This is a genomic window from Methylobacterium sp. UNCCL125, assembly GCF_900116795.1.
GTDB classification, from domain to species: Bacteria; Pseudomonadota; Alphaproteobacteria; order Rhizobiales; family Beijerinckiaceae; genus Methylobacterium; species Methylobacterium fujisawaense.
Map to the genome: position 1 here is coordinate 114464 of NZ_FPBW01000012.1, position 56572 is coordinate 171035.

50 protein-coding genes (2 of these 50 cut by a window edge) are annotated in these 56572 nt (G+C 69.4%); 27 read left to right on the top strand and 23 right to left on the bottom strand.

Annotation, left to right across the window (positions count from 1 at the left end; translation table 11 throughout):
* From BM396_RS14080 to BM396_RS14095, 4 genes are all read right to left on the bottom strand, one after another.
* A protein-coding gene (locus BM396_RS14080) for a hypothetical protein (RefSeq protein ID WP_043381729.1) crosses the window boundary here: on the bottom strand, window positions 1-242 show its 5' portion. It extends 19 nt beyond the left edge of the window; the window shows 242 of its 261 coding nt (coding positions 1-242); the start codon lies at window positions 240-242; its stop codon lies off the left edge, out of view.
* A gap of 150 nt (window positions 243-392) precedes the next feature.
* A complete protein-coding gene (locus tag BM396_RS14085; RefSeq protein WP_043381732.1) occupies window positions 393-1988 on the bottom strand; it encodes a flagellin in 1596 nt (531 codons plus the stop codon).
* A gap of 2 nt (window positions 1989-1990) precedes the next feature.
* The gene (flgK, locus tag BM396_RS14090) at window positions 1991-3847 is read right to left on the bottom strand and encodes a flagellar hook-associated protein FlgK (RefSeq protein WP_043381736.1); all 1857 of its coding nucleotides are present in this window, start codon (window positions 3845-3847) and stop codon (window positions 1991-1993) included.
* 34 nt (window positions 3848-3881) lie between these two features.
* The gene (locus BM396_RS14095) at window positions 3882-5144 is read right to left on the bottom strand and encodes a flagellar hook protein FlgE (protein WP_043352240.1); all 1263 of its coding nucleotides are present in this window, start codon (window positions 5142-5144) and stop codon (window positions 3882-3884) included.
* Window positions 5145-5442: 298 nt separating this feature from the next.
* On the opposite strand from BM396_RS14095, the gene BM396_RS14100 reads away from it, so the two are divergent.
* Both BM396_RS14100 and BM396_RS14105 read left to right on the top strand, forming a co-directional pair.
* Entirely contained in the window at window positions 5443-5910 is a 468-nt protein-coding gene (locus BM396_RS14100) for a BLUF domain-containing protein (RefSeq protein ID WP_043352241.1), read from the top strand.
* 9 nt (window positions 5911-5919) lie between these two features.
* On the top strand, window positions 5920-6378 hold the full coding sequence (locus BM396_RS14105) for a response regulator (RefSeq protein WP_043352244.1): 459 nt from the start codon (window positions 5920-5922) through the stop codon (window positions 6376-6378).
* A gap of 132 nt (window positions 6379-6510) precedes the next feature.
* On the opposite strand, the gene BM396_RS14110 is transcribed toward BM396_RS14105, so the two are convergent.
* Window positions 6511-8124, bottom strand: a complete 1614-nt coding sequence (locus BM396_RS14110) for a peptide chain release factor 3 (protein ID WP_043381739.1) — start codon at window positions 8122-8124, stop codon at window positions 6511-6513.
* A 185-nt stretch (window positions 8125-8309) separates the two neighbouring features.
* On the opposite strand from BM396_RS14110, the gene BM396_RS14115 reads away from it, so the two are divergent.
* A complete protein-coding gene (locus BM396_RS14115; RefSeq protein WP_043381742.1) occupies window positions 8310-9839 on the top strand; it encodes a DUF1800 domain-containing protein in 1530 nt (509 codons plus the stop codon).
* A complete protein-coding gene (locus BM396_RS14120; protein WP_043381744.1) occupies window positions 9836-11023 on the top strand; it encodes a DUF1501 domain-containing protein in 1188 nt (395 codons plus the stop codon). Before BM396_RS14115 ends, BM396_RS14120 begins: the two co-directional genes overlap by 4 nt.
* 259 nt (window positions 11024-11282) lie before the next feature.
* Here the strand turns inward: BM396_RS14120 and BM396_RS14125 are convergent, their stop codons facing one another.
* Window positions 11283-12329 (bottom strand): threonine aldolase family protein, encoded by a 1047-nt coding sequence (locus BM396_RS14125; RefSeq protein ID WP_043347325.1) that lies wholly within the window; start codon window positions 12327-12329, stop codon window positions 11283-11285.
* Between the two features lie 222 nt (window positions 12330-12551).
* Here BM396_RS14125 and rpsU point away from each other — a divergent pair, with 222 nt between their 5' ends.
* The gene (gene rpsU, locus BM396_RS14130; protein ID WP_043381746.1) at window positions 12552-12887 is read left to right on the top strand and encodes a 30S ribosomal protein S21; all 336 of its coding nucleotides are present in this window, start codon (window positions 12552-12554) and stop codon (window positions 12885-12887) included.
* A gap of 245 nt (window positions 12888-13132) precedes the next feature.
* Here rpsU and BM396_RS14135 read toward each other — a convergent pair whose 3' ends face one another.
* Entirely contained in the window at window positions 13133-13525 is a 393-nt protein-coding gene (locus BM396_RS14135) for a response regulator (protein ID WP_043381749.1), read from the bottom strand.
* Window positions 13526-13846: 321 nt separating this feature from the next.
* On the opposite strand from BM396_RS14135, the gene BM396_RS14140 reads away from it, so the two are divergent.
* Both BM396_RS14140 and BM396_RS14145 read left to right on the top strand, forming a co-directional pair.
* The gene (locus BM396_RS14140) at window positions 13847-14632 is read left to right on the top strand and encodes a class II glutamine amidotransferase (protein ID WP_043353480.1); all 786 of its coding nucleotides are present in this window, start codon (window positions 13847-13849) and stop codon (window positions 14630-14632) included.
* Between the two features lie 101 nt (window positions 14633-14733).
* The gene (locus BM396_RS14145) at window positions 14734-16167 is read left to right on the top strand and encodes an NAD-dependent succinate-semialdehyde dehydrogenase (protein ID WP_043381751.1); all 1434 of its coding nucleotides are present in this window, start codon (window positions 14734-14736) and stop codon (window positions 16165-16167) included.
* A gap of 44 nt (window positions 16168-16211) precedes the next feature.
* On the opposite strand, the gene BM396_RS14150 is transcribed toward BM396_RS14145, so the two are convergent.
* Entirely contained in the window at window positions 16212-16418 is a 207-nt protein-coding gene (locus tag BM396_RS14150; protein WP_043353476.1) for a SlyX family protein, read from the bottom strand.
* A 380-nt stretch (window positions 16419-16798) separates the two neighbouring features.
* Here BM396_RS14150 and BM396_RS14155 point away from each other — a divergent pair, with 380 nt between their 5' ends.
* Window positions 16799-18274 (top strand): methyl-accepting chemotaxis protein, encoded by a 1476-nt coding sequence (locus tag BM396_RS14155; RefSeq protein WP_043381754.1) that lies wholly within the window; start codon window positions 16799-16801, stop codon window positions 18272-18274.
* A 16-nt stretch (window positions 18275-18290) separates the two neighbouring features.
* Here the strand turns inward: BM396_RS14155 and BM396_RS14160 are convergent, their stop codons facing one another.
* The 3 genes from BM396_RS14160 to BM396_RS14170 form a co-directional block, all read right to left on the bottom strand.
* Complete coding sequence (locus tag BM396_RS14160; protein WP_043381756.1) at window positions 18291-19445, bottom strand: GGDEF domain-containing protein; 1155 nt, start codon at window positions 19443-19445, stop codon at window positions 18291-18293.
* A gap of 184 nt (window positions 19446-19629) precedes the next feature.
* Entirely contained in the window at window positions 19630-23697 is a 4068-nt protein-coding gene (locus BM396_RS14165) for a Pls/PosA family non-ribosomal peptide synthetase (protein WP_091994833.1), read from the bottom strand.
* A 111-nt stretch (window positions 23698-23808) separates the two neighbouring features.
* On the bottom strand, window positions 23809-24396 hold the full coding sequence (locus BM396_RS14170) for a histidine phosphatase family protein (RefSeq protein ID WP_043353469.1): 588 nt from the start codon (window positions 24394-24396) through the stop codon (window positions 23809-23811).
* Window positions 24397-24492: 96 nt separating this feature from the next.
* Between BM396_RS14170 and BM396_RS14175 the strand changes: the two genes are divergently transcribed.
* Window positions 24493-25485 (top strand): polyphosphate kinase 2 family protein, encoded by a 993-nt coding sequence (locus tag BM396_RS14175; RefSeq protein ID WP_043381761.1) that lies wholly within the window; start codon window positions 24493-24495, stop codon window positions 25483-25485.
* A 16-nt stretch (window positions 25486-25501) separates the two neighbouring features.
* Window positions 25502-26656, top strand: coding sequence for an AAA family ATPase (locus tag BM396_RS14180; protein ID WP_043381764.1), 1155 nt, complete (start codon window positions 25502-25504; stop codon window positions 26654-26656).
* Between the two features lie 69 nt (window positions 26657-26725).
* On the opposite strand, the gene fabI is transcribed toward BM396_RS14180, so the two are convergent.
* Together fabI and BM396_RS14190 are read right to left on the bottom strand one after the other, a co-directional pair.
* Window positions 26726-27550: an enoyl-ACP reductase FabI gene (gene fabI / locus BM396_RS14185; protein ID WP_043381765.1), complete on the bottom strand. Its 825-nt coding sequence runs from the start codon at window positions 27548-27550 to the stop codon at window positions 26726-26728.
* A gap of 130 nt (window positions 27551-27680) precedes the next feature.
* A complete protein-coding gene (locus tag BM396_RS14190; protein ID WP_043381768.1) occupies window positions 27681-28610 on the bottom strand; it encodes a DnaJ C-terminal domain-containing protein in 930 nt (309 codons plus the stop codon).
* A 238-nt stretch (window positions 28611-28848) separates the two neighbouring features.
* On the opposite strand from BM396_RS14190, the gene BM396_RS14195 reads away from it, so the two are divergent.
* From BM396_RS14195 to BM396_RS14210, 4 genes are read left to right on the top strand one after another with little or no spacing between them, the layout of a single operon-like run.
* Window positions 28849-29232 (top strand): VOC family protein, encoded by a 384-nt coding sequence (locus BM396_RS14195; protein ID WP_043354164.1) that lies wholly within the window; start codon window positions 28849-28851, stop codon window positions 29230-29232.
* Window positions 29232-30296: an iron ABC transporter substrate-binding protein gene (locus BM396_RS14200; protein WP_043381771.1), complete on the top strand. Its 1065-nt coding sequence runs from the start codon at window positions 29232-29234 to the stop codon at window positions 30294-30296. Before BM396_RS14195 ends, BM396_RS14200 begins: the two co-directional genes overlap by 1 nt.
* Complete coding sequence (locus BM396_RS14205) at window positions 30293-31351, top strand: FecCD family ABC transporter permease (protein WP_043381773.1); 1059 nt, start codon at window positions 30293-30295, stop codon at window positions 31349-31351. The genes BM396_RS14200 and BM396_RS14205 overlap by 4 nt, the downstream gene beginning before the upstream one ends.
* On the top strand, window positions 31351-32124 hold the full coding sequence (locus BM396_RS14210; RefSeq protein ID WP_043381775.1) for an ABC transporter ATP-binding protein: 774 nt from the start codon (window positions 31351-31353) through the stop codon (window positions 32122-32124). Before BM396_RS14205 ends, BM396_RS14210 begins: the two co-directional genes overlap by 1 nt.
* A gap of 15 nt (window positions 32125-32139) precedes the next feature.
* Here BM396_RS14210 and BM396_RS14215 read toward each other — a convergent pair whose 3' ends face one another.
* Window positions 32140-32922, bottom strand: a complete 783-nt coding sequence (locus BM396_RS14215; protein ID WP_043354158.1) for a Crp/Fnr family transcriptional regulator — start codon at window positions 32920-32922, stop codon at window positions 32140-32142.
* 133 nt (window positions 32923-33055) lie between these two features.
* Complete coding sequence (locus BM396_RS14220; RefSeq protein WP_051044925.1) at window positions 33056-33940, bottom strand: glycoside hydrolase family 25 protein; 885 nt, start codon at window positions 33938-33940, stop codon at window positions 33056-33058.
* A gap of 202 nt (window positions 33941-34142) precedes the next feature.
* On the opposite strand from BM396_RS14220, the gene BM396_RS14225 reads away from it, so the two are divergent.
* Entirely contained in the window at window positions 34143-34586 is a 444-nt protein-coding gene (locus tag BM396_RS14225) for a DUF488 domain-containing protein (protein ID WP_043354156.1), read from the top strand.
* A gap of 7 nt (window positions 34587-34593) precedes the next feature.
* Here the strand turns inward: BM396_RS14225 and BM396_RS14230 are convergent, their stop codons facing one another.
* The 4 genes from BM396_RS14230 to BM396_RS14245 all read right to left on the bottom strand — a co-directional run bounded on the left by BM396_RS14230 (window position 34594) and on the right by BM396_RS14245 (window position 39639).
* Window positions 34594-34968, bottom strand: coding sequence for a DUF6894 family protein (locus tag BM396_RS14230; protein WP_043381776.1), 375 nt, complete (start codon window positions 34966-34968; stop codon window positions 34594-34596).
* Between the two features lie 48 nt (window positions 34969-35016).
* Window positions 35017-35241: a hypothetical protein gene (locus BM396_RS14235; protein ID WP_075381396.1), complete on the bottom strand. Its 225-nt coding sequence runs from the start codon at window positions 35239-35241 to the stop codon at window positions 35017-35019.
* A gap of 113 nt (window positions 35242-35354) precedes the next feature.
* Entirely contained in the window at window positions 35355-36272 is a 918-nt protein-coding gene (locus BM396_RS14240) for a response regulator transcription factor (protein ID WP_043381778.1), read from the bottom strand.
* Window positions 36265-39639, bottom strand: coding sequence for a hybrid sensor histidine kinase/response regulator (locus tag BM396_RS14245; RefSeq protein ID WP_043381821.1), 3375 nt, complete (start codon window positions 39637-39639; stop codon window positions 36265-36267). Before BM396_RS14245 ends, BM396_RS14240 begins: the two co-directional genes overlap by 8 nt.
* Before the next feature lie 285 nt (window positions 39640-39924).
* Here BM396_RS14245 and urtA point away from each other — a divergent pair, with 285 nt between their 5' ends.
* From urtA to BM396_RS14300, 10 genes are all read left to right on the top strand, one after another.
* On the top strand, window positions 39925-41193 hold the full coding sequence (gene urtA / locus BM396_RS14250; RefSeq protein WP_043381780.1) for an urea ABC transporter substrate-binding protein: 1269 nt from the start codon (window positions 39925-39927) through the stop codon (window positions 41191-41193).
* A gap of 234 nt (window positions 41194-41427) precedes the next feature.
* The gene (gene urtB / locus BM396_RS14255; RefSeq protein ID WP_043381783.1) at window positions 41428-42354 is read left to right on the top strand and encodes an urea ABC transporter permease subunit UrtB; all 927 of its coding nucleotides are present in this window, start codon (window positions 41428-41430) and stop codon (window positions 42352-42354) included.
* 13 nt (window positions 42355-42367) lie between these two features.
* Window positions 42368-43540 (top strand): urea ABC transporter permease subunit UrtC, encoded by a 1173-nt coding sequence (urtC, locus tag BM396_RS14260; RefSeq protein WP_043353440.1) that lies wholly within the window; start codon window positions 42368-42370, stop codon window positions 43538-43540.
* Window positions 43541-43547: 7 nt separating this feature from the next.
* Complete coding sequence (gene urtD / locus BM396_RS14265) at window positions 43548-44333, top strand: urea ABC transporter ATP-binding protein UrtD (RefSeq protein ID WP_043353438.1); 786 nt, start codon at window positions 43548-43550, stop codon at window positions 44331-44333.
* Between the two features lie 2 nt (window positions 44334-44335).
* Window positions 44336-45100, top strand: coding sequence for an urea ABC transporter ATP-binding subunit UrtE (gene urtE, locus BM396_RS14270; protein ID WP_043381786.1), 765 nt, complete (start codon window positions 44336-44338; stop codon window positions 45098-45100).
* A gap of 10 nt (window positions 45101-45110) precedes the next feature.
* Window positions 45111-46130, top strand: a complete 1020-nt coding sequence (locus BM396_RS14275; protein WP_043381787.1) for an alpha/beta fold hydrolase — start codon at window positions 45111-45113, stop codon at window positions 46128-46130.
* A 62-nt stretch (window positions 46131-46192) separates the two neighbouring features.
* On the top strand, window positions 46193-47422 hold the full coding sequence (gene fmdA / locus BM396_RS14280) for a formamidase (protein ID WP_043353434.1): 1230 nt from the start codon (window positions 46193-46195) through the stop codon (window positions 47420-47422).
* A gap of 200 nt (window positions 47423-47622) precedes the next feature.
* On the top strand, window positions 47623-47940 hold the full coding sequence (locus BM396_RS14285; protein ID WP_043381790.1) for an FmdB family zinc ribbon protein: 318 nt from the start codon (window positions 47623-47625) through the stop codon (window positions 47938-47940).
* A 228-nt stretch (window positions 47941-48168) separates the two neighbouring features.
* Window positions 48169-49224 carry an aliphatic amidase gene (locus BM396_RS14295; RefSeq protein ID WP_043387004.1) on the top strand — a complete coding sequence of 352 codons (1056 nt, stop codon included), beginning with the start codon at window positions 48169-48171 and terminating at the stop codon, window positions 49222-49224.
* A 26-nt stretch (window positions 49225-49250) separates the two neighbouring features.
* Window positions 49251-49820, top strand: coding sequence for a ClpP family protease (locus tag BM396_RS14300; RefSeq protein ID WP_043349319.1), 570 nt, complete (start codon window positions 49251-49253; stop codon window positions 49818-49820).
* Window positions 49821-49910: 90 nt separating this feature from the next.
* Here BM396_RS14300 and BM396_RS14305 read toward each other — a convergent pair whose 3' ends face one another.
* Window positions 49911-51872: a hypothetical protein gene (locus BM396_RS14305; protein WP_043387003.1), complete on the bottom strand. Its 1962-nt coding sequence runs from the start codon at window positions 51870-51872 to the stop codon at window positions 49911-49913.
* A 135-nt stretch (window positions 51873-52007) separates the two neighbouring features.
* On the bottom strand, window positions 52008-52760 hold the full coding sequence (locus BM396_RS14310) for an SDR family NAD(P)-dependent oxidoreductase (RefSeq protein ID WP_043387002.1): 753 nt from the start codon (window positions 52758-52760) through the stop codon (window positions 52008-52010).
* Between the two features lie 111 nt (window positions 52761-52871).
* Here BM396_RS14310 and BM396_RS14315 point away from each other — a divergent pair, with 111 nt between their 5' ends.
* Window positions 52872-53765 (top strand): LysR substrate-binding domain-containing protein, encoded by an 894-nt coding sequence (locus tag BM396_RS14315; protein ID WP_043387001.1) that lies wholly within the window; start codon window positions 52872-52874, stop codon window positions 53763-53765.
* 230 nt (window positions 53766-53995) lie between these two features.
* On the opposite strand, the gene BM396_RS14320 is transcribed toward BM396_RS14315, so the two are convergent.
* Window positions 53996-54937 carry a 2-hydroxyacid dehydrogenase gene (locus BM396_RS14320; RefSeq protein WP_043387000.1) on the bottom strand — a complete coding sequence of 314 codons (942 nt, stop codon included), beginning with the start codon at window positions 54935-54937 and terminating at the stop codon, window positions 53996-53998.
* 115 nt (window positions 54938-55052) lie between these two features.
* Window positions 55053-55337: a hypothetical protein gene (locus tag BM396_RS14325; RefSeq protein ID WP_244538874.1), complete on the bottom strand. Its 285-nt coding sequence runs from the start codon at window positions 55335-55337 to the stop codon at window positions 55053-55055.
* Between the two features lie 159 nt (window positions 55338-55496).
* Between BM396_RS14325 and BM396_RS14330 the strand changes: the two genes are divergently transcribed.
* A protein-coding gene (locus tag BM396_RS14330) for an MFS transporter (protein ID WP_043349334.1) crosses the window boundary here: on the top strand, window positions 55497-56572 show its 5' portion. 397 nt of this gene lie beyond the right edge of the window; only the first 1076 of its 1473 coding nucleotides appear in the window; it begins with the start codon at window positions 55497-55499; its stop codon lies beyond the right edge, outside the window.

The window sequence follows — 56572 nt, forward strand, 5'->3', positions numbered from 1 at the left end:
AGATTCCGGTGAAGCTGGTCGATGTACTGCTCGACCTCGCCGATGAACGGATCGAGATCCGGCTCGTGGATGCGCAGACGGGCGAGGTCGCGCAACAGGATGTCGAGGGCGATGGCGCGCTCGCCGGGATGGGCATAGCCCGCAAGATACGCCTCGACGGCCTGTTCCACCATCCCGATCGCGCCGATCCGCGGCGCGATCCCGAGGCGAAGGACGAGTTCGATGGGTCCGGGCAGCGACATGCCGACCTCTCCTCGATCGAATCACGGCGCGTGGGCGCGTCCGCACGCCGCGGTTCAATCCCGGAAAACGGCAGGACTATGGTCGCTCGGGCCGAGACGGATCTTTCGGATACCGGCCGCGCTCGGTCGGGGACCAATCTCCGTGAACGATCAGCTGATGTAGTTCACCAGTGACAGCTTGGAGAGCGTCGAGGTGACCTGATAGCTGGCCTGGAGCCGGTTCTGCACGTCGAGCAGCTTGGTGATCACCTCCTCGGGGGAGGCCTGCTCGATTCCGTCCAGGGTGTTCTGGACGGTGTTCTGGGTGGCCTTGTTGGTCGTACTGGCGTTCGAGAGGCGCGCCGACGCGATGGTCAGTTGCGTGACCGTGTCCTGGACGCTGGGGGTCTGGCTGGCGGAAGCCAGCAGCCCGCCGGCCTTGGTCGCGACGGCCTGATAGGTGTTGTAGGTGCTGGCATCGTTCGTGGTCGGCAGGGCGTAGGCCATGGTCGCCAAGCCCGCCAGCACGTTCTGGATCTCGGCCGTGTTGGCCCGCGCTCCCGTGCCGACGGTGCCGGTCGCGCTGACCTGGACCGACTGGGTGTCGATCGCAGAGGTCGGCTCCGGCGGCGTCTTGGACGTGTCGTAGGTGTTCTCGCCCTGGTACCAGAGCACCGTCGTGTTCGGGTCGGGGCTTGCATATCCGACCGGGTTGGTTCCGGAATAGACGACCCGCTGGGGGATCACGCCGTTTCCGCCCGGCCCCCCGTTCACGGACCCGCTGAAGAACTGCGTCGCCGCGTCGGCGGTGGCCTTCACCGCGAGCGTGCTGCTCGCCGCGCCCGTCAGCGCCTTCGTGAGGGTATCGGAGAGGTTCTTCATCGTTTCGGCGGAGTTGGCGCCGATCGCGAAGGTGGAGTTCGAGCCCGCAACCACGCTGGTCGCTGCGGTCAGCGTGATGGTCGTGGACGTCCCCTCGGGTGTCACCAGCGAGAAGCTGATGCTGTCGCCGGGGGCCGGCTGAGCGCTCGCGCTCGTCAGATTGACGGTCAGGGTCGCCGGGACCGTGCTCGAGACGGAGGCGGTCAGAGCCCCCGTGGCCGTCGCGGTGCTGCCGAGGGTGAAGCCGAAATTGCCGCGCGTCCCGGGGTTCGATTCCTCCGTGACCTGGATCGGGATCGCCGTCGACGCGCTCTGCGTCAGCCGGCCGTTCCCCTGGGTGCCCAGCTGTGCGCTGACCCGCTCGTTGATGACATCCGTGAGGCCGTCGAGCGTTTGGCCGGTCGAGTCGGTCGATCCGTTGAGGATCGTGTTCGCATCGAGCACCGGCTGGGTCTCGGTGTTGGTCCCGCCGAACAGGTAATTGCCCGCCGCCGACTGATTGAGCGTGTCGAGCACCGTCTGGAGGTTGGCCAGCGCCGTCGCGCGGCCGGACACGGAGTTCGCCGCCACGCTCTGCAGGCCGTTCTGCAAGGTCGACGCGGTGCTCGTCCCGATACTCGCCACCTGTGTCAGGCTCGTCACCGCCAAGTTGGTGCGGGTCTGGGCCGCGGTGATGCCGCTGGCATAGCCGTTGAGGGCGCTCAAAGTGGCCTGAGCCGCCAGCGCTGTGGAGCGACCGGAGCCGAGCCCGCCATAGGTCTGCGAGACCTGACCGCTGGAGAGCTGGTTCGACAGGTCGTTGAGCTGGTTCTTCAGCGTCAGGAGCTGCGAGGCGTTGCGATTCGTGATGTACGAGCCGGCCGCGAAGGGGGTGATCGTCGTCATGATCAGATCTGCAGCAGCTGGTTGAGCATGTCGCGGGCCGCCGTCAGCACCCGGGCGTTGGCGCCGTAGGCGGTCTGCAAAGCGATCAGATTCGACATCTCCTGGTCGATATTGACGCCCGCCCCGGCGGAGAACCGGCTTTGGGCGGTGGAGAGCGCCGTCTGCTGGGTGTCGTCGATCGCCGAGGCGTTCGCGGAGGCCGCCCCCTGGGTCGAGACGATGTCCTGCGCGAAGCCGATCACGGTGGCATTGTAGGGCGCCGAGACACCGCCGATGCCACTGGACGACGAGAAGGTCTGCTGGGTGGAGGTCAGCGCCGCGAACAGCTTCTGGGCGCGTGACCCGGAGGCGCTGGGATCGGTGGCGCTCGTCTGGGTGAGCGCCGCCGTGTTTCCGGACAGGGCGGCATTGACCGTGATGCGCTGGGCGAATCCGGTGAGCTGCGAGCCATTGTCGAGCGAGCCGGTGTAGAGCTTGTTGGGCGTACCGTCGACGAACAGGGCGAGCGACGGGTTGCCCGAGGTCAGGTCACTGACCGACGACATCGGGGTGATGTTGGCCGTCGCCGACGTCACCGTGTCGGAACTCCCGGCCGCCGGCCCGATCACCAGCGCGGCGCCGGTGCCCGAAGCCGCAACTTTGGCGGAGAGACCGAGATTCCCGAGGGCCGTGTTGATCGCGCCGGCGTAGTCCGATCCGCTGCTCGGAATCTTGAACGTCTGGACGAGGGCCGTGGAATCCTTGGTCTGGCTCGCGGGGACTGACGTGGCGTCATCGTTGGACGCGACCAGGATGACGTTGCGCACCGTGCCGTTCACCGTCACCGGGAAGGTCAGGGTGTTGCCCGGCTGGATGCCGGTCAGGTCGATGGACGTCTGCGTGCCGTTGGACGTGCCGGTGACGGTCTTGTCGCTGAGCGCGCTGGCCAGGCCAGCCGCGAGGTCGTCCAGCTGACGTTGCGCCTGCGGCAGGGTCTGGTCGCGCAGTTCGATCCCGGCGGCCAAGCTCCCGGAGCGCAGCACGCCGGGGGCGCCGAGATCGATCTTGCCGCCGCCCGGCAGCGTGGCCGTGATGGTGCCGACCGTGCGCTGCGTCGGATCGGTGGAATAGGCGGAATTGGCGTCGAGGATCCCGCGTCCGTCGAAGCTGAGCGTCGCCGCGTTTCCGTGATCCACCAGTGTGACCCCCGACCGAGTCATCACCGAGACCGTTCCGTCCCTCTGATCGGACGTCTGGACATCCATGTAACTGGACAGGCTGTTGATCGCCTGGTCGCGCTGGTCCTGAAGGGCGGTCAGCGTGGTGCTGTCGGTGTTGTTCTGGATCTTGCCGTTCAGGGTCGCGATGTTGGCGAGCAGCGTGCTGGCGGCGCTCGTATCGCTGCCCAGTTGCGATTCGATGCCGGTACGCAGGTTCTGAACCGTGCCGGCGGAACTGTTGATCAGGCTCGCGAGCGCGGAGGCGTTGCCCAGCACCGTCGTGCGGGCGGCCGCCGAGGTCGGATTCGCCGCGAGTTCCTGAAGCGACTGCGTGAAGGTGTTCAGCGTGCCGTCGAGGGAGGTCGAACTGCCCGGCGTCCCGTAGAGGGCATCGAGCTGGGTGGCGATGCCGGCCTTGGTGCTGGTGTAGGCAGCCCCCGATGTCTCCAGCCGCAGCTGGTTCAGGGCCGCAGCGTCGAAGCTGCGGGTGATCGTCCCGACGGCGACACCCGAATTGTTGGTGCCGGTGGCGACCGTCGAGACCGTCCGCTTGACGTAGCCCGCAGTCCCCGCATTGGCGACGTTCTGCGAGACGATGTTGATGGCCGCCTGCGTGGCGGCCAAACCCGCGGTCGCGGTCGAAATCGCGTTCAGCGACATATCACGGCCTCCGCGTCGCGAGCCCCGGCCTCAATCAGCGAATCACGTTCAGCAGGTCAGACATCATCGTCTGCGCCGTCGACATGACCCGCGTGTTCGCAGAGTACGCCTGCTGGGTTACGATCATCTTAGAAAATTCGCTGGCAATGTCGGTATTGGATTGCTCGATGCTGGCACCATTGATCGTGCTGCCGTTGAGACCGGTGAGCGGCGGCCCGGAATCGGCCGTCTGCAGATAATTCCCCTTCCCGTCGGCCTTCAGCCCGTCGGGATCGGCGAATTGCGAGATGCCCACGGTCGCGACGGGAATCACCGAACCGTTCGAGAATGTGCCGTTGATCTTGCCGTCCTCACCCACGGCGACGCTCATCAGGGTGCCGGCACTGTTGCCGCTCTGGCTTAGCGCCTTGGTGGTCACGGCACCGCTGGCATCCGCGTATTGGGTCAGGCCGCCGCTGATATCCAGGCTGAGCGACGAGAAGGTATAGTCGCCGATCTGCACGCCGGTCAGCGGTACCGGCGTGGTGGAGGCCGGGCTCGTGAGCTTACCGGTTGAGTCGAACGTGAAGGCCGGCCCGGTCTGCGTCCAAGACGGCGTGTCGGTGGTGCTGCTGTTGTAGTACAAGTCCCACGACGAGGGCGAGGTGCCGGCCGTCGTCGTCTGAACCCAGCGCATGCTGATCGTCACCGGTGCCCCGGTCGTGGTGTAGCCCGTGATCGAGGGACCGGCGATGCTGTTGGGTGGCTGAGCCGAGGCGCTCACCGTGGGCGTGGCCGGCAGGTTGGCCGAATACGTGATCGTCTTCGTCTCTTGCGCCGGAAGAGTCAGGTTGCCGATGTTGACGGGGCCCGTGCTGGTGACCTGACCGGTCGTGGGATCGAGGTTGGTCCCGGTCAGGTACCCACCCGCGCCGTTGACCAGATAACCGTCCTTGTCCTGCGAGAAGTCGCCGCGACGCGTGTAGACATTCGCGCCGCTGAAGGTTGGCGAATTGTTCGCGTCACCGGTCTTCTGCACCACGGTGAAGAAACCGGTGCCGCTGATCGACATGTTGGTCGGTACGCTGGACGAGACCACGTTGCCGGCAATCGTGTTCGTCAGCTGCGACTGGGCCAGGACGGATCCGGCGACCTCGCGTTTCGGCGTCGTCTCGGCCATCAGATCGACGAAGCTGGTGTCGATGCGCTTGTAGCCGGTCGTCTGCGAGTTCGCGATGTTCCCGGAGATGTTGCTGATGGCATAGGACTGCGCCTGGAGACCGGAGACCGAGGTCTGCAGGGCGGAAAAAAGATCCATGGCGAACGATCCCAATACGCGCCGCTCTGGCCCGCAGGCTCGATGCGCCGCAACCGGCATGCCAGGGCTAAGTCTTTGATATTTCGGAGCCGCGGCGTTCCGAACCCGGCAGGGTTCGCCGGGCGCGGCGGCGGTCCCGGCAGATCCTGCCGGGTGGGATCCACGCCCGGTCAGACGCGATCGGGTCGCGTTTACGCGGTGTTATTCCACACGCGCGAAGATACGGCCGGGCCAGGGCCACGCGCGGTGCGTCCTGACCGGAAGCACTGAACGGATACGGATTTCGGATCTCGGGATCATGCGGGCGAAACGGACGAGCCTCGTCCACATCATCTACTTCTCACGCCTGAACCTGTCGTCCGAACCGGCGAAGAGGTCCGAGCAGATCAATGAAATCGGCCGGACCGCCCAGAAGAAGAACGAGTTTGCGGTGATCACAAGCTTCCTGGTCATCGAGGGAAATTTCGCCTGCCAGGTGATCGAAGGCGAGCGCTCGTCGGTGCACGAGACCTTCGACCGGGTGAGCGCGGACAGCCGCCACCGGGATGTCCAGATCAGCGAGTGGCGCGAGATCGCCAAGCGCGAGTTCGTCCACTCGTTCAAGAGCGCGCAGCGTACCGCCGGCAACGACACGCTGTTTGCGAAGGCCAACCTTCTGCCGATGCTCCAGCGCGGCACGCCGAAGGCATCCGCGATCCACGGGCTTTGCCTGTCGCTCCAATCCGACGCGATGTCCCGGCAGGGCATCGACCATCTTTTCATCTGAGCCGCGCCGATGTCCGAGAGCGATACGCCCCCGATCCTCATCGTCGACGATCAGGAGAAGCTTCTCCGGCTGATCGTGATGCTGATGACACGCATCGGCTTCCCGGATGTCGAGGGCGTCACCAGCGCGACGGAGGCCCTGGAGCGGATGCGGCAGCGCCGCTACGCTCTGGTGATCTCCGACCTCGATATGGAGCCGATGGACGGGCTCAGCCTGCTGCGCGAGATCCGGGCCGACGACGCGCTGATGAACACGCCCTTCATGCTCACCGAATCGTCCTTCGACTTCGAGGACATCAACCTCGCCCACCAGGCGGGCGCGGACGCCTTCATCCTCAAGCCCTTCGACATGGCGGTGTTGAAGTCGAAGCTGAAGCAGGTGCTCAACCGCAAGCCGCGCAAACGCGAAATGCCGATCGCCTCGGAGTCGAGTCTGAGCGTCGAATTCCCGATGCTCGGCAAGTTCTGACGCGGCCCTGGCGTCGCGGGGGCGGCACAGCGGTCCGGGCAGCGCCGCCGCGATGAGCGTGGCGCCGCCGGATTGTCACGCCGCGCGCGACGACGCGCGGCGCCCGCCGTCGGAGCGGGGCTCCGGACCGGCTCACACCGCCCGCTTCTGATAGTCCTTCACATCGGTGAAGCGCACCGCCGGATAGCGCTCCTCTTCGTAGCGGAGCGAGAACGCCGTGGTCGCCATGAAGACCGGGGCCCCGTCGAGGTCCTTGGCCATGGCCGAGCCGTGCGAATCGACGAACTTGTCGAGTTCCGCCTCCGAGTCGGACGACACCCAGCGGCAGACCGAGAACCGCGAGGTCTCGTAATCCACCGGCAGGCCGTACTCGGCCTGGAGCCGTTCCTTGAGCACGTCGAGCTGGAGCGCCCCGACCACGCCGACGATCGCCTGGCTGCCGTCCTGCGGCACGAAGACCTGAACGACGCCTTCCTCGCCCATCTGCTGCAGCGCCTCGCGGAGCTTCTTGGCCTTCATGGCGTCGGTGAGCTTGATCCGGCGCAGGATCTCGGGGGCGAAGCTCGGCACGCCGCGGAACACGAGGTCCTCGCCCTCGGTGAGCGTGTCGCCGATCCGCAGCGTGCCGTGGTTCGGGATGCCGACCACGTCGCCGGCATAGGCCTCGTCGGCGATGGCTCGGTCCTGGGCGAAGAAGAATTGCGGCGCCGAGAGCGAGATCGGCTTGCCGGTGCGCACCAGCCGGGCCTTCATGCCCCGGTTGAGCTTGCCCGAGCAGACCCGCATGAAGGCGATCCGGTCCCGGTGGTTCGGGTCCATGTTCGCCTGGATCTTGAACACGAAGCCGGTCATGCGCGGCTCCGTGGGCTCGACGAGGCGCTTGTCGGCATCCTGGCCGCGGGGCGGCGGGGCCACCTTGGCGAGACCGTCGATGAGGTCGCGCACGCCGAAATTGCGCAGCGCCGAGCCGAAGAACACCGGCGTCAGGTGTCCCTCGCGGAACGCGTCGAGGTCGAAGGGCTTCAGGCCGCCCTCGGCCAGCTCCACCTCCTCGCGCCACGCGTCCGCCGCTCCGTCCTCAGTGAGCAGCTCGTCGAACAGCGGGTCGTCCGGGCCGGACACCGCCACCATCCCGGCATCCTCGGCGGCGTCGAGCCGGCGCACGCGGTTGCCGCCGAGTTCGTAAGTTCCCGAGAAGTTGCGGCCGGTGCCGATCGGCCACGTCACCGGGGCGACGTCCAGCGCCAGCGTCTTCTCGATCTCGTCGAGCAGCTCGAACGGGTCGCGGGCCTCGCGGTCGAGCTTGTTGATGAAGGTGACGATCGGGATGTCGCGGAGGCGGCAGACCTCGAACAGCTTGCGGGTGCGCGCCTCGATGCCCTTCGCCGCATCGATCACCATGACGGCCGAATCGACCGCCGTCAGCGTCCGGTAGGTGTCCTCCGAGAAGTCCTCGTGGCCGGGCGTATCGAGGAGGTTGAAGACGCAATCGCCGTACTCGAAGGTCATCACCGAGGTGACCACCGAGATGCCGCGCTCCTTCTCGATCCCCATCCAGTCGGACCGGGTCGAGACCCGGTTGCGCTTGGCCTTGACCTCGCCGGCGAGCTGGATCGCGCCCCCGAACAGGAGCAGCTTCTCGGTGAGCGTGGTCTTGCCCGCGTCCGGGTGGGAGATGATCGCGAAGGTGCGCCGCCGCGACACCGGATCGGCCGGCCTCGCCTCGGTCTTGGTCTGCATCAGCATGGAGCGAACGCTCTGGATCGGCGGAACGTGGTGGTGCGCGGCGCGGCATTCGCGCGGTCTCGGGATCGTGTAGCGGCAAGCCCCGATATTGGCAAAGACGCCGGCATGATGGGGCCGCCTTTCAGGCACGGTACAGGGACACGACACCACGCTGCCCCGACCGATCCACGCACCGCGAGGCTGCGATGTCGCGCGCCGCAACACGCTGTTGTCTGGTTGCTGGTCTGTTGGTGGCCTGGGCGGGCCCGGGGCCCCGTGCGGCCGACGCGTCGCCGCAGGCCGCCGCGGCCGATGCCGCCTTCCTGGATGCCCTGACCTGGGGCGCCACCCCGACTGCCTTCGCGCAGCTCACCGCGGAGGGGCGGGCACGGTGGCTGCAGGCCCAACTCCATCCGCCGGCCGAATCGCGCCTGCCGCCCGCCGCTCAGGCGCAGGTCGACGCGCTGACCCCGCCGGGCAGCCTGTTCGAACGGGCCCAGGCGCTGGATGCGCAGGCCAAGGCGTTCAAGGACCTCCAGGACCCCGACGCCAAGAAGGCCGCCCAGCAGGCCTTCCAGGCCGCGCTGAACATGGCCGCGCGGAACGCCGCCTCCGTCTGGGTGCTGCGGGCGCTCTACAGCCCCGATCAGCTGCGCGAGCGGCTGACGTGGTTCTGGTTCAACCGGTTCAACGTGCATCAGGGCAAGTCCACCCTGCGCGCCGCCGTGGGCGACTACCTCGACACCGCGATCCGCCCGCACGTGCTCGGGCGCTTCCGCGACCTGCTGATGGCGAGCCTGCGCCACCCGGCGATGCTGCGCTACCTCGACAACGACGCCAACGCGGCCGGCCGTCCGAACGAGAACTACGCCCGCGAGATCATGGAGCTGCACACGATGGGTGTCGGCTCCGGCTACACGCAGGGCGATGTCGAGGCGCTGGCCCGGATCCTGAGTGGTGTCGGTATCGACATGAAGCCCGAGACCCCGAAGCTTCGCCCCGAGCATGCCGCCGATTTCCGCCGGGACGGCCTGTTCGCGTTCAATCCCAACCGGCACGATTACGGCGACAAGATCTTCCTCGGGACCCGCATCCAGGGCCGCGGCTGGCCGGAGATCGAGGAGGCGGTGGACCTGATCGCCCGCCATCCCGCCACCGCCACCAACGTCTCCCGGGCGCTCGCCACCTACTTCCTGGGTCAGCCGCCCGACGACGCCCTGGTGGCGCGGCTCGCCGCCGTCTTCACTCGCAGCGACGGCGACATCGCCGCGGTGATGGAGGCGCTGGTGCGCGAGCCGGCCTTCACGGCCGAGCGCGGCGGCGCCTTCAAGGACCCGGTGCGCTACGTCTTCTCCGCCCTGCGCATGGCCTACGACACAAGGGTGATCCGCAACGCCGGCCCGGTGCTCGGCTGGCTGAACCGCCTCGGCGAGGGCCTGTTCAACCGGTCGACGCCGGACGGCTACCCCCTCGACGCCGCCGCCTGGAGCGGCCCCGGGCAGCTCGCGACGCGGTTCGAGATCGCCCGGCAGATCGGGTCGGGCTCGGCCGGCCTGTTCAAGCCGACGCTGGCCGATCAGGCCGAGGAGCCGGCCTTCCCGGTGCTCGCCAACGGGCTCTACTTCTCGACGCTGTCCGGCACCCTGTCGGCGGCGACGCGGGCGGCGCTCGCCCAGGCGGTCTCGCCGCAGGACTGGAACACCCTCTACCTCGCCTCGCCGGAGTTCATGCGATGAACCGTCGCGACCTGATCCGCGCCGCCGCGGCTTTCGGCCTGTCCACGGTGGCCGGCCGCGTCTGGGCGGCCCCCAAGACCGATGCGCGCCTCCTCGTGGTGTTCCTGCGCGGCGCCTACGATGCCGCCAACGTGGTGATCCCCACCGGCAGCGATTTCTACTACCGGTCGCGGCCGAACCTCGCGATCGCCAAGCCGGACGCCGCCGACCCGAAGGCCGCCCTGGCGCTCGACGCCGACTGGAGCCTGCACCCGGCGTTGCGCGAGACGCTCCTGCCGCTCTACGCCAAGGGTCAGGCCGCCTTCGTGCCCTTCGCCGGCACCGACGACATGACCCGGAGCCATTTCGAGACCCAGGATACGATCGAGATGGGCCAGACGGTCGGGTCCGGCCGCGACTACAATTCCGGCTTCATGGCCCGGCTGGCCGCGGAGCTGACCCGGGTCCGGCCGATCGCCTTCACGGATCAGATGCCGCTGATCTTCCGGGGCGGCGAGACGGTGCCCAACATCGCCATCAACGGCGTCGGCAAGCCCGGCATCGACGACCGGCAGGCGCGCCTCATCGCCGCCATGTACAGCGACACCAAGCTGGCCGCCGCCGTGACCGAGGGGTTCCGGGTGCGCGACGCGGTCTACCAGACGATTTCCGACCATGCCGGTCAGGCCGACCGCGGAGCGGTCTCGCCCAAGGGCTTCGAGCTGTCGGCGCGGCGGATCGGCCGCCTGATGCGCGAGAACTTCAATCTCGGCTTCGTGGATGTCGGCGGCTGGGACACGCACGTGAACCAGGGTGCCGGCACCGGCTACCTCGCCGACCGGCTCGGCGAGCTGGGGCGGGGCCTGTCCGGCTTCGTCGAGGAGATCGGGCCCGGCTGGTCCGACACGGTGGTGGTCGTGCTGTCGGAGTTCGGGCGCACCTTCCGGGAGAACGGCAGCCGCGGCACCGACCATGGCCATGGCAGCGTCTACTGGATCCTGGGCGGCGGCGTCCGGGGTGGGCGGATCGCCGGACCGCAGGTGCGCGCCGACGAGGCGCACCTGTTCCAGAACCGGGACTATCCGGTGCTCACCGATTATCGGGGGCTGCTCGGCGGGCTGTTCCGGCGCCTCTACGGGCTCGATCAGGCGAGTCTGCGCCGGATCTTCCCGAGCGCGGAGCCGGCGGATCTCGCGCTGCTGTAGGGGGCAAGCAGAAGACTGAGGCGTCGCACCCGGCCCACTGGAGTCTGGGTATTCGGGGCCGCCGTCATCGCGAGCGCAGCGAAGCGACCCAGGGCTGCACGACATCGGCAGGCGTCGCGCGAGACGGGGTTGCTTCGCTGCGCTCGCGAGGACGACCGTGCGCGGGCCGCGCCAGCGTCTTGACGCTCCTCAGGAAAACCAGACACCAGCGCGCGAAACACCTTCGGTGGGGCGGCTCTGCACCCCCATGTCCACCCCGTCAGGCCGCCGCAGCCGCCAGCGTGCGCAGGTCCCGGACCAGCTCGTCCACCCGCTCGGGGCGGGCATCCCAGGCGAACATGAAGCGCGCCCCGCCGCCGATGAAGGTGTAGAACCGCCAGCCCCGGGCGCGCAGGCCCTCCATCGTGGCGGCCGGCATCGTCAGGAAGACGGCGTTCGCCTCCACGGGAAACAGCGCCCGCACCCCCGGCAGCCCGGCGACGGAGTCGGCGAAGTGCCGGGCGCAGGCATTGCCGTGGGCCGCATTCCTCAGCCACGCGCCGCTCTCCAGCATGCCGACCCAGGGGGCGGCGAGGAAGCGCATCTTCGACGCGAGTTGGCCGGCCTGCTTGCACCGGTAGCCGAAATCCTCGGCGAGCTTGCGGTCGAAGAACACCACCGCCTCGCCGGCATGCATGCCGTTCTTGGTCCCGCCGAAGCACAGGACATCGACACCCGACCGCCACGTCATGTCGGCGGGGCTGCAGCCCAGACTCGCGCAGGCATTGGCGAAGCGAGACCCATCCATGTGCAGGGCGAGCCCCAGCTCGCGGCAGGTCGCCGACAGCGCCCGCAGCTCGGCGAGGCTGTAGACCTGTCCCGTCTCGGTGGGCTGCGTGATCGTCACCACCCGAGGCCGCGGAAAGTGGATGTCGCTGCGGTTCTGGGCGAGCCCGCGGATCGCCTCCGGCGTGAGCTTGCCGCCCTCGGTCCGGACGGTGAGCAGCTTGGAGCCGTTGGAGAAGAATTCCGGCGCGCCGCACTCGTCGGTCTCCACATGGGCCGAATCGGCGCAGATCACGCTGTGGTAGGATTGGCACAGCGCGGCCAGGGCCAAGGCGTTGGCGGCGGTGCCGTTGAAGGCGAAGAACACCTCGCATTCGGTCTCGAACAGGTCCCGGAACGCGTCCGCCGCCTTGGCCGTCCAGGCATCCTCGCCGTAGGCCGGGGCGTGGCCGCGATTGGCCGCCTCCATGGCTCCCCAGGCTTCCGGGCAGATGCCGGAATAGTTGTCGCTGGCGAATTGCTGCGAGTCGTCGTGTCTCATCCGCGCAACCTAGCACGACGCAGACGCAGATGGATCGCGCGGGCAGGTTGGAACTGGTGCGCGCTTGGTGTAATAGCCCCGTCAAGGCGTGAGCTCCACGCCGATTCGGAAACCGACGTTCCCGTCCCCCTCGGGTTCATCCCGGGCGAGGGACGTTGCCGGTTTCCAGATCGGCGGCGGGCCGCGTGAACCCAGAACTTCAGGTCCAGAGGATCAAGTCCGTTGCAGGTACTCGTTCGCGACAACAACGTCGATCAAGCGCTCCGCGTCCTCAAGAAGAAGATGCAGCGCGAGGGCATCTTCCGCGAGATGAAGCAGCGCAAGGCTTATGAGAAGCCGTCCGTGCGCAAGGCCCGTGAGAAGGCGGAGGCGGTGCGCCGCGCCCGCAAGCAGGCTCGCAAGACCGCTATCCGCGAGGGCCTGATCGCCGCGCCGAAGCCGAAGCCCCGTTTCCCCGCCGGCAGCCGTCGTCCCGGCTTCCCGTCGCCGTCCGCTGCGCCGGCTCAGGGCGGCAACGCCTCGGGTCAGACCCCGGTCAGCCCGGCTCCCGCCGCCTGAGCGACGTCACATCGGTTGTGAAAGAGCCCGGCCCGCGCGAGCGGCCGGGCTTTTTCTTTGCGGCGCGCAGCAGCCGGGCGAGACAGCGGGCCAGCGAAGACGTCGGACGGGCACGTTCCGGCGATGCCGCCGTCCTTGCATGCGCCACGTGAACCGGGGTGGCGCCACGTCAGGAGACGTCACGCAGCCCTGGTCGCGTCGCTGAACGCGCGAAGACGTGAAGGGATCGCGTCAGCGCGCCGGGCTCAGGCAGCCTTGGCGGCCATGGTCGCGTGCTCGGCCTGGACCAGCACGTCGAGGGCCCGCCACGGCTTCTGCATGTAGACCGCCTGGTCGGGGAGCCGCGCATCCCGGCCCGCGCCGGAGGTCACGACCACGCGCACGTCCGGCCAGCGCCGCTTGACGGCCTGGGCCAGGGTCACCCCGTCCATCGCACCGGGCAACCGCACGTCGGCGAAGAGCAACGCCACCGTCACGTCGGAGCGCTCCAGCACGGACAGGGCCGCCTCCGCGCTTTCGCAGGCAATGACTCCGAGGTCGGTTTCTTCGAGCACCGCGGTGGCGAGATCGCGCACGGCCGCATCGTCCTCCACGACGAGAGCCACGGGGGCGGATCCGTCGGGCACTGCGCAATCCATAAAAGTCTCCTGCTGTTGGTGCCTTGCCCCGCTTCGGGCGACCGCCTCCTGGGCGGCGTTCTGATTCCCCGATTTGGCCATGCTGACCCTTCATGAGACGGCTCACAAGAGTCGCGTCGCCGCGCCGGCGAATGCCTGCCCTGCGATCAAGCGGCACCGATTTCATGCGGAACGCACGAAAATGGCGCAGTTTCCGACCGGTTAAGAAACTGTTCACCGGAGTGGACCGACTGTTAACGTCCTGCGGCGGAACGTCTCCACCCTCCGAGGGGCGTTGCGCGGGATCGTACGTGGACCTGAGCTGAAGGATCATCGTCCGTCATGTGCCGTTTCCTCGCCTATAGCGGTGAGCCGGTTTTCCTCTCCGACCTCGTCTGCGCGCCGACCCACTCGCTGGTGCATCAGTCTCTGCACGCCGACGAGGGGAAGACCGAAACCAACGGCGACGGCTTCGGCATCGGCTGGTACGCCGAGCGGCCCGAGCCGGGGGTCTATCGCGACATTTCCCCGGCCTGGTCGGACGAAAATCTGGTGAACCTGTGTGGGCAGGTGCGGGCACGCACGTTCTTCGCGCATGTACGTGCGTCGACCGGGACCGCCACGGCCCGGGCGAATTGCCACCCGTTCGTCTACGGCCGGCACCTGTTCATGCATAACGGTCAGATCGGCGGCTACCACCGGATCAAGCGGCGGCTCGAAGCGCTGATCCCGGATACCTATTACGACCACCGTCGGGGCAGCACGGACTCGGAGGCGATTTTCCTGCTGGCACTCGCCAACGGCCTCGAGGAGGATCCCGTCGGCGCGATGGCGCGGACGCTCAAGACCGTGCGCGAGCTGATGGAAGCCGCCAGCGTCAGCGAGCCGCTGCGCTTCACCGCGCTGCTTACGGATGGCGAGACGCTCACCGCCTACCGCTGGGCCTGCGATGGCCGGCCGCCGAGCCTGTATTTCCGCGAGGGGCCGGGGGGCATCGTGGTGGTGTCGGAGCCGATCGATGGCTGCCGTGAGGGATGGCAGGTGGTCCCGAAAGGCGCGACCCTCCGCGCCCGCCACGGGACCGCGACCCTTGTCCAGGCACCGGAGCCCGCCCGCGCCGCCGCCTGAATACAGACGGTTCCAGCTATGCCGCCGCGGGGATTGCCCGGGCGCGCCACATCGGCACAGTCCGCCTGCGGCCGATGGTGCGGCCGAGCGGGAATCGACCGATGTATCCGGATACCGAGCTTCACATCGCCGGGCGCTGGCGCGCGGGTGCCGACCGGGAGACCCTGGGAGTCCTGAACCCGGCTTCGGGTGAGACGATCGGCCGGTGCGCCGTCGCCACCACGGCGGATCTCGACGAGGCCCTGGCGGCCGCGTCCCGCGCTTTCCCGGCCTGGCGCAGCGTCGCGCCCTTCGAGCGCGCCAAGGTGATGCGGAAAGCCGCCGACCTCCTGCGCGCGCGGGTCGACGAGATCGCCCGGACCATGACCCTGGAGCAGGGCAAGCCGCTGGCCGAGTCGCGGGTCGAGACCCTGGCGGCGGCCGACATCATCGATTGGTTCGCCGAGGAGGGTAAGCGCGCCTACGGCCGCGTCATCCCGGCCCGCGCCGACGGCGTGCTGCAGGTGGCGGTGCGCGAGCCGGTCGGCCCGGTGGCCTGCTTCACCCCCTGGAACTTCCCGATCAACCAGGCGGTGCGCAAGATCTCGGCGGCGCTCTGCACCGGCTGCACGGTGATCCTGAAGGGTCCCGAGGACACGCCGGCGAGCTGCGCCGCCCTGGTCCGCGCCTTCCTGGATGCCGGCATCCCGGGGGACGCGCTCTCGCTGGTCTACGGCGACCCGGAGACCATTTCGGCCTACCTGATCCCGCATCCCGTGATCCGGAAGATCTCGTTCACCGGCTCGACCGTGGTCGGCAAGAAGCTCGCGGCGCTCGCGGGCGAACACATGAAGCGGGCCACGATGGAGCTCGGCGGCCACGCCCCCGCGATCGTGTTCGGCGACGCCGACGTGGAGAAGGCGGTCGCCGTCCTGGCCCCCTCGAAGTTCCGCAACGCCGGCCAGGTGTGCGTCTCGCCGACCCGCTTCCTCGTGCACGATTCGGTCTTCGACCGCTTCGTCGAGGGCTTCACCAATTTCGCCAAGGCCGTGAAGGTCGGCGACGGGCTCGATCCCGAGACCAAGATGGGACCGCTGGTCCACGGGCGGCGCCTCGACGCCGTCACGGCGCTGGCGGCGGACGCCGAGTCGAGCGGCGCGACGCTGCGCGCCGGCGGCAAGCGCATCGGCAACCAGGGTAACTTCTTCGAGCCGACGGTGTTTACCGAGGTGCCGCTGACCGCCCGGATCATGAACGAGGAGCCCTTCGGGCCCCTGGCGATGATCAACCGGTTCTCCGACGACGGCGAGGCGCTCGCCGAGGCCAACCGTCTGCCCTACGGGCTCGCGGCCTACGCCTATACCCGCTCCGCCGAGCGGGCGGCGCGGGTGTCGAACGCGGTCGAGAGCGGCATGATCTCGATCAACCACCACGGCCTCGCCTTGCCGGAGACGCCGTTCGGCGGCGTCAAGGATTCGGGCTACGGCAGCGAGGGCGGCCCGGAGGCGCTCGACGCCTACCTGGTCACCAAGTTCGTCACGCAGGCGAACTTCTGACGCGCGGGCCGGCGCGTCGCACCCCGGCGCGCCGGCTCCCTCTGTCAGTAATGGGGCGGCGGCGGCTCCAGCCCCCGCGGCGCCGCCCGGGCGGCCGCCTCCTCGACCTGCTCCCGCAGCATGTCCAGTTGCCGCACCAACCGGTCGATGACGCGCCATTGCTCGGTCACGGTGCGGTTCAGATCCTCGATCGTCGCGTCCTGCTCGGTCAAACGGATCTCCAGGCGATCGATCCGGGTGTCTTCGTCCATGTCCGACCTCCAGTCAGTGCCGTGCCGACAGTCGCCTCGACCGACTTGGATCGGCCCGTCGACGTTCGCCCCGTCCTAGCGCAGACCGCGAGCCGCGCCATCCGGTTGAGTACCTCAGCGCACGATGGCCCGAAATCCAATCGAATGAGCCATTTGCGGTATTTCTCGATCCAAATACACATGAATAATGACCGAAACAAATAAAATCACCAAATGATCCGCCATCTTTAAGGCGCCGACAAGCCGATTGACCAAAGTGAAACAGATTTGCAATACTCTAAGCTAGGCTTTAACACAGATGAAACGGCGCGCCTGCGATCAAATTAATCGCTGCGAAATCAATATAATTCATAAATAAAAACAGACAGGGACGTTTTCAAATGGCGATATTTGGTTCTCGCGACAACGCCCTGCTCGCGGCCATCGATCGGACGATGGCCCGCGTGGAATTCGATCTCGACGGCATGGTCACCGATGCCAACGCGATCTTCCTCGCGCTCGTCGATTACACCCTCGAAGAGGTTCGGGGCCGGCATCACAGCCTGTTCGCGCCGGAATCCGAGCGGTCGGGTTCGGACTATGCCGCCTTCTGGGACGGGCTGCGCGCCGGCCGGCACGAGACCCGCGCCTTCCCCCGCCTGACCAAGTCCGGCCGGATTGTCTGGATCCAGGGGTCTTACAATCCGATCCTCGATCGACGCGGCAAGCCGATCAAGGTGGTCAAGCTCGCCACCGACATCACCGCGGAGCGCGCCCGCAACGCGCTCTACGCCGGCCAGATCGCGGCCCTCGACCGCTCGCAGGCGACGATCAGCTTTGCCCTCGACGGCACGATCGTGGACGCCAACGCGAACTTCCTGGCCACCCTGGGCTACACCCTGGAGGAAATCCGCGGGCGGCATCACCGGATGTTCCTGCCGCCGGCCGAGGCGGCGAGCGCGGATTATGCCGCGTTCTGGACCGCCCTCGGCAACGGCGAGTATCAGGCCGGGGAGTTTCGGCGGATCGGAAAGGGCGGCCGCACGGTCTGGATCTTCGGTGCCTACAACCCGATCCTCGACACCGACGGCAAGCCCTGCGCGGTGGTCAAGTTCGCCACCGACGTGACCCGGCAGGTCGAGGATCGGCAGCGCCGGGCCGAGAGCCAGCGCGCCATCGATGCCGATATCGCGGCGATCCGCGAGTCCATGAGCCGGGTCGTCCGGCAGGCCGACGACACAGCGGAAGCGTCGAGCCAGACCACCCACAATGTCGAAGCGGTCGCGGCCGGTTCGGAGGAATTCGCCGCTTCCATCGAGGAATTGAGCCGTCACGCGCTGCAGGCGAAATCGTCCGTCGATCTGGTCGTCTCCCGCGCCGAGGAGGCGGCTGCGATCGTCGTGGGCCTCACCGGCGCCGCCGACCGGATCGGAGCGGCGGTGAGCCTGATCCGTTCCATCGCCGACCAGACGAATCTGCTGGCGCTGAATGCCACCATCGAGGCGGCCCGGGCCGGGGCGGCCGGCAGGGGCTTCGCCGTGGTGGCCGCCGAGGTGAAGGCCCTCGCCGGGCAGACCGCAAAGGCGACCGGAGAGATCGGCACCCAGATCGCCGCCGTGCAGGCCGAGACCGCGCGGGCGGTCGCGGCGATCGACGGGATCGGTGGGACGATCGAACAGCTGAGTGCGCTCTCGCTGAGCGTGTCGTCAGCCGTGACCGAACAGGCGACGGTGACCCGCGACATGACCGAGAACATGCAGGCCGCCGCGCAGAGCGTCGCGGCCGTTCACGCCGCCATGGCGGAGATCGCGGCCTCGGCGGCCGTCGTCGACACGTCGGTGCGGAAGGTCTCCGAGGCGGCCCGCGCCCTGGCGTGAGCGACCCGGCCGCGCGTCAGGCGGCGCGGACCGCGACCGCTTCCGCCACGGCGACCCGGTCGCGCCCCCCCTCCTTGGCGGCGTAGAGCGCCGCATCGGCCCGCTGCATCAGCGCATCGAACGCGACCCCGGGCCGGGCCTGCGCGATCCCGATGCTGACGCTGACGCTGAGGCCCGGCAATTCGGGGACGTGAAGCTGCGCGAACGTCCGGCGCAGTTCCTCGGCCCGACCGAGCGCCTCGGCGGGCGAGACGTCCGGCAGCAGACAGGCGAATTCCTCGCCGCCCAGGCGGCCCAGCAGCGCCTCCTTGGGCAAGAGCGACGTCGCCATGGCGCAGAAGCCCATCAGGACCGCATCGCCGACCCCATGACCGTAACGGTCGTTCACCGCCTTGAACCGGTCGAGGTCGAACAGCAGCAGGGCGACGTCGGGATACTCGGCCATCGCCCGCTCGGCGGCCCTGGTGAAGGACCGGCGGTTGCGCACCCCGGTGAGGGCGTCCGTGGAGGCGGCGATTCGCTGCTCGCGCTCGGCCCGCTCCTTGACCAGCGCCATGAAGGTGAAGGCCGAGGCGATGGAGAACATCAGAGTGACGAAGCACAGGATCGCCACCCAGGGAGAGGCGAGCGGGCTCAGGCCCGGCTGCGGCGGCGCCATGACGGTCGCGGGGATCCGCAGGACGTAGAAGGCGCTGTGCAGGCCGAGAATGGTCGCGGCCGCGATCCGGGAGGCGAGTTGCTCGGCGCGACCGCGCCAGATCTCCGCGGTCGCAGCGCCGCAATAGAGGGCCGCCACGGCCGAGGCGTAGAGGATGCGGGCCTCGATCGCGGCATAGAAGGCCGGGATCAGACACAGGACGCACCATCCGAGGGCACCCGCCATCGCGACGCCCGTCCGTGGCTCGCGATGCTCGAAGGTACGGACTCCGCTCCAGATGAGGCCGTAGGCAGCCAGCACCACCGCGTTGGCCAAGCCCACCGAGATCAGATCGGGGATCTGATTGCGCAACGCGAGGCCGGCCGACCCGGCCGCCCCGACGAGGTGCGCCATGCCCCAGAGGGCGAGCGTCCGGGATCCGGGAGCCTGCCGCCATGAGGCCATGAACAACACGCCGACCAGAAAGGTCGTCGCCGCGCTGACGACCAGCAGAGTCGCGGGATCGAGTTGCACGGACGACTGTCGATCCTCGGCTCGAACGATGGCGCCGTCCCATCCCGGCATTGCTGGGGGAACGGCTCGGCATCTCAATCTATACTAATATCGCAGGCTAGACATTACAATAAGTTAGCTTGGCGGCATCACTCGCTTGTAGACGAGCTAGTACACCGCCAAGATCCGTTGACCGGGGCCACGGTCAGGCGCGGTGGATCACCGGCACCGCGGGCGCCCCCTCCCACTCGGTGTTGGCGGGGATCGACTCGCCCTTCATGACGATGGTGAGCGGACGCAGGCGGGCGAAATCGCCGACCTTCGTATCGTACAGCACGGTCGAGAACGCGCCCACCGAGACGCCCCGGCCGACGACGACGCGGCCGATCTTCATGATCCGGTCCTCGTACAGGTGCGTCTGCAGCGCCGAGACCCGGTTGATGGTGGCGTAGTCGCCGATGGTGACGCAGTCGAACTCGGTGATGTCGGTGGTGAGCATGCACACCCCCTTGCCGACCTTCACCCCGAACAGCCGCAGCACCCAGGGCAGGAAGGGCGTGCCCTGGAGATGCTCGAGCAGCACCTTGCCGGCGAGTCCCCAATAGGCCACGGCGATCGCCTCGGTGCGCATCGCCCACCACGACCACATCGGCTGCATGCCGGGCTTGTAGACGCCCATCAGCAGCCATTTCATCGCGATGACGGCGGAAGACTGGATCAGCGCGATGGCGACGCTCGCCGCGACGAAGCTGAAGGCCAACCCCCACCAGTCCTGCTCCAGGATGGCCGGGTAGAAGTACCAGTCGATCACCGTGATCGCGAGGGTGATGTAGAGCATCGGCGAGAACGAGGTCGCGAAGGCCTCGAACACGCCGCGCCGGATCTTCGGCCAAGCGCCGGGCTCGTAGGTCTGGGCGGTCGAGCCGAGATCGACCTTCTGGCGGGCCGGCAGCCGGATCGGCGGGGAGCCGAACCACGTCTCGCCGGGGCTCATGGCGGCATTCTCGGGCGGCTTCGACTTGATGCCGATGAGCACGTCGTCGGGGATGACGGCGCCCGGCGGCACCACGGCATCGTTGCCGACGAAGACCCGCGCCCCGGTGCGGGTTGGCTCCAGGTGCATCCAGCCGCGCCGGATCTCCTCCTCGCCGTACACCACCTCGTCGGCGACGAAGTTCTTCGCGCCGACCTCGGCGAGATCGTAGCGGCCCGCGAGGTTGGTCGAGATCTCGGCGCCGTGGCCCATATTGGCGCCCATCAGCCGGTACCAGGCCCGCATGTAGACGGTCGCGAACAGCGACGAGAGCGTCTCCAGGGTCACCTCGACGGCGAGCGCCAGCGACCATTTCCGCAGGTAGAACAGGGAATGGACCGAGTAGGTGCCCGAGCGCGTCCGCGGCAGCACGATCCAGCGGATGCCGGCGATCAGCAGCACCGTGCCGGCGGTCATCAGCATGGCCGTGGGCCAGGTGAGGATCGGCAGGTACCAGTGGTAGTCGACGTCGGTGATGTCGGAGAACGAATCCGAGATCTGGTCGAAGATGAAGAAGGCCGGGAAGATCGGCAGCAGGCCGACCGCGGGGATCGCGCCGAGCAGGACGACATAGGCCGCCATGAAGGCGCTGCGGCGCGCGAAGGAGGCCTCGGCGGGCGCGGGCAGGTCCGAGGGGTCCGCCATCCCGACCTTGCGGCCGGGTGAACCGTCCCAGCGCTCGGCCGCCCCGACCCGCGAGCCCACGGGGATCGTGGTCAGGTCGGCGATCTCCGCCTGCGGCCCGATCACCGTGTCGTGGCTGATGACGCAGGAGGTTCCCACCGCCGCATCCGCGCCGATCTCGACCCGGCCGATGACAAGCTCGTTGCCGACGATCTCGGCGTTGGCGATGACGAGGCGACCGCCGAGCGACGCGCCGTCACCGATGGACAGGAGGTCGGGCGCGCCGATCTCGATGTCGGAGATCAGGGTGTCACGCCCGATCCGGGCGCCCATCAGCCGCAGGTAGATGGCGATGGCCGGCGAACCCTGGAGCCACTTCACGTGGACCAGCGGGGCCAACCGCTGCGCGAGCCACCAGCGGTAATAATAGGTGCCCCAGAGCGGATAGCGGCCCGGCTTGGTCCTGCCGAGGATCAGCCACTTGCCGGCCACCGCGGCCACTGCGGTCACGCCGTTGATCGCCACGTAGACGAGGAGCAGCACCCCGAGTTCGGCGAAGAAGCTGAGACCGCCGCCGGTGAGCAGCAGGTAGGTCACGAACATGCCGAGCCATTGCGCAGTGGCCAGGGCGATGACGAAGGGCAGCGCGACGAGTTGCGCGAGGCCGCACAGCGCCCGGCGCAGCAGCGGCGGCGGTTCGAAGCTCAGGTCACGGGTCGCGGCCCCGGCGCCCACCCCGCCCGTGCGGGCGATCAGCGCGTCCGCCATGGCCCGCATCGTGCGCAGGGCATAGACGTCCGGCAGGGTGATGCCGGCGAGCGGCGGGTTCTCGCGCACCGCCGAGACGAAGCGGGCGGCGAGCAGGGAATGCCCGCCGAGATCGGCGAAGAAATCGCCCTCGAGGGCGATCGGCTGGTTGCCGAAGACCTGCTTGGCAGCCGCGACGAGGGCCGCCTCGGTCTCGTTGGCGGGGGGCTCCTGCTCGCCGTCGGCGGCCACCACCGTCAGCGGGGCGATCTTCAGCGCCTTGCGGTCGACCTTGCCGGAGGTCAGGCGCGGGAGCGTCTCGGCCACCTCGAAATGGCCGGGCACCATGTAGGGCGGCATCTGCCCGGCAAGCGTCCGGCGCAGGGCCGCGGCGTCGATGGCGCGGCCGCGCTCCGGGATCAGGAAGGCGACGAGGCGGTCGACGCCGTCGTCCTGCCGGAGCACGACGGCGGCCTGGTTGATGTCGGGCACCGCCCGGATCCGGGACTCGATCTCGCCCAGCTCCACGCGGAAGCCGCGGATCTTCACCTGGTCGTCGATCCGGCCGTGGAACACGATCCGGCCCTCGGCATCGAGGGAGACCGCGTCGCCCGAGCGGTAGAGCACCGGATCGGTCCCGTCCGACGCGAAGGGGTTGGCGATGAACTTCTCCGCCGTCAGCTCCGGACGGGCGAGGTAGCCCCGCGCCACGCCGGGGCCGCCGATCAGCAGCTCGCCCTGCTGGTCGCGGCCGAGCAGGGCGAGGTCCTCGCCGGCGACAGAGACGGAATAGTTCGGGATCGGGCCGCCGATGGTCACCGGCTCGCCGGGCCGCATCTCGGCGGCGGTCGCCACCACGGTGGCCTCCGTGGGCCCGTAGGTGTTGAACAGCTGGCGCCCGCCCGTCGCCCAGCGGGCGATCAGCGGCTCGGGCAGCGCCTCGCCGCCGAGCAGGACGAGGCGGACCCGCGGCAGGTCGCCGGAGATCATCGCCAGCAGCGTCGGCACGGTGTCGAGCACCGTAATCCCCTCCGCCTCCAGGATGCCCGGCAGCGATTCCAGGTCGCCCATCATGGCGGGGCTCGCCACGAACAGGGTCGCGCCCACGAGGTACGGGACCCAGATCTCCTCCATCGAGAGATCGAAGGCCACCGAGGCCCCCTGGAACACCACGTCGTCGGCGCGCATGCCGTAGAGGGCGTTCCCCGACCGGAGGAAGTGGCAGATGTTGGCGTGGCTGATGACGATGCCCTTGGGCACGCCGGTCGAGCCCGAGGTGTAGATCAGGTAGGCGGGATGCTCGGGCGTCAGTCCGGCGGCGCGCGGGTCCGGCTCGGGCGCATCGGCGGGCGTCCCCGCGTCGAGATCGGCGGGCGTCAGGGCGGGCGTCCCGTCGGGCGCCGCGGCCGCCAGCGCCGGCGAGACCAGCAGCGCCTTCGCGCTCGCATCGGTGAGGCACACGCCGACCCGATCGGCCGGCGCCTCGGCGTCGAAGGGCAGCCACGCCGCCCCCGACATCGTGATGCCGATCTGCGCCACGAGGAGGTCCGGGCCGCGGGCCATCCACAGGCCGACGACGTCGCCGGGGCCGATGCCGCGATGGGCGAGGCCGGCGGCGATCCGGCCGGCCCGGGCGGCGACCTCCGCGTAGGTCAGGTGCGGGTGGACGCCGCCGGCCGCCACGCGGGCGCCGTCGACGAGGCAGGGATGGTTGGGCCGGGTCTCGGCGGCGTGCAGGAAGATCTCGGCCAGGACCTCGTCGCGGATCAGGTCGGGCCGGTGGTCGCCGCGCAGGATCGCCGCGTCCCCGGGACGGTCGCGCTCCCCGGCCACCGGGCCGGGCCGGGTCTTTTCGGCGACGTCGCTCATCCGCTGCTCCGCTGGCCGGCCGCTCGAGCCGGCGCCTCTCCTGGCCGCCGCCCTATAGCCTGCCGATCATGCCGTTATCGAGGCGGCCTTGCACTGCGCAGGCGCACGGGATCAAGCCCAGCGCCAGCCACCGGGCTCGAGGATCAGGACCTCGCCCTGCCGGATTCCGAGGCGGGGCGCGGCGTAGATGTCGAGATGACCGAGGGCGACGAGGGCCGCCCGTGCCACGCCGCCATGGGCGACGACCACCGTATCCCGCTCCAGGGCCGCGATCATCGGGCCGACGCGCTCGACTAGGGCGGCGTAGCTCTCGGCGCCGAGGCCGGGCGGACGGTAATGCCAGCGGTCCCGGTCGCGGCCGGCCGCCCCCGCCGGGTCGCGGCGGCGGATCTCCGCCCAGGTGGAGCCCTCCCAGCTGCCGAAACCGATCTCGCGCAGGCGCGGATCGGTGCGGTACGCCGCCGGCGGCAGGCCGAGGGCCGTCCGGAGGATCTCCATGGTGCGCCGGGTGCGCTTGAGCGGGCTCGCGACGAAGTCGGCCTCCGCCAGCGTCGCCCCCGCCGCCGCGGCGAGGCGTTCCGCGACGGCCGCCGCCTGCGCCTCGCCCTGGGCGTTGAGGTCCGTGTCGCGCCCGCCCTGGAGGCGTCCCTCGGCGTTCCAGGCGGTCTGGCCGTGCCGGATGAAGTAGATCGTACCCAACCGTCTCAACCCCGTCCTGCGCAGGAATCCGGAACGGCCTGGATCGCCGGCCGTTCTCGCCGTCGGTCGGCAATATCCGGATACAGGTCCTGCCCCATGTCCAAGAAGCACGGCAAGCATCATCGCGGCCACAAACGTCCCGATGACATGACAGGTGAGGCAGACCTGCATGGATCGCCCCGGCCGCCCCGCCCGTCGACGGCCCGCTGGGCGGGTTCCGCGGACACGATCGCCGGAACCGTCCCGGCCGCCCTGGACGGCCACCGCCAGATCCCCATCCTCGCCGCCCCGGGCATCGTCACGGTGGAGCCGGGCGCGGCCTTCGACCTCTCCGCGGTGGAGGCCGACGCCGATGGCGGGCTGGACAAGGCCTGGGCGAAGGAGGCCCTGGCCGGGGAGCGGGCGCGCATCGTCGCCCTCCAGGAGCGCCTCTATGCCGAACGCGCCCGCAGCCTGCTGCTGGTGTTACAGGCGATCGATACCGGCGGCAAGGACGGGACGATCCGCTCGGTCCTGCAGGGCGTGAACCCGCAGGGCTGCACCGTGGCCTCGTTCAAGGTGCCCTCGAGCGAGGAACTCGATCACGACTTCTTGTGGCGCTACCACGCCCGCGTGCCGGGACGCGGGATGATCGGGGTGTTCAACCGCAGCCACTACGAGGACGTGCTGGTGGTGCGGGTGAAGGGCCTCGTGCCGGATGCGGTCTGGCAGAGCCGCTACGGCCGCATCAACGACTTCGAGCGCCTGCTCACCGAGTCCGGCACAACCGTGATCAAGTTCTTCCTGCACATCTCCCGGGCCGAGCAGAAGAAGCGCCTAGAGGCCCGGATCGCCGATCCGGAGAAGCGCTGGAAATTCGATCCCGCCGATCTGGTCGAGCGGAAGTCCTGGGATGCCTACCAGCAGGCCTTCGCGGACGCCCTCGGCCGCTGCTCGACGCCCCATGCGCCCTGGCTGGTGGTGCCAGCCAACCACAAGTGGTTCCGCAACTACGTGATTGCCCGGACCGTGGCCGATACACTGGAGGCCATGGATCCGCGATTCCCGGAGGCCTCGAAGGGCATCGCGGATCTCACGGTGCCCGACTGACGGGGGGAGGCCCGAGATGCTGGTGGTTCGGGAAATCGCGGTCTCGGGCTACCGCTCGCTGCGGCGGATCAGCTTCCCGGTCGATCGGCTGTCGGTCTTCGTCGGGGGCAACGGCACGGGCAAGACCAACCTGTACCGCTCGCTCGAGCTCCTGCAGGCGGCGGCCCGGGGTACGCTCACCCGCGATCTCGCCGCGGAGGGCGGGATGGACTCGGCCCTGTGGGCGGGTCGCCGTCGGCAGGGCGAGGCCGCGCGGATCTGCCTGTCGGCCACCCTGCGCCACGACGGCACCGGCCAGGACTTCCACTACGCCGTGGAGGTCGGGCTGGTGCAGCAGGCCGGCGACTCGATTTTCGGCGCGGCCTTTCGGAAGGAACCGCAGGTGAAGGCCGAGCGCCTGACGGTCCGCACCCGCGGTCGCACGGCCGTACTCCTCGATCGCGACGGGCGCAGCGGCTTCGTCCGCGACGAGGCGGGCGCCAAACGCTCCCTTGGCGGGGATCTGCTGGCGACCGAGACCGCGCTGGGCAGCCTCCTCGACGCCACAGGGCTTCCCGAGATCGCCCTGGTCCGCCTCGCCTTGGCGGGATGGCGCTTCCACCACGATTTCCGGACGGATGCCGATTCGCCCCTACGCCGGCCCTGCCTCGCGGTGACCACGCCGACGCTGGCCTCGGACGGCTCGGACCTCGCCGCCGTCTTCGCCACCCTGGCGCATATCCGGCAGGACACCGCCGAGATCGACGAGGCCGTCGACGCCGCCTTCCCGGGTGCGGGGCTCGTCATCCCCGAGCCGGGCCGTCACGCCAGCTTCGGCCTGCGCTTGCCCGACTTCCCCGTCCGGATCTTCGATCCGCCGGAACTGTCGGACGGCACCCTGCGCTACCTCGCCCTCGCGGGCGCCCTGCTCGGATACCGCTTGCCGCCGTTCATCGCCCTGAACGAGCCCGAGACCAGCCTGCATCCCGATCTCATGGATCCGCTGGCGCGGCTGATCGCGCGGGCCGCAGAACGCACCCAGGTCTGGCTCGTGACCCATTCGGAGCGGCTGGCCGCGGGGATCGCGGAGCACGGGCGCGTCCGGCCGCGCACCGTCATCAAGCGTGACGGCGAGACCTGGATCGACGGGCTCAAGCTCTCGGGGGACTTCGCCGACGCGGATGAGGATTGACCCCGATCCGATCGGATCGTGCGAAAAGCCGTCTGGCCGCGCGCGGCGCGTGCGGTGACGGAGCGCGCCTCAATCCTTGTCGAGGGTGAGGTCCGGGGCCTCGGGATTCTTCATGCCGACGACGTGGTAGCCGGCATCCACGTGGAGGATCTCGCCGGTCATGCCCGCCGCCATGTCGGAGACGAGGTAGGACGCGGTCTCGCCGACCTCCCCGATCGTCACGGTCCGGCGCAGGGGCGCGTTGTACTCGTTCCACTTCAGGATGTAGCGGAAATCGCCGATCCCGGAGGCGGCGAGGGTCTTGATCGGGCCCGCCGAGATCGCGTTGACCCGGATGTTCTTCGGGCCGAGATCGGCCGCGAGGTAGCGCACCGACGCCTCCAGCGCCGCCTTGGCTACGCCCATCACGTTGTAATGCGGCATCCACTTCTCGGCGCCGTAATAGGTCAGCGTCACGAGGGAGCCGCCCGGGCGCATGATCTTCTCGGCACGCTGGGCCACGGCGGTGAACGAGTAGCACGAGACCAGGAGCGACTTGGTGAAGTTGTCCTCGGAGGTCTCGATATAGCGGCCGGTCAGCTCGTCCTTGTCGGAGAAGGCGACGCAGTGGACGACGAAATCGATCCCGTCGGGGAAGACCTTCGCGGCTTCCGCGAAGACCGCGTCGATCGTGGCCGCCTCGGTGACGTCGCAATGCCCGATGACGTGGGCGTCGAGCTCCTTGGCGAGGGGCTCGACCCGCTTGCGCAGGGCATCGCCCTGATAGGTGAAGGCGAGTTCGGCGCCGTGGGCGCGGGCGCTGCGGGCGATGCCCCAGGCGATCGAGCGGTTGTTGGCGACCCCGAGGACGATGCCCCGCTTGCCCGCCAGAAGGCCCTGCCCGTGTTCCGCCATGATCGATCCCGAAGCCGCGCGACCCCTTTCGGGGCCGGGGGGCCTCCTTAGCGGAGGCGGCCCGGCGACGGAAGTCCGGGGCGACACCGAGCGCCGTCAAGCCGGCCTCGGTGTCCGGTTCGCGAGGCCGTCAGGCCGCCTTGGCGGCACGCCGGCTGCGGGCGAAGTCCGCCAGGGCCGCATCCTCGCCCTCCGGCAGGACGATCGCCGTGGTGGCGAACAGGTCCCCGGGGGTGCCGTCCTTCTTCGGCAGGCCCTTGCCGCGTAGGCGGAAGGTGCGGCCGGAACTCGTCATCGCCGGGATCTTCATCTCGACGACGCCGGTGAGCGTCGGCACGCGGATCGTCCCGCCGAGCACGGCATCCTCCAGGGGAACATCGACGGTGGTGCGCAGGTCGGCCCCCTCGACGGTGAAGCGCGGATGCGGGCGGATCCGGATCGTCAGCAGGGCGTCGCCCGGCTCACCCCGGAGGCCGCCGCTCTGGCCGAGACCGCGCAGCCGGATGGTCTGGCCGTCGATCACGCCACGGGGGATCATCACGTCGACCTCCCGGCCGGTGGGCAAGGCGAGGCGCAGCTTCTCCTCGCTGGCGACCTGCTCCAGGGTCACCGACAGCTCCGCGGCGACGTCTTCGCCCTTGGCGGGCTGGCGCTGACCGCCCGGTCCGGCCCCGCCGGCGCGGAAGGCCTCGCCGAAGATGTGCGAGAAGATGTCCTCGCCCATCCCGCCGCCGCCCATGCCGCCGCCGCGCTGGGCGCGGGCCATGTGCTCGAAGTCGAAATTGCCCCCGCGGCCGCCGCCGAAGCCGCCGAACCCCTCGAAGCCGGTCGCGCGCGGCTTGCCCTCGGCATCGATCTCGCCGCGGTCGAACTGCTTGCGCTTCTCGGCGTCGCCCAGGATCTCGTAGGCCGAGTTCGCCTCGGCGAAACGGTCCTTGGCCTTCACGTCGTTCTTGTTGCGGTCGGGGTGGAAGTCCTTGGCGAGCTTGCGATAGGCCTTCTTGATCTCGGCCTCGCTCGCCCCCTTGGCCACGCCCAGCACGTCGTAGGGATTGCGCATGGATCTCTTGGCTGTGCGGTTGGCTGTGCGATATCGCTTCGCCAGCCGGATGTGGGATGGATGTTGCATCCCTGCAACGGTCCAGTCGGCGAAAGTCTGCGGGTTCGTGCCGAACGTCAAGCGGCCGATCTCGCCGCGGCTGCGGGCCGGCCCTATCGTCGGAGGCGGCGCCGACCGGCGCCTCCGACGATAGGGCCGGAGGCCGCTCGCGCCGGAATCACCCGAGGCCGGAGAGCCGATGCACTACGCCTGCGACCACCTCCACCTGCGCAGCCGCGACGCCGTCGCGGCCGCATCCTTCTACATCGCGACGTTCGGAGCCCGCGAGGTGAAGCGCGTCGGCACGGATCCGGTGCAGCGTGTCGTGCTCGACCTCGGCGGCCTCGCCGTCTTCATCGAGCAGGCCCCGGCCGAGATCGCGCCCGCGGCGACCACGCCCTGCCTCGGGATCGAGCATGTCGGATTGCGCGTCGCCGACATCGAGGCGGCGATGGCCGATCTCACCGCCCGGGGCGTGACGGTGCGGACCGGCATCACCGAGCGCGGGCCCGGCCTGCGGATCGCCTTCGTGGAGGGACCGGACGGCGCGCTGATCGAGATCCTCGAACGGACATCCGTCTGATGCTATCGAGCCCCGGTCGCCGGGCATCCCTGGCCGCGGCGCTGATCCTGCTGCTGGTGGCATCCGGGGCGGCCGCGGCGCGTCCGTTCACGGATGCGGCCGGCCGCACGGTCGAGCTTCCCGAAAGGATCGGGCGGGTGCTCGCCGCGGGGCCGCCGGCCGCCGTGCTGCTCTACACCCTGGCGCCGGACCTGATGGCCGGCTGGGTGACCGCACCGCATCCCGAGGCGCTGCCCTTCCTCGAGCCCCGGACCCGAACGCTGCCGGCCTATGGCCGCCTGACCGGACGGGGCGGCACGGCCAATGTCGAGGCGGTCCTGGCCGCCAAGCCCGACCTGATCGTCGATTCGGGGAGCCTCGGGCCGACCTACGCGTCCCTCGCCGACCGGATCCAGGCGCAGACCGGGATTCCCTACATCCTCCTCGACGGCAGCTTCGCGAAGAGTCCGGAAGCCTACCGGCAGCTCGGCGCCGCGCTGGGCCGGCAATCCGCGGCGGATGCCCTGGCGGCCGAGGCCAAGGCTCTCGCCGACAGGGTGGACCGCGCCGTGGCGACGCTCCCCGAGGACCGGCGGCCCCGGGTCTATTACGCGCGCGGCCCGCGTGGCCTGGAGACGGGCTTCGCCGGATCGATCAACACCGAGCTGGTGGAGGCCGCGGGCGGCCGCAACGTCGCGCAGGACGGCGGCGGTCGCCTCGGCAACGTCTCGCCCGAGCAGGTCCTTGCCTGGAACCCGGACGTGATCGTCACCCTCGACCCGGCCTTCGCGGCCGGGCTGCGCACCGACCCGCTGTGGCGGACCATCAGGGCCGTCCAGACGGGGCGGATCTACGTGGCGCCGCTTCAGCCGTTCCCGTGGTTCGACGCGCCTCCGGGGGTCAACCGCCTGATCGGCCTGCGCTGGCTGGCGGCCCGGCTCCACCCGGACCTGTTCCCGGAACCGATGCCCGACGTGGTGCGCGCCTTCTACCGGGATTTCTACCACGTCGATCTCGACGGCGATCAGGTCGCCGCGCTCCTCGGACCGAGGCTCGCGGGCGCGGAACCGGACGCGCCGAAATGAGCGACATCCCGGCTGCGGCCGAGGCGATCGGGCTTCGCACCCGCAGCCGCCTGCGGATTTCCGCGGCGCTTTTGTCCGGATTGGCTCTGGTGGCGCTGGCCGTGCTCGCCTTGGCGGTCGGCCAGTATCCGGTCGCGCCCGCGGACCTTGCCGCAATCCTCGGGCACCATCTGCTCGGCCTGCCCCTGCGCGCGCCGGCCGCGGCGGAGACCGTGGTGATGCAGGTGCGGCTGCCCCGGGTGATCGCCGCTCTGGTGGTCGGCGCAGCATTGTCGGCGGCCGGGGCGACCTACCAGGGCCTGTTCCGCAACCCGCTGGTCTCGCCCGACATCCTCGGCGTGTCGGCCGGCGCAGGGCTCGGCGCCGTGCTCGGGATCTATCTCGGCCTGCCCGTGGCGCCAATCCAGCTCCTGGCCTTCCTGGGCGGGCTCGGCGCCGTCGCCGCGGTCTACGGCGTCGGCCTCGCCGTGCGGCGGCACGATCCGGTCCTGACCCTGGTCCTGGCGGGGGTGGCGGTGGGCGCGGTGCTCGGGGCGGGCATCTCGCTCCTGAAGGTGCTGGCCGACCCCTACAACCAGCTGCCGGCGATCACATTCTGGCTGCTGGGGAGCTTGTCCTCGGTCACCCTGGGCGACGTCGCCGCCACCCTGCCGATGATGCTGATCGGCCTCGTGCCCCTCGTCCTGCTGCGCTGGCGCATGAACCTGATGAGCCTCGGCGACGCGGAGGCGCGGACCCTCGGCGTGGAGACGCGGGTGCTGCGCCCGGTCCTGATCGCCGGCGCGACCCTGATCACGGCGGCGGCCGTCGCGATGACCGGGGTCATCGGCTGGATCGGGCTGATCGTGCCGCACATCGCCCGGCTGCTGGTCGGGCCGGATTACCGCCGGCTGCTGCCGGCCTCGCTGGCGCTCGGAGCGGGCTACCTCGTGCTGGTCGACCTGATCGCGCGGAATATGGGAACCGTCGAGGTGCCGCTGGGCATCCTGACGGCCCTGGTCGGGGCCCCGTTCTTCCTCTGGCTGCTGGCGTCCGGGCGCCGGGGCTTCGCGTGATGCTGCTCCACGTGCGGGACCTCGCCTTCGGCTACGGCGGCCGCATCGTCGGAAGCGGCGTGTCGTTCGACCTCGCCGCGGGCGAGGTGCTGTGTCTCATCGGGCCGAACGGCGGCGGCAAGACCACCCTGTTCAAGACGCTGCTCGGGCTGCTGCCCGCCCGGGGCGGTCGCATCGTCCTCGGCGGCACCGACCTGTCCCGGCTGTCGCGCAGCGCCATCGCCCGCATGGTCGCCGCCGTCCCCCAGGCGCATGCGGCCTTCTTCCCGTTCACCGTACGGGAGGTCGTCGTGATGGGCCGGGCGAGCCGGATCGGCCCGTTCGCCGCGCCCGGCCCGTCCGACGCGGCGGCGGCCGAAAAGGCCCTCGACGCCCTGGGGATCGGGCACTTGGCCGACACGGTCTACACCGAGATCAGCGGCGGCGAGCGGCAGCTCGCCCTGATCGCCCGGGCGCTGAGCGGGGAGCCGCGGCTGCTGATCATGGACGAGCCGACCGCGAGCCTCGATTTCGGCAATCAGGCCCGCGTCCTCGGGCAGATCCGCCGCCTCGCCCAGGCCGGCATCGCCGTGCTGTTCTCGACGCACGATCCCGGCCACGCCCTGCTCTGCGCCGACCGCCTCGTCGCCCTGCACGGGGGCCGCCTCGTCGCCGACGGGCCGTCCGCCGCCACGGTCACCCCGGCGCTCCTGCGTCTGATCTACGGGATCGACGTGGTGGTGGCGTCGGTCCCGGGCCTCGCAGCGCCGGTCTGCGTGCCCGTCGTCGACTGACCGCGCTCCGGCCCCTCAGGCCGTTCGCGACACCGGCCCGGCATCCGCGTCCGGTGCGGCCCGGCGCGGACCATCGGGCCCGTACACCGCGCCGAGCACCGCCTCGCAATGGAGCCGGACGCGGGCGTGGCAGGCGCAGGCGGCGGCCGAGACCGCCCGGCGATCGACGATCGTGATGCGCCCGCGCTCCGCCCGGAGGAGTCCCTGCTCCTGCAGCATCCGCAGGATCCGGGTGAGGTAGGTCCGCTGGACGCCGAGCATCGCGGCCATCAGCTCGTGGGTGACCGGAAGGGTGTCGCCGCCGGTCCGGTCCTGCAACGACAGCAGCCAGCGGAGGCAGCGCTGCTCGATCGGGTGCACGGCGTTGCAGGCTCCGATCAGGAGCAGCTGAGCCAGGAAACAATCGGCATAGCGGGCGAACAGATCGCGGAACGTCGCGGATCGGCGCTCGGCCTCCCGCAGGCGGTCCGCGTCGAGGCGCAGCACCCGCCCGCCCACCTGCACCAGCCCGCTGACGGCGTTCGGCAGCCGGCCCTGGCCGATGATCCCGCCGACCGCCCCGTCGTGACCGACGCTCGCGGTCTCCGCCATCCGGCCGTCGTGGGTGGCGACGACCAGAGCGACAACGGTCTGGTCACAGGGAAAGATCACAGGGCTCGCGCCGGAGTCAGCCGTGAGGATCGTGTCCCCCCTGGCGACGGTCACCGGTTCCAGATCGCGTTCGATCAGCGCGCGGTCCGAACCCGAAAGCGCGTCGAGGAGCAGGTTGCCGGTGGAGGCGGCAGGTTCGATCGGCATGGGGCGGCGAGATGCGGCAGAGAGGGTCCCGTCAGGACCCTCACGGATATGCGCCCGTCAGCGTGCGGACTCGCCAGCCATACCCCGCAGGCTGCGCCCTCGAACTAACTTAGGTTTCGTTGCACCCGTTCATCTACTTGTCCGTGCATAGACCCTGCTCCGAGAGTCTCCTGTGTTCGCGCGGATCGCAGTCGGTGGCCAGGAACGAGGCCCAGTCCGACGGGGTCCCGTAGAAGGCGTTGCGGTCGACGTCACCCCGCACGCCCGGGACCCGACCCGTCGAGGTGAACTGCCACAGCATCCACTTACGGTTGACGAACCGCTGCTCCGGCTCGGCCGCGGTGGAGCGCAGCCAGTGCGGATAGTCCGGGAGTTCGCCCTCCAGCACGTCCTTGTGGAAGGTGATGTCGGTGTAGATGATCGGGCGCTTGCCGGTGTAGCGCTCCATCTCCTCCAGCATCTCGGTGACCATCGCCAGGGCCTGGGCCTTGGGCAGCTTCTTCGGGCAGGTCTGCGAGTGGCCGTTCCACTCGACGTCGAGGACCGGCGGCAGAGCGGTGGGGTCGTTCGGAACGTTCCGCTTGAACCAGTCCATCTGCTCCCTGGCGGAGCGGCACCAGAACACGAAGTGGTACGCGCCCCGCGGCACGCCGGCCCGCGCCGCGCCGTCCCAGTTGGTCCGGAAGCGCTCGTCGACGTGGTCGCCGCCCTCGGTGGCCTTGATGAAGGCGAACTGCGTGCCGGCGGCCCGGACCGAGGCCCAGTCGACGTTGCCCTGCCACTTCGAGATGTCGATGCCCTGGATCGGGTGGAGCTTGGCCTTGGCCACGCCCGGATGGGGCTTGGCGTCACCCTTCGTCGGATAGAAGTCGTTGTTGGAGGCACAGGCCGCGAGGCCGGCCAGGATGGCGGCGGCGGCGAAGCGCCCGGCGAGGCGCCGGGCCGGCTTCAGACGGTCGGTCAGACTCCGAGCGACTTCCCCGAACGGCGACCGCGAAAGTTTTGAAATCCGCGACATCAGTGTTTAGCCCGCCACCGAAGAAGCGCCACAGACAGGCGTATTCGATGGCCCCGGCGCGGTTAACGGAGCTTTGCGATCATTGCGGCGGAATTCCGAGACGCGTTGCCTGCCCGCGACATACGGCGCCCATCCCCGGTTGGTTCACAGGGCGAGATCCGGCTAAGTCGCGGTCCCGCAACGCGAGTCCGGACACGGCGCCGTGAGTAAGCAACTCTTTACCATAGGCTACGAAGGCCTCGATTCGGAGCGCCTCGTCGGGGTCCTGCGCTCGGCGGGGGTCGCAACGCTGGCGGATGTCCGGGCGGTGGCGAACTCACGCAAGCGCGGCTTCTCGAAGGGTGCGCTGGGCACATCCCTGCGCGAGGCGGGCCTGGGCTACGCGCATCTGCGCAGCCTTGGGACACCGAAATCCGGCCGGCAGGCGGCCCGGGCCGGGGACGCGGCGCTGATGCGCCGGATCTACTGCGAGGAGGTGCTGGACACGGCCGCAGGCCTCGCGGCCCTCGACGAGCTCGCCGCGCTGGCCGAGGGGGCCCCGATCTGCCTGCTGTGCTTCGAGCGCGATCCGGCCGGCTGCCATCGGCGCGTGCTGGCCGAGCGCCTCGCACCGCGCGGCTTCGTGGTCAGCGACCTCTTCGGCTGAGCCGGTCTCAGCGGCCCGACAGGGAAGGCGCGCGCATGCCCAGCGCGCCCGCAAGACGCCGGACCGGGCCGAGGGCGGCCGTCAGACCCAGCGGCGCGGCCTTGCGCGGCGCACGCGGCCGGCGACGGTCGGCATCCGCGACCGGCTCGACCGGCAGGTACAGCGCGTCGAAGAAGGACATCTCCAGGAGCGTGGCGCCGTCGTCGTCGGTGATCACCATCGCCGCCTCCATCAGCCGCGGGTCGCCGCCGTGCTGGCGCATCAGCCCCTGCACGATCGTGCGCGCGGTGGACCGGGCGGCCTCGACATCCTCGACCCACTGGGCCGCCGAGGCCGGGAGCGAAGCGTTGCCGAGGCGGATGGTGAAGTGGGCGCGGACCATGAAGCGCTCCTGGGAGGGGACCGGCGGGGACACCGCCGGCAACGGGTGTCAGGCGGCCTGGGCGTCGTCGACGGCTTCGGCGACGGGTTCGGACTTCTCAGCCGCGGATTTCGGATCGAAGGCGTCCGCGAGCAGGACGAGGCGCCGCGCCATGTCCCGCACCTCGTTGAGCGCGATCGACTTCTGGCCTTCCTTCACCGCGCGGGTGATGTCGCTGACCTGCGTGGTGGCGATCCGCTTCAGTTCGTCGGCGAGCTGCTGGCTGGTCATCATCGCATCCGGACTCGGCTTGTCAGGCTGAGCCGGGACCGTGAGGGAACGGGGCTTACCAAGGCGTTTCGCCGGGCCGCGCAGCCTGTGGACAAGAGCGGGATGCGGCCTTCGGCTCACCCCTCCAGATGGCGTGCGGCGATGATCGAGGCCGCCGTGCGGTTCTCCACGCCGAGCTTGGCGTAGATGCCCTCGAGGTGCTTGGTCACGGTCCGGTGGCTGAGCCCGAGGATCTCGCCGATGTCGCGGCTCGACTTGCCGCGGGACAGCCAGAGCAGAACCTCCGCCTCGCGGCCGGTGACCGGGAGGCGCGCCCGGAGCCGCTCGACCCCCGCCGAGAGCGCGTCCCGCGACAGGCGGAGCAGGATCTCGTCCGGCGTGCGGCCGATGAAGCTCAGGGCGTAGGCGAGGCCGTCGCGATCGGTCAGCGTCAGGGGCTGCGCGGCGCCGGCGAGGCATCCGCGCAGCCAGTCGCGCGCCTTGGCGGGCAGTTCGACGGCGCCGGAGCGATCGGCGCCGAGCCCGGCCAGCAGCCGGCCGGCCTGAGGCGTCGACCACAGCACATGCCCGTCCTCCGAGACGGCGAACAGGGTCCGCCCGGCCGTGTCGAGGGCAGCCCGGGCGCTCTGCGCGGCGCGGGCGCTCGCGAGGTGCACGCGGATCCGGGCCAGGATCTCGTCCGGCGCGATGGGCTTCGTGACGTAGTCGATGCCGCCGGCGGAGAGGCCCTTCACGATGTGCTCGGTCTCGCTCAAGCCGGTCATGAAGATCACCGGCACGCCGGCGAGATGCGGCTTGGCCTTGAGCCGCCGGCAGGTCTCGAAGCCGTCGAGCCCCGGCATCACCGCGTCGAGCAGGATCACGTCGGGCGTGATCTCATCCACGAGGGCCAGGGCGAGGTCGCCGCCGACCGCGACCAGCACGGTGGCCCCGGAGCGCTCGATCGCCTCGGTGAGGAAGCTCAGCGTGTCGGGCGAATCATCGATCACCAGGACGATGTCCCGGTTCGGCTGGAGCTTCGGCGCCTCAGCCATGACGGGCGAGCTCCTGCAGGACCGAGAGGTAGCGGCGCAGGTCGTACCCTTCGACCAGCCCGCGCATCCGGGCGACGAAAGCGGGCGGCACGGTCGCGTCCTCCTCCATCTGGATCAGCTTGGCCTCGATGGCCCGGATATGCCCGATCCGGCCGAGGCGCAGGAGCTCGCCGATATGCTCGGGCCCGGGCCCCGGCCCGTCCGCGAAGGCCGGAACAGGCTCGGGCTGCGTCGGCGCGGGGCTCTCGGTCCATTCGAGGTGCAGGAGCTTGCCGATCCGCTCCATCACGTCGCGCAGGTCGAAGGGCTTGGCGAAGATGGCGTCGTGGGGCGCGTCGTCGCCGCGAACCGGGCTGATCTCGTGGACATTGGCGGACATCATGGCGATGGGGCCGGTATGTCCGGCCTGCCGCAGGGCCGCGGCCGCCGCCCAGCCGGTCATCCCGGGCATCGCGATGTCGAGCAGGATCAGGTCGACCCCGCCCCGCGCGACGATGGCCAGGCACTCCGGCCCCGAGCCGGCCTCCAGGACGGAGATGCCCTGCGGCTCCAGGATCGCCCGCATCAGCGCGCGGTGAGCGCTGTCGTCGTCGGCGACCAGGACGGTGCGTCGCGCGCCCGCATAGACCCGCTCCGGGGCCGCCGCCGGCGCGGGCGGGACAATCGGTGCCGGCTGGGCCACGGAGGCCAGCATCAGCCGCAGACGCGCCTGCGTGCCGCCGCCCGGCGCCGCCGTCACGGTAATCTCGCCGCCCAGCAATTGGGCCAGCAGGTTGGCGATGGTGAGCCCGAGCCCGGTCCCCGGCGTGCTGCGGGCGGCCGGTGTCGAGCCGCGCTCGAACGGCTCGAAGATCCGCGCGAGATCCGCCTCCGGGATGCCGGGACCGGTGTCGCGGATCGTGAAGATCGCGATCTGGCTCCGGTAGCTCAGGTCCAGCGAGACGGTGCCGGTTTCCGTGAACTTGATGGCGTTCGACAAAAGGTTGAGCAGCACTTGGCGCAGCCGCTTCTCGTCGGTGGCGACCACGGCCGGCAGGATCTCCGGCCGCGAAAAGCGGAACTCCAGCCCCGCCTCGCGCGCCTGGAGCCGAACCATGTCGACCAGCTGGTCGAGAAAATCGGCGAGGCGCACCTCGTCGCGGTGAATCTGAAGGCGTCCGGCCTCCATGCGCGAGATGTCGAGGAGGCCGTCGATCAGCCCGGACAGGTGCTGGGCGCTGCGGCGGATCACCCGGAGGCCGTTGAGGCGGTGCGCCGGGATCGCCGGATCCGATTCCAGGAGCTGCGCGTAGCCGAGCACCGTGGAGAGCGGCGTGCGCAGCTCGTGGCTGATCCCGACCACGTAGCGGCTTTTGGCCTGGTTGGCGGCCTCGGCCCGCTCCTTGGCCTCCTGCAGCTTGGCGTCGGTGATCTTATGGGCGGCGATCTCCGCCTGGTAGAGCGCGGTCTGGCGCATCGTCTCGGCCTGGGCGACGCGCCGGCTCTCCTGGGCGAGCACGAACAGCCACGCCACCACGCCGAGGATCACCACCAGGGTGAAGAACACGCTGGTCAGCGCCGTGCGCAGGAACTCGCGATTCTCCGGGTGGGCAATCGTCGCGCCCGCATGCACGATGCCGAGGATCAGGCCGATCACCGCGCAGAGCGTCAGCATCACCGCGAGGTAGCGGCCGAGCGGCGCGCCGATCCAGGCTGCCGTCCGGCCCGGCAGGATCCGGGCGGCTACGGCTTGCGCCTGCACCTCCAGCCTTCCGTGCGGCTTGCACAGGTCGCCGCAGCGGGCGTCGAGCGAGCAGCAGAGCGAGCAGATCGGCGCGTCGTAGGCCGGGCAATGGGCCATGTCCTCGCCCTCGAAGGGCAACTCGCAGACCCGGCAGGTGACCTCGGCGGTGCCCCAATCCTGCTTGGGCGTCCGGGCGAGATACCAGCGTCCCCCCGTCGCCCAGGCGATCGCCGGCGCGGCGCCGAAGGCGACGGCGAGGGTGAGCAGCGGCGCGAAGGGCTGCAGGATCGGGCCGAGCCAGCCGAGATAGGCCGCGCCGCCGGCCGCCAGCGCCAGCGCCATGGCGCCGGTCCCCACCGGGTTCACGGCGTAGAGATGGGCGCGCTTGAACTCGATCCCCGGAGGCGAGAGGCCCAGCGGCTTGTTCACCGCGAGATCCGCGGCGAGCGCCCCGACCCAGGCCGAGACCACGGCTCCGTAGAGCGGCAGCGTGCTCTCGATGGTCTTGTCGATACCGAGCTCCATCAGGAGCACCGCGATGGCGACGTTGAACACGAGCCAGACCACCCGTCCCGGATGGCTGTGGGTCAGCCGGGAGAAGAAGTTCGACCACGCGATCGAGCCGGCATAGGCGTTGGTGAGGTTGATCTTGAGCTGCGACACGATGACGAACAGCCCGGTGAGCAGCAGTGCTGCCCGGCTGCCCTCCCCCGTGAGGTAGCCGAAGGCCACCGCGTACATGCGGGTCGGCTCGGCGGCATGCTCGGGCGGGACGCCGTGCCCCAGGGCCAGGACCGCGAGGGCGGCGCCGAGCAGGATCTTCAGCATGCCGGGCAGGATCCAGCCCGCGCCGCCCGCCAGGACCGCCAGCCACCAGCGGCGGTCGCGCGGACCTGCCGGCTCCGGCACGAAGCGGAGGAAGTCGACCTGCTCGCCGACCTGCGCCAGCAGCGCCAGCAGGACGCCCGTGGCGAGCCCGAATCGGGCGAGATCGAAGTTGGCGCCGCCGCCGTCGAGGCCCGGGAAGACGGTGAGCGCGCGCAGCGGCCCCGCGCCCTGTGCCGCCACGAAGATCAGCGGGAGCAGGCTCAGCCCGATCCAGATCGGCTGCGTCCAGATCTGGAACCGGCTGATCAGACGGATCCCGTAGACGACGAGCGGGATCACCGCCCCGGCGCAGAGCAGGTAGCCGACGCCCAGCGGCAGCCCGAAGCAGAGCTGCAGCGCCAGCGCCATGATCGCCGCCTCGATGGCGAAGAACAGGAACGTGAAGCTCGCGTAGATCAGCGACGTGACGGTCGAGCCGAGATAGCCGAACCCGGCGCCGCGGGTGAGGAGATCCATGTCGACGCCGTGACGGGCGGCGTAGACCGTGATCGGTGCCGCCGTGGCGAAGATGATCAGGCCGACGACCAGGACGGCCGCCACCGTGTTGGGGAGCCCGGCCGTCAGCGCCAGCGTCCCGCCGATCGCCTCGAGCGCCAGGAACGATATCGACCCGAGCGCGGTCTGCGCCACTTCCAGACTGGACCAGCGCCGCGCCTTCTTGGCGGTGAAGCGGAGGGCGTAATCCTCCAGGGTCTCGTCGGCGACGAAGCGGTTGTAGTCCCGGCGGATCGGGATGATGCGCTGCGGCCCGCTCATGGTGCCGGAGACCCGACGACCCGGCCGCCGCCCATGGCCGGCGCGGCGCATGCGACGCCAACGGGCGCGGGCGCGCGCGAAACATCGAGCACCCGAACGGTGCTCACGCTCTTCGCGCTCCCCGTCACCCCAACCTCAAAGTATTCCGCGGCGATGGTGCACCGCATGCAAAAGTACGGCCATACGCAAAATCGCGTATAGGCCGCACCGCAACCCAGGACCTAGCCTGCGCTCGTCGATCCGCGGCCGCCTCTCAAGGCCCCGGACGCGAACAGGGTCAGGCACATGGCAGACGACACCGAGACCGGCGCCGATCACGGCTTGCGCTCCCCGCTGCGGCGCAGGCTGCTCATGGGACTGGCCGGCGCCCCGGCGCTGGCGCTGATGCCGCGGAATGCCTGGGCGGCGCCGCCGACCGCAGCGGTGAACACCACCGGCCTCGCGGTGACCGACACCGAGGTGACGGTCGGCATCCTGCACTCGATCACCGGCACGATGGCGATCTCCGAGACCGGCGCCCAGGAAGCGGAAAAACTCGCGATCCAGCAGATCAACGATGCCGGCGGCGTGCTCGGCCGCAAGATCAAGATCATCCAGGAGGACGGCGCCTCCGACTGGCCGACCTTCGCCGAGAAGGCCAAGAAGCTCCTCGTCAACGACCATTGCGCCGCCGTGATGGGCTGCTGGACCTCGGCCTCGCGCAAGGCGGTGCTGCCGGTCTTCGAGCAGTATAACGGGCTCCTGTACTACCCGACCTTCTACGAGGGCCTGGAGCAGTCGAAGAACGTCTTCTACACCGGCCAGGAGGCCACGCAGCAGATCCTCGCCGGCCTCGACTGGGTGCACAAGGAGAAGGGCGGCGACAGCTTCTACTTCATCGGCTCCGATTACATCTGGCCGCGCACCTCCAACAAGATCGCCCGCAAGCACGTCGAGAACGTGCTCAAGGGCAAGGTCGTCGGCGAGGAGTACTTCCCCCTCGGCCACACGCAGTTCAATTCGGTCATCAACAAGATCAAGCTCACCAAGCCGAAGGTGATCTTCGCCGACGTGGTCGGCGGCTCGAACGTGGCGTTCTACAAGCAGCTCAAGGCGGCGGGCATCGACCTGTCGAAGCAGGTGCTGATGACGATCTCGGTCACCGAGGACGAGATCGACGGCATCGGCGGCGAGAACATCGCCGGGGCCTATGCCTGCATGAAATACTTCCAGTCGATCGACAACGAGAACAACAAGGCGTTCGTCGCCGCCTTCAAGAAGATGTGGGGCGAGAAGACCGTCATCGGCGACGTGACGCAGGCGGCCTATCTCGGCCCGTTCCTGTGGAAGATGGCCTGCGAGAAGGCCGGCTCCTTCGACGTCGACAAGGTGGTGGCGGCCTCGCCGGGCATCGAGTTCAAGGGCGCGCCGGAAGGCTACGTCAAGATCGACGAGAACCATCACCTCTGGTCGAAGACGCGGGTCGGCAAGGCCAAGACCGATGGCCAATTCGAGATCGTCTACACCAGTCCCGAGCTGATCAAGCCCGATCCGTTCCCGAAGGGCTACCAATAGCCCCAGGCCCGCACACAGTCCGCGCCGCCGCTCACCGGATGGAACGCGTGTCCCCTCTCCCGTGTGGGAGAGGGACAGGGTGAGGAACCAGGTCCTTCCGGAGAAGGCACATCCCTCACCCCAACCCTCTCCCGAACGGGAGAGGGAGTCCGTCTCGGACTTCAGAACCGGCACCGAACAATCCGCTCGGAGGACGCTCGCCCTCCGCCCCGATCTGCAGCGGAAGACCAAGACATGCTCGGCGACTATTCCCTCGGCGACCTCGGCGCGATCTTCGCCATGCAGGGCTTCGCCGGCCTGATCCTGTTCTCCGTCTACCTGCTGATGGCGCTGGGGCTCGCGATCATCTTCGGCCAGATGGGCGTGATCAACATGGCGCACGGGGAGTTCATGATCCTCGGCGCCTACGTCACCTATCTCTGCTCGACCTTCTGCCAGTCCTACCTGCCGGCGCTCTTCCCGATCTACTTCTTCATCGCCATGGGCCTGGCGTTCCTCGCCTCCGGGGCACTGGGCATGCTGGTGGAATGGGGCCTGATCCGGTTCCTCTACAAGCGTCCCCTCGATACGCTCCTCGCCACATGGGGCCTCTCGCTGATCCTCCAGCAGGCCTACCGGTCGATCTTCGGTGCCCGCGAGGTCGGCGTCGAGCTGCCGTCCTGGCTGATCGGCTCGGTGCAGGTCACCGACACGATCGAGATCCCGATCAACGGCCTGTTCGTCATGGCCGTGACCATCCTGATCACCGTCTGCGTCGCGCTGCTGATCTTCCGCTCGCGCTTCGGCCAGCAGGTCCGCGCCGTGATGTCGAACCGCGCCATGGCGGGGGCGGTCGGCATCGATACCGAAAAGGTCGACCGCTACACGTTCGGCCTCGGCTGCGGGATCGCGGGGATCGCCGGCTCGGCCTTCACGATGATCGGCTCCACCGGGCCGACCTCCGGCCAGCTCTACATCGTCGACACCTTCCTGATCGTCGTGTTCGGCGGCGCCGCGAGCCTCGTGGGCACCATCGCGTCGGCCTTCTCGATCTCGCAGACGCAGTCGACCCTGGAGTTCTTCCTCTCCGGCTCGATGGCCAAGGTGATCACCCTGCTCGCGGTGGTCGGCATCCTGATGCTGAGGCCCCAGGGCCTCTTCACCCTCAAGGTCCGGCGCTGAGGATGTTTTCCCGATGACGAACCCGGTCCAGACCCTCACCAAATCCGTCACCGTCAACGACAACCCGTTCATGAAGCCGGTGGAGTGGCTGAGCCTCTTCCTCCTGGCCGGGGTGATCCTGGTCGTCCTGCCGCTGATGCTCGACGGCTTCCGCCTCAACCTCGTCGGCAAATACCTCACCTACGCGTTCGTGGCCCTCGGGCTGGTGATCTGCTGGGGCTATGCGGGGATCCTGTCGCTCGGCCAGGGCGTGTTCTTCGGCCTCGGCGGCTACGGCATGGCGATGTACTTGAAGCTGGAGGCTTCGAGCATCGAGAACACCAAGATCCAGTCCACACCCGGCATCCCGGACTTCATGGACTGGAACCAGATCACCGCGCTCCCCTGGTTCTGGCAGCCGTTCAAGAGCCTGCCGCTCACCATCGTGCTGGCGGTCGCCGTGCCGGTCCTGTTCGCGATGCTGATCTCCTTCGCGATGTTCAAGCGCCGGGTCGGCGGCACCTATTTCGCCATCATCACCCAGGCCATCGCGGCGATCCTGACGATCCTGATCGTCGGCCAGCAGGGCTATACCGGCGGCATCAACGGCATCACCGATCTGCGCACCCTCCACGGCTGGGACATCCGCACCGACTCGGCGAAATTCATCCTGTACTTCGTCAATGGCGGCCTGCTGATCGCCTGCATCCTGGCGGCGCAATACGTGAAGAAATCAAAGCTCGGCCGCATCCTCGTCGCCATGCGCGACAAGGAGGACCGGGTCCGCTTCTCCGGCTACTCGGTGGCGGGGTTCAAGGTCTTCGCCTTTTGCTTCGCCGCCGGGCTGGCGGCGATCGGCGGCGCGATGTTCACCCTGCAGGTCGGGTTCATGTCGCCCTCCTTCGTGGGCATCGTCCCCTCCATCGAGATGGTGATCTACGCCGCGGTCGGCGGGCGCCTGTCCCTGTTCGGCGCCGTCTGGGGCACGCTGCTGGTCAACTGGGCCAAGACCAGCTTCTCAGAGAGCTTCCCGGACCTCTGGCTGTTCGGCCTCGGCGCCCTGTTCATCGCGGTGGTGCTGGCCTTCCCGAACGGCCTCGCGGGGATCTGGCGCGAGCATATCGAGCCGCGCCTCACCCGCCGCGCCAAGAGCCTGCAGGCGCCCGAACCCGCCATCGTCCCGCCCCACGGCGCCCCGGCCGAGTGAGCACGCCATGAACGCCGCGATCCTCCCCTCCCCCGTGGTCGGCGCCGAGGCGGCCCCGCCCGACTACCTCCTCGCCGTCGAGGCGCTCACCGTCTCGTTCGACGGGTTCAAGGCGGTGAACGACGTGTCGTTCTACGTCGATCCCGACGAGATCCGGGTGATCATCGGCCCGAACGGGGCCGGCAAGACCACGGTGCTCGACCTGATCTGCGGGCGCACCAAGGCCAGCGCCGGCTCGATCAAGTACAAGGGCCAGGAACTCACCAAGCTCTCCGAGAGCGCGATCGTGCAGGCCGGCGTCGGCCGCAAGTTCCAGACGCCGTCGATCTACGACGACCTGACGGTGTTCGAGAACCTGGAGATTTCGTTCCCCCGCGGCCGCTCGGTGTTCGGCGCCCTCACGTTCAAGCGGGACGCGGAGGTCCGCGACCGCATCCACGCCATCGCCGAGACGATCTTCCTGAAGGACCAGCTCAAGGAGCGGGCCGAGTTCCTGAGCCACGGCCAGAAGCAGTGGCTGGAGATCGGCATGCTGCTGATCCAGGACCCGGAGCTGCTGATGCTCGATGAGCCGGTGGCCGGGATGAGCGTCGGCGAGCGGATCAAGACCGCGGAGCTGCTCAACCAGATCATCAAGGGCCGCTCGGTGCTGGTGATCGAGCACGACATGAAGTTTGTCGAGGACATCGCCCACCGGGTGACCGTCCTGCACCAGGGCAAGGTGCTCTCCGAAGGGTCGATGGACCGGGTCAAGAACGACCCGAAGGTCATCGAAGTGTATTTGGGACATTGACGATGGCGTCGCTCCAGACCGCGCACTCGGCCCCCGTCCAGGCGCCCCCGCTCGCCACGATCCCATCCGCCACGCCGGCGCTCGCCGTCGAGGACCTGCACGCCGCCTACGGCCAGAGCGAGGTCCTGCACGGGCTCACCTTCTCGGTAGCCCCCGGCGAGATCGTCGCCGTGATGGGCCGCAACGGCATGGGCAAGACCACCCTGATGAAGACCCTGATGGGGCTCGTTCCCGTCAAGGCCGGGTCGATCCGGGTCGAGGGGGCGGATGTCGGTGCCCTCAAGAGCCATGCCCGGGTCGCCAAGGGCCTCGCCTACGTGCCGCAGGGCCGGATGATCTTCTCGACCATGACGGTCCAGGAGAACATCGAGACCGGGCTCACGGTCACCGGCACCCGCAAGGTGCCGCAGGACCTCTACGACATGTTCCCGGTGCTCCTGGAGATGAAGGGAAGGCGCGGCGGCAACCTGTCGGGCGGGCAACAGCAGCAGCTCGCCATCGCCCGGGCGCTCGCGAGCCGCCCGAAGGTCCTGCTTCTGGACGAGCCCACCGAGGGCATCCAGCCCTCGATCATCCGGGAGATGGGCCGGACCCTGAAGAAGATCCGCGACGCGCGCGGCCTGTCCATCGTCGTGTCCGAGCAGGTCCTGAGCTTCGCCCTGGACGTGGCCGACCGGGTGATCGTGCTGGAGAACGGCGCCATCGTCCACGAGGCCCCGCGCGACGGCATCGACGAGGCCGCCGTCGCCCGGTTCCTGTCGGTCTGAGGAGCGCGGAATGGCCGATTACGAGATCTTTGAACTCGGCGACTTCGTCCTTCAGTGCGGCAAGACGCTGCGCGCGGCCAAGCTCGCCTACAAGACCTTCGGGACCCTGAGCCCCGCCAAGGACAACGCCATCGTCTACCCGACCTGGTACTCGGGCCAGCACACCGAGAACGAATGGCTGATCGGCCCCGGCAAGGCGCTCGACCCGGACAAGTACTTCATCATCATCCCGAACATGTTCGGCAACGGGCTCTCGTCCTCGCCGAGCAACACGCCCGCGCCCTGGAACGGGCCGCGCTTCCCCAACGTCACCGCCTACGACAACGTCCGCGCCCAGCACCGCCTCGTCACCGAGCATTTCGGCATCGAGAAGTTGGTTCTGGTCACCGGCTGGTCGATGGGCGCGCTCCAGACCTACCACTGGGCGTCGATGTACCCCGACATGGTGCCGAAGATCCTGCCGTTTCAGGGCTCGGCCAAGTGCTCGCGGCACAACTACGTCTTCCTGGAGGGCGCCAAGGCGGCGCTCCAGGCCGACGCCGCCTGGGCGGAGGGCTGGTACACGAGCCCGCCGACGCGGGGGCTGCGCGCCTTCGGCCGGGTCTATGCCGGCTGGGGCCTGTCGCAGACCTTCTACCGGCTCGAGGCCGACATCACCCACATGGGCTACGCCTCGCTGGAGGACTTCCTGATCGGGTTCTGGGAAGGCCTGTTCTACGAACGCGACGCCAACAACCTGCTCGCCATGCTGTGGACGTGGCAGCACGGCGACATCAGCGCCAACGACACCTTCAAGGGCGACTTCAAGGCCGCGCTCGGCGCCATCCGCGCCAAGGCGATCCTGATGCCCGCCTCCACGGATCTGTATTTCCCGCCCGAGGACAACGCCATCGAGGCGGCTGCCATGCCGAACGCGGAGCTGCGCGTGATCGACACGTGGTGGGGCCATTTCGCGGGCGGGCCCGGCACCAGCCCGGACGACATCAAGGTCCTCGACGACGCGCTGAACGAGCTGCTCGCGAGCGGGTGAGATTCGCGCACCGGCGCGCGGATGGGGTCCGCCCCAAGGTTCTAGGGAGCTGGAGACAGAACATGCCCGAGACGCTGATCAAGGTCGATCTCACGCAATCGGCCTACGACAACGACATGGTGCACAACCGCTGGCACCCGGACATCCCGATGGTCGCCTATGTGAAGCCGGGCGCCGACTTCATCGTCGAGACCTACGACTGGACCGGCGGCTTCATCAAGAACAACGATTCCGCCGACGACGTGCGCGACATCGACCTGTCGATCGTCCACTTCCTCTCGGGTCCGATCGGCGTCGAGGGCGCCGAGCCCGGCGACCTCCTGGTGGTCGATCTCCTCGATATCGGCGCCAAGCCCGAGAGCCAGTGGGGCTTCAACGGCTTCTTCTCGAAGAAGAACGGCGGCGGCTTCCTCACCGAGCACTTCCCGCAGGCCCAGAAGTCGATCTGGGACTTCGAGGGCATGTTCACCAAGTCCCGCCACGTGCCGGGCGTGCGCTTCCCGGGCCTGATCCATCCCGGCCTGATCGGCTGCCTGCCCGATCCGAAGATGCTGGAGACCTGGAACACCCGCGAGAAGGCGCTCTACGACACCGATCCGGAGCGCGTGCCGGCGCTGGCCACCCTCCCCTTCGGGCCGACCGCCCATATGGGCCGCCTGAAGGGCGACGCGAAGGACAAGGCTGCCGCCACGGGCGCCCGCACGGTCCCGCCCCGCGAGCACGGCGGCAATTGCGACATCAAGGACCTGTCGCGCGGCTCGAAGATCTACTTCCCGGTCTACGTTCCCGGCGCCGGCCTCTCGATGGGCGACCTGCACTTCAGCCAGGGCGACGGCGAGATCACCTTCTGCGGCGCCATCGAGATGGCCGGCTGGGTCCATCTCAAGGTCGAGCTGATCAAGGACGGCATGGCGAAGTACGGGATCAAGAACCCGATCTTCAAGCCGTCGCCGATCACGCCGAAATACGACGATCACCTGATCTTCGAGGGCATCTCGGTCGACGAGAGCGGCGGCCAGCACTATCTCGACGTCCACATCGCCTACCGGCAGGCCTGCCTGAACGCGATCGAGTACCTCAAGAAGTTCGGCTATTCGGGCGCCCAGGCCTACTCGATCCTCGGCACGGCGCCGGTCCAGGGGCACATTTCGGGCGTGGTCGACATCCCGAACGCCTGCGCGACGCTCTGGATACCGACCAAGATCTTCGAGTTCGACATCAACCCGGGCGCCGACGGACCGACCCAATTCCTCGACGGCTCGATCCAGATGCCGCTCTCGCCGGATCTGTGATCAGGCCGTCTGCTGCGTGTCGCGCCCGGTTTCATCGGACGCGACCTGCCCCCTCTCCCGTGCGGGAGAGGGTTGGGGTGAGGGACCCGGTCTTTCCGGAGAGGTCGCATCCCTCACCCTGTCCCTCTCCCGCACGGGAGAGGGAACCCGCGTTTCGCCCGACAGTGGTCTGATCCGGCAGCCTTTCTGAAAGCGTCGCCATGCCCGTCTACGACTACGCCTGCGAGGCCTGCGGGCCCTTCACGGTGATGCGGCCGATGGCCGAGTTCCGCGATCCGCATGCCTGCCCGGACTGCGGCAGCTCGAGCCAGCGCGCCTTTCTCACCGCGCCGCGCATCGCCGGCATGGATGCGGGGCTGCGGGCCGCCCACGCCACCAACGAGCGCAGCCGCCACGCGCCCCGTCGCTCCGGGAGCCACGGGGCCGGCTGCGGCTGCTGCTCGCCGAAGAAGACCGCCGCGGCCCCGGCCGCCGCCAAGAGCTTCCCGAAGGCGCGGCCCTGGATGATCAGCCACTAAGTCGGGCGCGCATAGCCCTCCCCCCTCTGCGGGGGAGGGTGGCCCTCGCGTCAGCGAGGGTCGGGAGAGAGGAGCGCCGCATCCGGATTTGTCGCGACGGACGCGCGATCCTGCCGCGTCGCGCTGCCCCTCTCCCCCCCCCCCCTGCTGCGCAGGGTACCCTCCCCCGCAGAGGGGGGAGGGTCGCGGCGCGCCTCGGCGCAACAATCCTCAGGAGGACATCACGCCATGATGCACGGAGACATCTCGTCCAGCCAGGACAGCGTCGGCGTCGCCGTCGTGAACTACAAGATGCCGCGCCTGCACACCCGCGCGGAGGTGCTGGAGAACGCCAAGGCGATCGGCAAGATGATCGTCGGCATGAAGAGCGGCCTGCCCGGCCTCGACCTCGTGATCTTCCCCGAATACTCGACCCACGGCATCATGTACGACGCCGCCGAGATGTACGAGACCGCCTCCACGGTCCCGGGCGCCGAGACCGAGGTGTTCGCCGCCGCCTGCCGGGAGGCCAAGGTCTGGGGCGTGTTCTCGCTCACCGGCGAGCGCCACGAGGAGCACCCCAACAAGGCGCCCTACAACACCCTGATCCTGATGAACGACCAGGGCGAGATCGTCCAGAAGTACCGCAAGATCATGCCCTGGACGCCGATCGAGGGCTGGTATCCGGGCGACCGCACCTACGTGTCGGACGGGCCGAAGGGGCTGAAGATCAGCCTGATCATCTGCGACGACGGCAACTACCCGGAGATCTGGCGCGACTGCGCCATGCGGGGCGCCGAGCTGATCATCCGCTGCCAGGGCTACATGTACCCGGCGAAAGAGCAGCAGATCGTCATCTCGAAGGCGATGGCCTTCGCCAACAACACCTACGTGGCGGTGGCCAATGCCGCCGGGTTCGACGGCGTCTACACCTATTTCGGCCACTCGGCGATCATCGGCTTCGACGGCCGAACCCTCGGCGAGTGCGGCGAGGAGGAGATGGGCATCCAGTACGCGGCCCTGTCGAAGTTCCTGATCCGGGATTTCCGCGCCCACGGCCAGTCGGAGAACCACCTCTTCAAGCTCCTGCACCGCGGCTACACGGGCATGATCAACTCGAAGGAGAACCGGCACGGGATGTCGGAATGCCCCTACGACTTCTACCGGCGCTGGATCGAGGATCCCGACGGAACCCGCGACGCGGTGCGGGCCATTACCCGTCAGAGCGTCGGCACGGAGGAATGCCCGATCGCGGGCATCCCCTTCGTGGGCAAGGGCGAGGGTCCCCCCGACCCGGCACGCTGAACGCCGGTCATTCGATCAGGAGAACCATGGACACGACGCCCCTCGGCCCCACCGCGTTCCGGGCCCCCGCCGTCCTGCTGTCGGGCGCGGTGGACTACGACATGTACCGCGACTTCCGCCGCCAGCTCGGGGCGGCGGCCGACCGCGAGATCGTCGTCGTCGAGCTCACGACGCTCGGCGGCGATCCGGAGGTGGCCCGGATGATGGGCGAGGACATCCGCTTCAACAGCGCCATGGACCCGGACCGGCGGTTCGTCTTCCTCGGCAAGGCGGCGATCTACTCGGCCGGCACCACCTTCATGAGCTTCTTCGCCCGGCCGAACCGATACCTGACCTGCGGCACGCGGCTGATGATCCACGAGCGCAAGATGAACAAGCAGCTCCAGATCGAGGGGCCGCTCACCACCTGCATCGCCTCCGTGACGGCGACGCTCAATGAGATCCAGTGCTCGATCGCGATCCAGAACGAGGGGTTTTCGAACCTGATCCAGGGCTCGGACGTGACCCTCGACGAAGTGCTCGAGAAGGCACCGTCGAACTGGTACCTCGAGGCCGAGGAGGCCAAGCGGCGGGGCCTGATCGAGGCGGTCATCTGAACCGCGCGGGATGCGCTGCGCCCGGCCATGCGGCGGGGCGGCGAGGGCTCCCCGATGCAGTGACCCGGACCACCGGTGGCACCGCCCGGATCAGGGCGTCGCGGCCGGCTCGGTCAGACGATCGACCGACAGCAGATAGGCGATCAGCGCCCGCTGATCCTCGGGCGAGACGCCCGAACCGGCATCCGCCCAGAAGGCATGCCCCTTGCCGGTGACGCGGGCGATCCGCGCCGTATCCGAGGCGGCGTTGGCGGCGATCACCTTGGCCCGGAGATCCCGGTCCACCAGGGCGCGCAGGCTGTTGGCGGGATCGGGGGCGACGCCCCTGTAGAGCGTGCCCGGGACGCCGAGCTGGCCCTCGGCATCGGGCCCGACCGCCACGCCGGAATCGTGCAGGTACGGCGCCGTCCAGGCGAGGCCCACGAGGTTCGGCACCTTGTAGCCCCCCTCCGTGCCCCCCTGCCCCCAGGCGAGCTGCACCTGCGCCAGCGCGTCGCCCGCGAGCGGCACCGGGACGATCACCGGATCGGCCGGGACCGGGAACGGCGTGTCGGTGGCGAACATCGTCGGCGGCGACAGGCGCGCCTCCATCTTGGCGCCCGCCCGGGCCCGGGTCGGCTCGGTGCCGATCTCGGCCTCCGGGACGATCCGGTGGTTGGTGAGCGCCGGCCCGGCATGGCAGGTCCCGCAGCCGGCCTTCTCGAACACCGCGCGGCCGGCGCGCACCGTTTCGGGATCCTGTCCGGCGGCGGGCGGGTGCAGCAGGTTCTGGAACGCCGACATGGCGTTGTTGGCGTGGTTGACCGGCTCCCCGGGCACCGAGGTGAACAGGCCGTTGTCGGTGACGTAATTGGTCGCCGGATAGGTCGGCAGGACCGCGTAGCTGTTCAGGCCTGGCGAGGCCGGGGTCGGATCGACGCTGCGCAGCACCTCGGACGGGCTCCGGCCAACCTCCGGCTTGAAGCGGAACGCCTCCGTGGCCGCGCCGCGCAGCACGATGCCGAGATACGTCTCGGGATCCATGCCGAACAGCCAGGGCGCGGCGGCGGCGAGCTGGGTCGTGTCGGAATTGGCCGCGTGGACGTTGTTGTTCAGCGAGGACAGGCCCGCGAAGGGCCCGATCGCCTCGCGGCCGCTCCAGCTGTAGGGCTCGCCGTGGGCGGAGAAGCTCGACGGGATCGAGGTCGGGTTGGTGACCCGGTCGGCGGAGGAGTCGAAGCTGCCCGGCGGCCAGCTCGCCACCTGCACCTTCGTGGCCGCCTCGACGGAAGCGGCGTCCGGCAGCGCCGGCCCCGTCCCGGTCGCGCCGGTATGCTGCGGGTCGGCGGAAGGCCGGGCATCGGCCTCCGGCACGCTGGCGTGCATGAAGTAGGCCGACGAGTTCTTCGCGAGCGCCATCAGCAGCCCGGCATTGAGGTCGGTATTGGGCGCGCCCTCCACGACCTTGCCGGTGCCGGGATCGACCGCCGCGTGGCACAGGGCGCAGGTGATGCCCATGCGCAGGTGGCCGCGGTCGGAGAAGGTCTTGATCCCGATGATGAAGGCCCCGCCCCTCGGCACGTCGAGCCCGGTCGGGACCAGCTCGCCGGCCCGGTAGACGCGGTCGCCGATGCGCACGTCCTTGGCCATGGCGACCTGGAGGTTCGTGGTTCCCTGACCGCCGAGCTTCGCCACCGCCAGGGCGACCGCGGTTGGTGTGAGCCCGCCGTCGAGCATGCCCATGACGTCGGTGAGGAAGACCTCGTTCCCGAACGTCTCCTGGTAGAAGGCCTGCCGCCCGCGCTCGACCATGGCAGGATCGATGGCGACCGCGCCGTTCCCCGGCGCGAGGTCCTTCCGTCCGGCCTCGGTCCCGTTGAGCCGGTCCGCTTCCGCACGCGAGATGCGCCGTCCCAGCACGTCGAAGGCGGTCTGGATCGGGTAGCGGTCCGGGTTGAGCAGGTCCGCCCGGTCGGGCATCGGCGCGTAGCTGAAGCGGCCCACGCTCAGCGTGACACCCGCCGCGACGGTCACGAGTCCGGCGGTGATCAAGATGCGGCGCGGCCAACCCATGAAATCCGAGCGTCCTTCCAGGCCCCCGCCCGCGGAGATGCGGATCCGGACGGCCGGGCCATCAACCCCCGGATAAAGCCAGGGTTCATCCCGTCGGCCGGGACGGGGTGTCGCGTCCCGGCCGGCGCCGGATCCTCAGATCTGGACCTGCCCGCCATCGGCGAAGAGCTCGATACCGTTGACGAAGCTCGCCGCGTCGGAGGCGAGGAACAGCACCGCCTGGGCGATCTCCTCGGGCCGGCCGACGCGCCCGGCCGGGATCTGGCCGGCGAGGTAATCCTTGGTGGCCGCCGCCTGATCGCCGCCGCCGAACAGCGCGTCGAGGCCCGCAGTCTCGGTGACGCCGGGGCTGATCGTATTCACCCGGATGCGCCGGTCCTTCAGGTCGAGGATCCAGTTCCGGGCGAAGTTGCGCACCGCCGCCTTGGTGGCCGAGTAGACGCTGAAGGCCGGCGTGCCCGCGCTGCCCGTTGTCGATCCGGTGAGCACGATCGCCGCCCCGTCCCGCAGCAGCGGCAGCGCCTTCTGGACGGTGAAGAGCACGCCCTTCACGTTGGTGTCGAAGATGCTCTGGTAGTGCTCCTCGGTGATCGCCCCCAGCGGCGCGAAGGTGCCGCCGCCGGCATTGGCGAAGACCACGTCGATCTGCGCGTGCTTCTGCTGGACGGCATCATAGAGGCGGTCGATGTCGGCGAGGTTCGCCATGTCGCCGCGTACGCCGGTGATCCGGCCGCCGATCTGCTTCACCGCTGCGTCGAGGGCCTCCTGGCGGCGGCCGGTGATGAACACCGCGGCCCCCTCGTCCACGAAGGCCTGGGCGGCGGCGAGCCCGATGCCGCTGGTCCCGCCCGTTACAACCACAACCTTGTCCTGAAACCTGCCGGCCATCGTCGTTCTCCATCATTCGGCTTCGTGTGCGCCGCTGGTTGGAGAGATGCCGACGGAACGATGATGCCGGTAGTCGCCAGATATGGCACTCAGCGTTCCCCTGGAGGAACGATGAGCCGCGCCGACCTGAACGACTACGTCTACTTCGCCGAGGTGGTGGCGCATGGCGGCTTCGCCGCGGCGGGCCGGGCGCTGCACCAGCCCAAATCGAAGCTCAGCCGCCGGGTCGCGGCCCTGGAGACGCGCCTGGGCGTCCGCCTGATCGAGCGGTCGAGCCGACGCTTCCGCGTGACCGAGGTCGGCCAGGGCTTCTACGAGCGCTGCAGGGCGATGATGCTGGAGGCCGAACGGGCCGAGGCTCTGGTCGCGGAGGCGCAGACCGAGCCGCACGGGCGGATCCGCATGAGCTGCCCGACGGGCCTCATCGATATCGTCGGCGCGATCGTGCGCGTGTTCCTCTCCCGGCATCCGAAGGTCAGGCTGCAGCTGGTGGCGACTGACCGGCCCGTCGACCTGATCGAGGAGCGGATCGATGTGGCCCTGCGGGTCCGGCGGGATCTGACCAGCGACGCGTCGCTGACCATGCGCTCGCTCGGGCTCTCGCGCTGGATCCTGGTGTCCGCACCGGAAGTCGCGCGCGGCCTGGGCCCCGATATCGCCAGCCTCGGCGCGGCCCCGACCCTCGGGACCCGCGACGATCCGGGCGAGGCGGATTGGCGGCTGGAGCGGGCGGATGGCCGGGTTTTCACCCTGCGTCACGAGCCGCGCCTGACCTGCGGCGACTTCGCCGCGCTCTGCGACGCGGCGGCCGCCGGCCTCGGGGTCGCGTTCCTGCCCGACCATGCCTGCACCGACGCCATCGCGGCGGGCCGGCTTGTTCCCGTCTATCCGGAGTGGCAGGGGCAGCCTGGGATCGTGCACCTCGTCTTCACGACCCGGCGCGGGCTGCCGCCGGCCGTGCGGGTGCTGATCGACCACCTCGCGGCGACATTCCCGACGCTGTGAGGCCACGCGTCGTCCCCGCGAATCCGAAGGGCAAAGGTCACGCGGCGCGCCCGTCCACCTGCGCCGTCATTCCGGGCGCCGCAGGGCGGGCTCGGACCGGGAGAGGCACGCCGGAGTCGGGCGATCCGGAGCCGCCGCCGGAGCAGGATCCTGGCGCGTCGGCGTGTCAGGATCCCGGGCACCGCTGCGCGGTCCCGGGACGACGGGGCGAAGCGGCCGCGACGCGCGGCCTAATAACCCCGAGCCGCGTCGACCCCGTCCGGCACCTGACCGGTCCGGCGATAGGCCCGCAGGTTCTCCGCCACCGTGGCGGCGGCCGAGTCCAAGTCGGTGGGCCCCGAAATGTGCGGCAGCACCGTCACCCCGGGATGTGACCACAGCGGGGAGTCCGCCGGCAGGGGTTCGACCCCGAAGACGTCGAGCACCGCATGCGCGAGGTGGCCGGAATCCAGGGCGGCGATCAGATCCTCGGTGACGACGATCGGCCCGCGGGCGAAATTGATCAGCGCGGCGCCCGGCTTCAGGGCCGCGAGGCGTCGGGCATCCACCAGGCCCCGCGTCTCGGGCGTCAGCGGCACGAGGCAGACGAGGATGTCGCACCGGCCGAGCATCGCCGGGAGGCTGTCGGTGCCGTGAAACGTCTCGAGGCCCGGCACGGCCTTCGGGCTGCGGCTCCATCCGACGACACGGAAGCCCGCGCCGGTGAGCCGCTCCGCCGCCGCGGTGCCGAGCGCCCCGAGGCCGAGCAGTCCCACCGTGGTGTCGGACGGCTTGCGGTAGGCGTGCGGGCGCCAGACCCGATCCCGCTGCTGGCGGGCATAAGCCGGCATGTCGCGCTGGAGATAATAGGTCCAGGCCAGCACGGCCTCGGCCATGGTGCGGGCCATTTCCCGGTCGACCAGGCGGACGATCGGCAGCGGCCGGTCGAAGGCGCCGACCAGCTTCTCGACTCCGGCCCAGAGGCTCTGCACCCAGACGAGTCCCGGGAGCGCCGCCACCTCGGCCGGATCGGGATTGGCCACGACGGCGACCCGCGCCGCCGCCCGAGCCGCATCATCCATCGTCCGGAACGGGATCAGCCGCTCCTCCGGCATGGCCGCCGACAGGATCCGCAGATACTCCGCCTCCTGGCCCGGCCCCTTGCACCCGACCAGGGCGATTGCCTCCGCCATCCGCGCCTCCGCACCGTCCCGACGAACCCGTCCACATGCGGACGAAGCAGGCGCTGTGCCTGACGGGATCCGGATCGTCGAGATGGAGTGGGCGAAGGATCGACCGCAGGTGCGGTCAGCGCGCCTCGACCAGCGCCGGGTAGACGAGGCGGACGTTCCGGCGATCCTCGGGGATCGCGGTCTCGGGCCGCCTGCGGACGCTGCCGGTCACCGTCACCACGGGCTCCGTCGGCCGCAGCCGCCAGCGCTCGGCCGCCTGCAGGGCGACGCGCGGCTTGGGCCGTTCGAGATGCCGGTCCGCCCCCTCGGTGGGGACGGTGGCGAGCCCCGCGAGGGTCAGGACGGTCAGCAGGACGAGCCGAGCCCGGGGGCGGCGGGAAAGGGCAGGACAGGAGGGCATGGGAAAGGCACCGCGTGGACCTCCCTGTTCTGCGCCGCGCATGTGAAGACGAAATCGAACCGAATCGATTTCCAACCCGTTCCCAACACCTGCCTACAGTCGCGGTAAATGCGCACTGTCCAGGCACAGTAAACGCTTGAGACGGGAGGACACGCGGACATGGCGAGCAAGGTCGAGGGGGGATCCGGGACGCCGGAGCGCGCGGAGATCGGCCGCGTGATCGATACCGACATCTCGGCGCGTCTGGACCGGCTGCCCTGGGGCCGCTTCCACGTGCTCGTCATCGTGGCCCTGGGCATCACCTGGGTGCTGGACGGGCTCGAGGTCACCCTCGCCGGCTCCCTGGTGGGCGCCCTGCGCCAGCCGCCGATGTCCTTCTCCGAGTTCGACGTCGGGCTGGCCGCCTCCTGCTACCTCGTGGGCGCCGTGACCGGTGCCATCGGCTTCGGCTGGCTCACGGACCGGATCGGCCGCAAGAAGCTGTTCTTCATCACGCTGGCCCTCTACCTCGTCGCCACGGCGGCCACCGGCCTGTCGTGGAACATCTGGAGCTTCTGCTTCTTCCGCTTCCTCACGGGGGCCGGGATCGGCGGCGAGTACACGGCGATCAACTCGACCATCCAGGAGCTTGTCCCGGCCCGGGTCCGCGGCTGGACCAACCTCGTCATCAACGGCTCGTTCTGGATCGGCGCGGCGCTGGGCTCGTTCATGTCGATCGTGCTCCTGAAGCCCGAGGTGATCGACCCGGCCTGGGGCTGGCGCGTCGCCTTCTTCACCGGCGGCGCCATCGGCCTCGTGATCCTGCTCCTGCGCACCTGGATCCCCGAGAGCCCGCGCTGGCTCGCGACCCACGGCTACGCGGCGGAAGCCGACCGGGTGGTCACCGGCATCGAGAAGCGCTTCACCGACGAGGGCGTGACCCTGCCGCCGGTGGACGAAAGCAAGCGCATGAAGGTCCGCACCCGCGACCACACCCCCCTTTCGGAGGTGTTCAAGGCTTTGTTCGTGACGAGCCGCAAGGAGACCATGGTCGGCCTCGCGCTGATGATCGCCCAGGCCTTCTTCTACAACGCCCTGTTCTTCACCTACGCGCTGGTGCTGGAACGCTTCTATCAGGTGCCCGGCAACCATGTCGGCTGGTACCTGCTGCCCTTCGCGCTCGGCTCCTTCCTGGGCCCGCTGCTGCTCGGGCGGCTGTTCGACACGATCGGACGGCGCAAGATGATCGCCTTCAC

Coding starts and splice junctions, on each gene's coding strand:
- BM396_RS14085 (WP_043381732.1), bottom strand. CDS start 1,988: ATGACGACGATCACCCCCTTCGCGGCCGGCTCGTACATCACGAATCGC.
- flgK (WP_043381736.1), bottom strand. CDS start 3,847: ATGTCGCTGAACGCGATTTCGACCGCGACCGCGGGTTTGGCCGCCACG.
- BM396_RS14095 (WP_043352240.1), bottom strand. CDS start 5,144: ATGGATCTTTTTTCCGCCCTGCAGACCTCGGTCTCCGGTCTCCAGGCG.
- BM396_RS14100 (WP_043352241.1), top strand. CDS start 5,443: ATGCGGGCGAAACGGACGAGCCTCGTCCACATCATCTACTTCTCACGC.
- BM396_RS14105 (WP_043352244.1), top strand. CDS start 5,920: ATGTCCGAGAGCGATACGCCCCCGATCCTCATCGTCGACGATCAGGAG.
- BM396_RS14110 (WP_043381739.1), bottom strand. CDS start 8,124: ATGCTGATGCAGACCAAGACCGAGGCGAGGCCGGCCGATCCGGTGTCG.
- BM396_RS14115 (WP_043381742.1), top strand. CDS start 8,310: ATGTCGCGCGCCGCAACACGCTGTTGTCTGGTTGCTGGTCTGTTGGTG.
- BM396_RS14120 (WP_043381744.1), top strand. CDS start 9,836: ATGAACCGTCGCGACCTGATCCGCGCCGCCGCGGCTTTCGGCCTGTCC.
- BM396_RS14125 (WP_043347325.1), bottom strand. CDS start 12,329: ATGAGACACGACGACTCGCAGCAATTCGCCAGCGACAACTATTCCGGC.
- BM396_RS14135 (WP_043381749.1), bottom strand. CDS start 13,525: ATGGATTGCGCAGTGCCCGACGGATCCGCCCCCGTGGCTCTCGTCGTG.
- BM396_RS14140 (WP_043353480.1), top strand. CDS start 13,847: ATGTGCCGTTTCCTCGCCTATAGCGGTGAGCCGGTTTTCCTCTCCGAC.
- BM396_RS14145 (WP_043381751.1), top strand. CDS start 14,734: ATGTATCCGGATACCGAGCTTCACATCGCCGGGCGCTGGCGCGCGGGT.
- BM396_RS14150 (WP_043353476.1), bottom strand. CDS start 16,418: ATGGACGAAGACACCCGGATCGATCGCCTGGAGATCCGTTTGACCGAG.
- BM396_RS14155 (WP_043381754.1), top strand. CDS start 16,799: ATGGCGATATTTGGTTCTCGCGACAACGCCCTGCTCGCGGCCATCGAT.
- BM396_RS14165 (WP_091994833.1), bottom strand. CDS start 23,697: ATGAGCGACGTCGCCGAAAAGACCCGGCCCGGCCCGGTGGCCGGGGAG.
- BM396_RS14175 (WP_043381761.1), top strand. CDS start 24,493: ATGTCCAAGAAGCACGGCAAGCATCATCGCGGCCACAAACGTCCCGAT.
- BM396_RS14180 (WP_043381764.1), top strand. CDS start 25,502: ATGCTGGTGGTTCGGGAAATCGCGGTCTCGGGCTACCGCTCGCTGCGG.
- fabI (WP_043381765.1), bottom strand. CDS start 27,550: ATGGCGGAACACGGGCAGGGCCTTCTGGCGGGCAAGCGGGGCATCGTC.
- BM396_RS14190 (WP_043381768.1), bottom strand. CDS start 28,610: ATGCGCAATCCCTACGACGTGCTGGGCGTGGCCAAGGGGGCGAGCGAG.
- BM396_RS14195 (WP_043354164.1), top strand. CDS start 28,849: ATGCACTACGCCTGCGACCACCTCCACCTGCGCAGCCGCGACGCCGTC.
- BM396_RS14200 (WP_043381771.1), top strand. CDS start 29,232: ATGCTATCGAGCCCCGGTCGCCGGGCATCCCTGGCCGCGGCGCTGATC.
- BM396_RS14205 (WP_043381773.1), top strand. CDS start 30,293: ATGAGCGACATCCCGGCTGCGGCCGAGGCGATCGGGCTTCGCACCCGC.
- BM396_RS14210 (WP_043381775.1), top strand. CDS start 31,351: ATGCTGCTCCACGTGCGGGACCTCGCCTTCGGCTACGGCGGCCGCATC.
- BM396_RS14215 (WP_043354158.1), bottom strand. CDS start 32,922: ATGCCGATCGAACCTGCCGCCTCCACCGGCAACCTGCTCCTCGACGCG.
- BM396_RS14220 (WP_051044925.1), bottom strand. CDS start 33,940: ATGTCGCGGATTTCAAAACTTTCGCGGTCGCCGTTCGGGGAAGTCGCT.
- BM396_RS14230 (WP_043381776.1), bottom strand. CDS start 34,968: ATGGTCCGCGCCCACTTCACCATCCGCCTCGGCAACGCTTCGCTCCCG.
- BM396_RS14235 (WP_075381396.1), bottom strand. CDS start 35,241: ATGATGACCAGCCAGCAGCTCGCCGACGAACTGAAGCGGATCGCCACC.
- BM396_RS14240 (WP_043381778.1), bottom strand. CDS start 36,272: ATGGCTGAGGCGCCGAAGCTCCAGCCGAACCGGGACATCGTCCTGGTG.
- BM396_RS14245 (WP_043381821.1), bottom strand. CDS start 39,639: ATGAGCGGGCCGCAGCGCATCATCCCGATCCGCCGGGACTACAACCGC.
- urtA (WP_043381780.1), top strand. CDS start 39,925: ATGGCAGACGACACCGAGACCGGCGCCGATCACGGCTTGCGCTCCCCG.
- urtB (WP_043381783.1), top strand. CDS start 41,428: ATGCTCGGCGACTATTCCCTCGGCGACCTCGGCGCGATCTTCGCCATG.
- urtC (WP_043353440.1), top strand. CDS start 42,368: ATGACGAACCCGGTCCAGACCCTCACCAAATCCGTCACCGTCAACGAC.
- urtD (WP_043353438.1), top strand. CDS start 43,548: ATGAACGCCGCGATCCTCCCCTCCCCCGTGGTCGGCGCCGAGGCGGCC.
- urtE (WP_043381786.1), top strand. CDS start 44,336: ATGGCGTCGCTCCAGACCGCGCACTCGGCCCCCGTCCAGGCGCCCCCG.
- BM396_RS14275 (WP_043381787.1), top strand. CDS start 45,111: ATGGCCGATTACGAGATCTTTGAACTCGGCGACTTCGTCCTTCAGTGC.
- fmdA (WP_043353434.1), top strand. CDS start 46,193: ATGCCCGAGACGCTGATCAAGGTCGATCTCACGCAATCGGCCTACGAC.
- BM396_RS14285 (WP_043381790.1), top strand. CDS start 47,623: ATGCCCGTCTACGACTACGCCTGCGAGGCCTGCGGGCCCTTCACGGTG.
- BM396_RS14295 (WP_043387004.1), top strand. CDS start 48,169: ATGATGCACGGAGACATCTCGTCCAGCCAGGACAGCGTCGGCGTCGCC.
- BM396_RS14300 (WP_043349319.1), top strand. CDS start 49,251: ATGGACACGACGCCCCTCGGCCCCACCGCGTTCCGGGCCCCCGCCGTC.
- BM396_RS14305 (WP_043387003.1), bottom strand. CDS start 51,872: ATGGGTTGGCCGCGCCGCATCTTGATCACCGCCGGACTCGTGACCGTC.
- BM396_RS14310 (WP_043387002.1), bottom strand. CDS start 52,760: ATGGCCGGCAGGTTTCAGGACAAGGTTGTGGTTGTAACGGGCGGGACC.
- BM396_RS14315 (WP_043387001.1), top strand. CDS start 52,872: ATGAGCCGCGCCGACCTGAACGACTACGTCTACTTCGCCGAGGTGGTG.
- BM396_RS14320 (WP_043387000.1), bottom strand. CDS start 54,937: ATGGCGGAGGCAATCGCCCTGGTCGGGTGCAAGGGGCCGGGCCAGGAG.
- BM396_RS14325 (WP_244538874.1), bottom strand. CDS start 55,337: ATGCCCTCCTGTCCTGCCCTTTCCCGCCGCCCCCGGGCTCGGCTCGTC.